The sequence below is a fragment of the Kribbella sp. NBC_01245 genome, from assembly GCF_036226525.1.
In the GTDB taxonomy this organism is placed as follows: Bacteria; Actinomycetota; Actinomycetes; order Propionibacteriales; family Kribbellaceae; genus Kribbella.
In genome coordinates, this window is record NZ_CP108487.1 from 6296719 (window position 1) to 6354389 (window position 57671).

Here is a 57671-nt window from a genome sequence, read left to right on the forward strand (position 1 = left end):
ATCAAGAACAATCACCGCAAGTTCATCTGCAAGGACCAGGTTCTGCGGATCGAGAACAACCAGACCGCCTGGACCACCGGCTACGACGCCGGCCAGGAGATCACCATCGTGCTGAAGAACCAGGACGGCGGTTTTGTCGCCGACGAGACCACCCTGGACCGGCTCGAGGGTGAAGGCCGGGTGCTCGCGCGCTACGTCGGTGACAACCCGAACGGGTCGTACCGCTCCATCGCCGGGATCACCAACGAGCGCGGCAACGTGGTCGGCCTGATGCCGCACCCGGAGCACGCGATCGAGCCGCTGACCGGTCCGGGCACGGATGGCCTGGCCTTCTTCACCTCGGTGCTGAAGGCCGTCGTCGCCTCCTGATGACCTTGTTCTCGCGTCCGAGTCACCGGCGCCCTTTGCTTTGGGCACTGGTGCTCGGCGCTTTGGCTCTCGCCATTCCCCAGACGGCCACAGCGGCCGACCCGGAGAAGCTGGTCGTCATCGGCGTCTCCGGGCTCCGGTGGTACGACGTCGAGGCCTCGCCGGAACTGACCGGCCTGATCGACGACGCGGACGTGGCGTCGATCTCTGTGAAGTCGTCCACCCAGCAGACCTGCCCCTTCGACGGCTGGCTGACCATCAGCGCCGGCACCCGCGCTTGGGGTACGTCGAAGGGCGAGAGCTGTCCCGCGTTGCCCGCGCCGGTCGACGGCAGACTTCCCGACTGGCAGAAGTACGTCGATACGCAGATCGAGCACAGCACCAGCGCGCAGCTCGGCAAACTCGGCACCTACTCCAGCATTTGCGGCTTCGGCCCCGGCGCTGCGCTGGCAGTTGCCGATAGCAAGGGCCTGGTCGACAACTGGCAGCCCACCTTCGTCCCGTCGGACTTGGCCAATTGCCAGTCGGCCATCATCGACGGCGGCATCATGCCGCTGCGCGAAGGCCGGGACGAGGCCCGCACCAAGCTCGCCGTACTGGTTGAGCAGATTCGGGCGACCGGCGCGCAGGTGCTGCTGATCGGTGTCTCCGAGGAGCAGGCCGGTGCGCATCGCGCCGTCCAGGTCGCGCTGCGGATCCCGGCCGCGGGCGACGACCCCCGCTGGCTGACGAGTGGTTCGACCCGTCGGCCCGGCCTGATCCAGCTCGCGGACATCACCGAGACCCTGTTGCGGACGTCGACGGCCACTATCAAGGAACCGCCGGACGGTGGCGTACTGACGGTCACCGGCTCGACGCACAACGACGCTGCCGCGGTGATCGAGGATCGCCTGGACACGAACCAGCGGTTCGACCAGCCGCGCAAGATCCTGACGCTGGTCGGCATTTCGCTCGTGCTGCTGCAACTGGCCGCGATCGCCTGGTTCAAGTTCCGCCCGTCGCGGACCTCCCGCGCGGTGCTGGTCGGTTCGTTGCTCACCCAGTGCGGGTTCTTCTCCGCCGTCTTCCTCGCCACCGTCACGAACTGGTGGCGTTTCCCCGAGGCCGGTCTCGCGTTGTACGTCGCCGTGATCGGGATAGCCGCCGGCCTCGTCGGTCTGAGTTTCGCGGCGCTACGGCGTAATCTCGCGCTCGGTCTCGCGCTCGCGGCGTACCTCACTCTGGTTGTCGATGGCGTGCTCGGTACGCCGATGCAGGTCGGCAGCATGTTCGCCGACGGCCCGGTCATCGGCGGCCGGTACTACGGTTTCGGCAACTCGACCTTCGCCGCCTTCGCGGTCGCCACCCTCGTACTCGCCTATGCGGCCGGCCGGCGTTTGCTGGCCAAGAGTCGCACGCAGGCTGCCGCGGCGGTGCTCGCGATCGGAGGCCTCGCGATCATCGTCGAGGGCGTGCCGGCCTGGGGTGCCGACTTCGGCGGGGTGATCGCGCTGACGCCCGCCGTACTGCTGCTGACCTGGATCACCTGGCGCGGCAGCATCTCGTGGCGTGCCCTGCTCGGTCTCGGTCTGACCGGGTTCGTCGCGGTGGCGGCCTTCGCGCTCGCCGACTACGCGCGTCCGGCCGATGAGCGCAGCCACTTCGGCTCGTTCGTGGCTCGCCTGCTCGACGGCGACGCCGGGGACGTATTCGTCCGGAAGATCCGGATGGCTCTCGGCCCGCTGCACACCGTCGGCGGCTGGATCATGCTGCTGGCGGTCGTACTCGCACTGATCGCCTGCCTCGCGCCACAGAAGGTGCCCTCGGCAACCTTCCGCGCGTACGTCGAGAACGATCAACTGGTCCGGCCCACCCTGCTCGCGCTCGCCGTCTGCGGTTTCGTCGGCATGGTGCTGAACGACGCGGGTGTCACCGTGCCGGCCATCATGATCGGTTTCGCCCTCCCTCTGGCCATAGCCCACCTAGTTGCCCAAGGCAATGGAATAGCGAAGGACACTGCCCCGTGAGTACCGACACCGTCAGCAATGCGACCAGTACGCCGGACGTCGAGCAGCCGTGGGCCGAGCTCGGGCTCAAGCCGGACGAGTACCAGCGCATCCGCGACATCCTGGACCGGCGGCCGACCAGCTGCGAACTGGCGATGTACTCGGTGATGTGGAGCGAGCACTGCTCCTACAAGTCGTCCAAGGTGCACCTGAAGAAGTTCGGCGACATCCCGCAGGAGACGCCGGCCGGCAAGATGCTCGCGGGGATCGGTGAGAACGCGGGCGTGATCGACATCGGCGAGGGCTACGCCGTCACGTTCAAGGTCGAGTCGCACAACCACCCGTCGTACGTCGAGCCCTACCAGGGTGCGGCGACCGGCGTCGGCGGCATCGTCCGCGACATCCTGGCGATGGGCGCGCGCCCGGTCGCGGTGATGGACCCGCTGCGCTTCGGCCCGCTGGACGCGCCGGACACCAAGCGCGTGCTGCCCGGCATCGTCTCGGGCGTCGGCGGTTACGGCAACAGCCTCGGCCTGCCGAACATCGGTGGCGAGGTCGTTTTCGACTCGACGTACCTCGGCAACCCGCTGGTCAACGCGCTCTGCGTCGGCGTCATGCGGCACGAGGACCTGCACCTCGCCAACGCGACGGGTATCGGCAACCAGATCATCCTGTACGGCGCCAAGACCGGTGGTGACGGTATCGGCGGTGTGTCCGTGCTGGCCAGCGAGACCTTCGCCGACGGCGGTCCGACCAAGCGCCCGGCGGTGCAGGTCGGCGACCCGTTCATGGAGAAGCTGCTGATCGAGTGCACGCTCGAGCTGTTCGCCGCGGGCGTCGTCGAGGGCATCCAGGACCTCGGCGGTGCGGGTCTGTCCTGCGCGACGTCCGAGCTGGCAAGCGCCGGTGACGGCGGCATGCACGTCAACCTCGACAAGGTGCCGCTGCGGGATGCCTCGCTCGCGCCCGAAGAGATCCTGATGAGCGAGTCGCAGGAACGCATGATGGCGGTCGTGACGCCGGCCAACGTCGAGCAATTCCTCAAGATCTGCGAGAAGTGGGATGTCCAGGCCGACGTCATCGGCGAGGTCACCGACACCGGTCTGCTGCAGATCGACTGGCACGGCGAGCGCGTGGTCGACGTACCGCCGCGCACCGTCGCGCACGAGGGCCCGGTCTACAACCGCCCGTTCGCCCGGCCGGTCTGGCAGGACGCGCTGCAGGCCGACGGCGCCGAGAAGTTGCCGCGAGCAACGACCTCGGACGAGCTGCGGGACACGCTGCTCCAGCTGATCGCCTCGCCGAACCTGTGCGACAAGTCCTGGGTCACCGACCAGTACGACCGGTACGTGCTCGGCAACTCGGTGCTCGCGCAGCCCGAGGACAGCGGCATGATCCGCGTCGACGAGACCACCGGCCTCGGTGTGGCCGTCTCGACCGACTGCAACGGCCGCTTCGCCAAGCTCGACCCGTACACAGGCGCCAAGCTCGCGCTCGCCGAGTCGTACCGGAACGTCGCCACCACGGGTGCGCGTCCGGCCGCGGTGACGGACTGCCTGAACTTCGGTTCGCCGGAGGACTCGGGCGTGATGTGGCAGTTCACCGAGGCCATCCGTGGTCTGGTCGACGGCTGCATCGAGCTCGGCATCCCCGTCACTGGTGGCAACGTGTCGTTCTACAACCAGACGGGTGAGACGCCGATCCTGCCGACGCCTGTCGTTGGCGTGCTCGGTGTGATCGACGACGTGACCCGGCGTACGCCGATCGGCTTCACGGCCGAGATGGAAGGCCACCAGATCTACCTGCTCGGCGAGACGCGCGAGGAGCTCTCGGGTTCGGAGTGGGCCAACGTCGTCCACGGGCACCTCGGTGGGCTGCCGCCTGTCGTTGATCTGAAGGTCGAGCAGCAGTTGGCCGACATCCTGATCAACGCCTCGCGCGACGGCCTGATCGACGCGGCGCACGACGTCAGCGATGGCGGTGTCGCGCAGGTGCTGGTCGAGTCCGCGCTGCGCGGTGGTGTCGGGGCTCGCGTTTGGGCGCCGGACGGGCTGGACACGTTCCTCTTCCTGTTCGCGGAATCGGCCGGCCGCGCGGTCGTCGCCGTGCCTCGGACCGAAGAGGTCCGGTTCACCGACATGTGCACGGCTCGTCGCTTCCCGCACGCGAAGATCGGCGTGGTCACGGGTGACTCGCTCGACCTGCAGGACCACTTCTCGCTCTCGCTAACGGAGCTGCGCTCGGTGTGGAGCGCGACGCTGCCGGCCGCTCTCGCCTGATCGTTCCCCGGGCTTTCTCCCCTGCGGCCTGGCAAACTGCAGGGGAGGCTTGGTGGACGTGAGGCGGAGGTGGCAATGGGGGACAAAAAGCCCGTACGACAAGTGGCGGACTTGGCCGGGAAGGCGGCGGCCACTGGGCGAGAGGCCCGGGTCATCGCGGAGCAACGGAAGAAGCGGGCGATGCGCCTGACCGACGCCGAACGCGAGCTCTGCGTCGAACAACTAGCCGAGCAGTATGCCCTTGGCCGCCTCCAACGCGACGAGTGGGAAGAACGGCACGACCAGCTCACCCGCGTCGTCGTACACGCCGATGTCCCAGCCGTCTTCCAGGGCCTGCCGATGCCCGCCCTCTACGAACGCGAACGGGACAAACCCGCCCGCTGGCCCTGGGCCGTCGGTGTCGCTGTCGGCAGCCTGTCCGGCCCGTTCATCCTGGTCGGCCTGGTCCTCCTCGTCCTCGGCCGCGAAATCGGCGCCGCCATCTTCATCCTCCCGGCCCTGATCTGGATCCTCCTCACCGCCCGCTGGGCCTCCCGCCGCAGCCGCCGCCACCTCCCACCCAAACGCAAACCCCGCTGACGTTGAAGCCGGCCATCATGGCTCGCGCTCTCTCTTTCCTTTGCCTTGCCTTCCTTTGCCGCGAGTGGTCGCGTCTGAACCCGTCGGGTCTGGCGTTCCGCTCCGTTCACCAGCGCAGCCACCCCATCCGGCCTCGTTGAAGCGCTTCACCCCGACGCCCAGGCGGTGGGCTAGCCACGCTGACCTCTAACGAGCCGACGACGCGATCAGATGGGACCACTCGCGGAGAGGAAGGGACGGGCCTCGTAATCTGGGCGGGTGGCGACCACAGCAGATCAACGATCAGTCCCGGTTCTGCGGCTCGCGACGGCGGCCGATGCGGACGCCGTCGCCGAGCTGATGCGGGTTTCTACGCTCGAGCTCTTCCCGGCGTACTACGACGAGCAGCAGACGGCCAGCGCCGCGGTGCACATCGCGGTACTCGATCTGGCGCTGATTGACGACGGCACGTACTACGTGCACGAGGTCGACGGCGAGATCGTGGCCTGTGGCGGCTGGAGCCGGCGCAACAAGTTGTTCAACGCCACCACGGCCGGCGACAACTCGCGGCTGCTCGACCCGGCGACCGAGCCGGCCCGGATCCGGGCGATGTTCGTGCGCGCGGACTGGACCCGGCGCGGGCTCGGCCGGGCGATCCTCATCGCGTGCGTGGACGCTGCCCGAGCCGAGGGCTTCACCCAGTTGGCGTTGATGGCGACGCTGCCTGGCGTACCGCTGTACAAGTCGTTCGGCTTCACCGAGGTCGAACCGGTCGAACCGGTCGACCTGCCGATGCCCGACGGCGTCGTGCTCGGCGGCGTCGCGATGGAACGGCCCATCTCCTTGCCGCAAGACCGATGACCGCCGCTGAACTGAAGAACGAGGAGAACCGATGACCGCTGGTACGACGGTGGAGGCACCCGACGGTACGAAGGTGGTGCTGGGCGAGATCGGCACCCGGGTGGTGTTCGAGAACAGCCGGGTACGCGTCTGGGAGGTCGCCCTCGATCCCGGCGATTCCCAGCCTTGGCACCTTCACCACAACCCGTACGTCGTGTTGTGCCTCAGCACCTCGCCCTGCCATATGGACTGGCTCGACGGCAGTCCCGCGCGACAGCTGAGCGAGACGGTCGGCGGCTCGGTCTATCGCCCGGTCTCCCCGGTTCACATGCTCACGAACGACGGCGACGCGCCTTACCGGAACCGGCTGATCGAGGTCCTCGACCTGGGCGAAGAAGCCAGCGGCGAACCCCACCTCCGGGCTGAGGGCGATGGGGCTTTTACGGAGTCGGTCGTTCCGGCGAAGGTGACGCTCGAGGAGGACGACGTCCGCGTGCGGCACGTCATCGCCGAGCCGGAAACGTCGTACACCTGGAACACCGGCGCGACGCCGTCGCTCGTCATCGACCTCGATCTCGCGACCGAAGCGACGGCTGGGGTGCGCTACGTCGAGCCGGGGGAGTCGTACGCCTTGCCGGCCAAGTCCACTCGCACGTCCGGCTACAACGTCGTCGAACTCCTCTACTACGGCCGCGCCTAGGTGTGGACTACCTGGGGACATCCTGTGGATAACTCCGAAAAGCCAGAAGTTATCCACAGGTCCTGAGTCTGGGAGTGTCCACACCTTGTCCACAGGCCGACTTGCGATCCCCTCGCCGGAGGCTGCAGGTTCCTGCGGATCGCTCGGATAGGCCCTCACCGTCGGTTACCCTTCGAACACATTCTGGGGCGAGGGGGATTCGATCGCCAGGAGAGTGCAGATCGCTGCTGCCGCGATGGCGGCTATCGGGCTGCTGTTCGTGGGCTGGATCTACGTGCCGCGGCACCACGGCGGCCCGTTAGGGGACGGGGCCGGCGATCGACTCTGCTTCCCTGCCAACCAAGAACCCGAGAGTGGGCTGGGCTGGTTGATCCTCAGGAACGCTGGTGGGGCGGATGTCAGGCGGTGCCGTGATACCACCGGACGAGGAGTCGCCGCAGACGACCTGGAACGTGCTGGTCCGGGCCCGCCGATCGGACCTGCGAGCGCCGGGACGTACCAACGGGTTTGAGATCGACTACGTGTCACGTGGCATCCGCTACCGGTCTGAGCTAGGCATCCACCACATTCTTTCACCGGCGACCGATTGCAAAGCCTACTGATCGGTCAGGCCCCCCTCAGCCAGGCGACCGAGGCGGCGCGGACGGCTCCGGCGCTCGGCAGGGCTAGCAGTGCCGAGGTGTTGATGGTGGTGAGATCGCTCTGGCGGAGGCCGGCCTTCACCGCCGGGATCTGAGGACCGATCGCGCTCAGCTCGCGCACCCCCAGGGCGGCCAGCAAGACCGCGGCGGCCGGATCGCTGGCCAGGTCGCCGCACACCGCCACCTCGACGCCGTTCGGGACGTTGCGGACGACTCGATCGATGAGTTGCAGTACGGCGGGGTCCAGGCCGTCGGCCAACTCCGCGACGGCACCGTTGCCGCGGTCGGCAGCCGTGGCGTACTGGGTGAGGTCGTTAGTCCCGATGCTGACGAAGTCCAGCCCCCCGACCAACGAGCTGATGCGCAACGCGGCGGCCGGCACCTCGACCATGATGCCCACGGTCAGCCCGTGCGGCCGTGGCCCGAGCGCGTCCAGCTCGGCAAGGGCCCAGCCGACCTCGTCGATCGTCGTCACCATCGGGAACATCACCCGGGTCTGAGTGTGCTCGGCCACCGCGCGGACGGCCCGCAGTTGGTCGCGGAACAGCTCGGGTCTGCGCCGGAAGACTCGCAGACCGCGTTCGCCCAGGAAGGGGTTGGCCTCGGTCGGCAGGGGCAGGAAGGGCAGCGGCTTGTCGCCGCCGACATCCCAGGTCCGGATCGTGATGGGCCGCCCGTCGAGCGCCCGCGCGATCTCGCCGTACACCGCGACCTGTTCGTCAACACTCGGCGCCTCACGGCGATCCCCGAAGAGCACCTCGGTCCGGATCAGACCCGAGCCGTCCGCACCGAATGCCGCCCGAGCATCCTCGATCGACCCGACATTGGCCATCACATGCACCGTCTGACCGTCGATCGTCACCGCAGGCAGGTCGGCCTCGGCGAGCGCGCTGTCCCGCTCGGCGATCCGCGCTTCGTAGGTCTTCGCGAACGAAGCTCGAGCCGCCTCATCCGGATCGACCAGGAACATGCGGGTGCGCGCATCGAACGCCACCACGGCCCCAGGCGACACGTCCACCGCGCCAATGCCCGCGATCAGCGGAATCCCCCGCGACCGCGCCACGATCACCCCGTGCCCGGTCATTCCGGCCGCGCGTACCGCAATACCCCCAACCCGCCCCGCATCCACCGATGCCGCCGTCGCAGCATCCAACTCCGCCACCACCAACACCTCCGCCGCCCCGACCGCATTCACCAGTTGGCTGTCAGAACGATCCGCCGATCGGCTCTCGTTCAACGGGTCGTCGGGGCGGTTCGCGAGGTTGGTGAGGATGCGGTCGCGGACGCTGCGGACGTCCTGGGCGCGCTCGCGTTGGTAGGCGTCGTCCAGCGCGGCGAAGGTCGCGGCCAGTTCGTCGTACGTCGCTCGCCAGGCCTCCGGCGCCGACGTCCCGGCCGCGATGGACTGGGCGACGGTCGCGAGCACGGCCGGGTCGTCCAGCAGTGCGAGGTGTGCGTCGAAGATCGAGGCCTCCGCTGCTCCGACCTGCTCGGCCGTACGTTTTCGCAGGTCACGAAGGTCCTCGGCCGCTTTCGCGCGGGTTTGTTCGGACCGCTCGCGCTCAGTCGCGGCATCACCTGGCTCGTACTCGGTGAGATCGACCTCGGCATCAACCAGCAACGCCGAGCCGATCGCCAGGTCCAGACCCGAACCGTTCGCCGCCAGTCCTGGCTCCCTCGGGGCGGTGCCCCCGGGAGTCTCGTCAAAGCCGCGGGCGGCCAGTTCGCGGACGGCGGCCAGTACGTCGGAGGCCTGCGGGCCGGAGGCGTCGAAGCGGAGGTGATGCCCTTGGCGGGCGTTGAGCGTCGCGACCAGGCTGAGGCTGCCGGCGTCGACCGGACCCTTGCCGGTCTCCACGTTCGTCACCACGACCTGGGCCTCGAACGACCGCACCAACCCGACGAGCTTGGCCGCCGGCCGCGCGTGCAAACCATGGGGAATATCCAGCAACACCTGAGCCGAAATTCCGCCCACCAGCCCCGAAGGACCCTCCTGACCTGCGGAAACATCACCAGAAACCCCGGCGGACGAGGTATCGCTCGGGCCGGTGTCGCCGAGGTGGTCTTGCTTGCCGGCCAGGCCGTTCGACGCTTCGGCGGCGACGTCTGCCAAGGAGGCGCCGGTTGAGGCCAGCACGATCGCGGCGACCAAACCCTCCACCAATGGCGCGCTCGAGATGACGACTCGCTCGGCCAGTTCGGGGTCGACGAATTCCAGCGCCATCTCGGCACTCAGCACCGCACTACCGAGATCCAGCAGCACCAGCACACCGTCCGGGCTGTCGGCCGCCTCCAACGCCGCCGCGACGGCCGTCGCATCCGTACCGAAGGTCGTCTCGTCGAGCCCGGCCGCCACCGCGATCACCGGCCGCTCGGCCGCGGGCACCATCTCCCCGGCCAACGCCACCGCCGCCTCAGCCAACCCGCGACTATGCGAAACCACCACCAACCCGATCACGCGCCCACCACCAGTCCGCTCACGCGACCCACTACCGACCGCGGGCCGACAGATACGCCGGTCGGAGTGGTCATGAGAGGGTTCGGGCGGCCGACTCCAGCAACATGGTCGAACTGGTCGCGCCCGGATCCTGATGGCCCGCGCTGCGTTCACCGAGATAGCTCGCGCGACCCTTACGCGCCACCAGCGGGATCGTCGCGTCGCGGCCCTGCGCGGCGGCATCGGCCGCGGCCTTGAGAGCCTCCGCTAAACCACCTCCACCCGCGACGGCCGCGTCGTACGCATCGAGCGCCGGCGCCAACGCGTCGTACATCGTCTTGTCGCCCAGCTCGGCCTTGCCCCGCGCGAGAACCCCACCGATTCCGGCCCGCAACGCCTCGCCGAGCGAAGCCGGCGTCACCTCACCGGTCAAGGCCGTCCCGAAGCGCAGCAGGAAGGTCCCATACAGCGGGCCGCTCGCGCCGCCGACCTTGCTGACCAGCGTCATCCCGGCCTTCTTGAGCAGCTCACCCGGCGTCTCGAACGTCTCGGCGTCAAGCTGGGCGACGACCGCCTGCATACCGCGATCGAGGTTGCTGCCGTGGTCGGCGTCACCGATGGCCGAGTCGAGCTCCGTCAGATAGGCCGCGTTCTCCCGGATGACGCCGGCGTAGTCGCGCATCCACGCCGTGAAGGCCTCGACCTTGGCCATCAGGCGCCCCACCGCAGGCCAGGCGTATTGACCGGGGCATCCCAGAGCCGGACCAGCTCGTCGTCGACCTTGAGCAGGGTGATCGAGCAGCCCGCCATCTCCAGCGAGGTGATGTAGTTGCCGACCAGCGACCGCGCGACGGAAATGCCGGCCCGGTCGAGCAGTTGGTGGATCTCGTTGTACATAACGTAGAGCTCGATCAGCGGCGTGCCACCCATCCCGTTCACGAAGGCGATCACCGAGTCGCCAACGCCGTACGGCAGGTCGCTGAGCACGGGATCGAGCAGCATCGCGGCGATTTCCTTGGCCGGAGCCAGCGGCAGCCGTTGCCGCCCTGGCTCGCCGTGAATACCGATGCCGAGCTCCATCTCGCTCTCCGCGAGCTCGAACGTCGGTTTCCCGGCGGCCGGCACCGTGCAAGAGGTCAGCGCCATGCCCATGCTGCGGCCCTGATCGTTCACCCGGCGAGCCAGATCGGCGACCTCGGTCAGCGAACGACCCTCCTCGGCGGCGGCGCCGACGATCTTTTCCAGCAGCACGGTCACGCCGACACCGCGGCGGCCCGCCGTATAGAGGCTGTCCTGGACCGCGACATCGTCGTTGGTCACGACCGAGACGACTTCAACACCATCGGCGGCGGCCAACTCGGCTGCCATCTCGAAGTTCATCACGTCGCCGGTGTAGTTCTTCACAATGTGCAGAACGCCGGCGCCGGCGTCCACCGCCTTGGTCGCGGCCATCATCTGGTCCGGCACGGGTGAGGTGAACACCTCCCCGGCGCAGGCGGCATCCAGCATGCCGAGCCCGACGAACCCGCCGTGCATCGGCTCGTGCCCGGACCCGCCGCCGGACACCAGCCCGACCTTGCCCGGTCTCGGTGGCTCCCTGCGCAGCACGATCCGATTCGGATGGTCGACGCGAACATGGTCCGGATGCGCGGCCTCGAGCCCGAGCAGCGCCTCGCTCACGACATCGGCCGGGTCGTTGATGAGCTTCTTCATCGGTAATCCGGCGTGGAAACCCCGTCCTTCAGGGCGGGGAGGAAACGCCGGTCCCTCCCTTCGGGGTTTGTCGGGGGAGTCGGGTACGTTGTGTGCTGCTGGTCTGCGAGAACCAAGCGACCAGCACCAGCATCACTGTAAGACTCAGCAGTGACCGCGGCCGGACGGGTCGTGGCAGCGCGGTAAGCCTTCTTGCGCAGTCGGGCACGGCGATGATCCGCGAACCTCATCTCGCTACCTCCGGGTAGTGGGATGGAATCCCCCGCCTTCAGGCGGAGGAGGACGTCAAGCAGCCCATCTGAGCACAAACCGGCCCTGTGCCGCGAGTGGTCACATCCGGTCTGCGCGGCGATCCGGCAGCCGCCTGCCGCGCAGACCAGGGGTGCCCAGTCGCGGTGGAAATCCGGGTCAGTCTTTGGGGCGGAGCATGGGGCGGACGACCTCGCGGGCGTCGTGGATGCGGGACTTGATCGTGCCCAGCGGTGCGCCGACCTCGGCCGCGATCTCCTCGTACGTCAGGCCGTACACATCGCGCAGTACCAGCGGCGTGACCATCTGCGGGCGGTCGCGCTCGAGCGCCTCCAGGGCCTCCAGCAGGTCCAGCCGGGTGCCGGCGATGACGCTGGTGGTCCGCGGGTCCGGCTTCTCCATCTGCTCTGGGCTGTGCGCCGCCTGGGCGCTGCGCTTGAGCTTGCGATAGGTCGAGCGGGCGGAGTTGGCCGCGACGGAGTGCATCCAGGTGCTGAAGCTGCTCCGGCCCGAGTAGGTGTGGATCTTGGTGGCGACGTTCAGCATCGCCTCCTGGGCCGCGTCCTCGGCGTCAGCGCTGTACGGCAGGACGCTCTTGCAGATCCGCAGCACCCGCGGCCGGATCGCCCGGAGTAGGTCGTCCATGGCCGCCGTGTCGCCCTTGGCGGCCCGTTCGGCCAGGGCGCCGAGGTCCTCAGGCGTGGTGCCGCTGTCGCTCATCTGATCCTTCGTAGTCGTCCCGCCCACAGGTTATGGGCCTCCAATACTCCATAATGCCCTGCATGGGGGTTCCGATCAGGCTTGGCCGGTACGCCGTGCGACGCCGCCTGGGCTCAGGCGGGTTCGCCACGGTGTGGCTGGCCTATGACGAACAGCTGGACGCCGAGGTCGCGGTCAAGGTCCTGGCGGACAACTGGGCCCACGATGAGACCGTCCGGCGGCGCTTCCTGGAGGAGGGCCGGTTCCTGCGCCGGGTCGAGTCCGAGCACGTCATGCAGGTCCACGACGTGGGTGAGCTGGAGGACGGCCGCCCCTTCCTGGTCCTCACGTACGCCGACCGCGGCACGCTGGCCGAGCGCCTCAAGCAGGCGCCGCTCGGCCCCGAGGCGGCCGTAGGCGTCATCGTCCAGGTCGGCCGGGGCCTGCAGGCGCTGCACCGACGAGGCCTACTGCACCGTGACGTGAAACCCGCGAACGTTTTGTTCCGCAGTACGGACGACGGCGAGCGAGCTGTGCTCTCCGACCTGGGCCTCGGCAAGGCACTCGACGAGGTCTCCCGAATCACCATGCCCGGCGGCACCCCGTCGTACGTCGCGCCCGAGCAGGCCATGGGCGAGCGCCTCGACGAGCGCGCCGACCAGTACTCCCTCGGCGCCGTCGCGTATGCCGCGCTGACCGGCCGCTCGCCGCACCAGGTCGACGGCCTCGGCGCCGCCGGCCGGGTCGACGCGCCCGAGCCGCCGAGCAGCCTCGGCATCGCCGTACCGGACCGGATCGACGACGCCATCGTGCGCGCCCTCGACCCGAACCGGGAGAAGCGCTGGCCCGATATCGAGACCTTCACCCGCGAACTCGTCGGCGGCCTCAACGAGACCACCCGCCACTTCGTGCCCGGCGCGGTGGCCGCCGCCCCGACCATCGGGGGCGACGACCCGCACACCCTCGCCTCGCCCACCGTGGCCGGCGGCTCGACCTCTGCCAAGAAGGCCGCCGAAGCCCCTCCGGTTGAAACCGCAGAGGCCGAGGTCGTCGAGGCTGTGGACAAACCGGCGGCTTTGGTGGACGCGAAAGCCGGTGAGGTCGAGAAGAAGGCCAGCTGGCCGGACGAACTGGTCGAGCGCCGGGATCGCCGCCGGCGCCGTCGTCGCTGGATCATCGCGGCCCTGCTGCTCTGGCTGGTCAGCGCCGCCGCCGGGTTCACCGCCCAGCGCCTCAGCAGCGCCGACGCCCCGCACGACGTACGTCAGCCCAGCTCCATCGCCCTCCACGCCTGACGCTCACCAGGGCGTTTAGCCGGCCAGCGCGACGGTCTTCGTGGCCTTGGTGACGAGTGCTTGCAGACCCGCCTTGTCCTTGGTACCACCAGCCGCGGTGATCTCGATGTACGCGTGGTTCGCCGCCCCCTGCTCGTACGGCGCGACGTACCGCGTGGTGACCAACCGCGTCCCGCGAGCGCCATCGGTATAGCTGTAGGTCAGCGTCGTGACCGCCATCACCGAGTGGTCCGGCAGATCCGAACGTACCTTGGCCGACACGCGCGAGATGACCTTCAGCCCAGGCGTTCCGCGCAGGGCCCGCTGCTTGGCGAGAGCGGCCGCGGAGGTGGACTTGGTACCGGGCAGGTTGCCGTCGATCCGCAACATCCACGTGCGCGAGCTGTCGTCGAAGCGCGCGTGATACGTCGACAGCTTGGTTAGCTTCCACGCCTTCGGCACCACGGCCGAGACCTCACAACCGTGCCCCGGACTCGGCTTCACACCCCAGCACTTGCGGTGATAGGCCAACTTGCCCGCGTCCAACGACCCCTTGCCAACAGCAACAACCTTGCTCGCGTCGTCGCTCGTGACGCCGGTCGGCGCGGCCGCCGCTGTAACCGCGAACCCTCCAGCGATCAGCAATGCCCCGGCAAGTGCAACCAAACTCGTCCTGCGGTTCATGATGGATCCTCCCCGATCGGTAAGCCCGGCCAAAACGACCGCGCACACCTTGGATGCCCCCACCCCACCAAAAGGTTGACTCCGAATTCAGTTGCTCCGCACAACAGTCTTCGTGGCCCGATCCAACACGCCCGTCAACGCCTTCTCATCCTTGGGCATCCCGGACACGGCCATCATCACCGCCACGTTCGGGTTGCCCTCGAACGCCACGTACCGGTAGATCACCAGCTTGAGGCCCTGGCTCTGCGAGATGAACGTGTAGCGGAAACTCTGGAACAGCCGCTTCTCTCCGTCCGTGCCGATAATTGCCCCAGCAACCACAGGGTCAACCTTCGGATCGTTCTCATACGTCAAGGTGTCGGCTACGTTCTTGCGCTCCCTGGCCGCCCTACTGAGTGGCGTCTCGACCATGGAAAAGCCGGCCACCACGCGGATAAAGCGAGGGTCAGGCCCCTGTTTGGTGAAACGCACCTCGTCCCCGCCGGGCTGCAGCGTGTCTCGCCAACCCCGGGGAACCTCCAGCTTGACGTCCGACTCGACCTCACCGGTCAGCTCGAGATTGCGCTCGACAAAGACGATGTCGTCCAGATCCAGTGCGGGCATCTTGCCGCCCACGACGGGGTAGCGAGTCCGCGGACTACTCGGCGTATGGCTGGGCGTGACCGATGGGGTCTGCTCAGGTTGGGCCCGGGAGTCATCGCGCTCCTGCCCGGCGATGTGCCCGGCCGCATACCCACTACCGCCGCCCAGCACCATGATGCCGAGCACGGCCGCGACCGTCCGCAGAACTCCCAACGCACACCTCCCATCCCCGTCCGTTCGCCACTTTTGACACCGTAACGCTCCGATAAGTTCGGAATTGGCTTTGATCAGTTGGGGAGGTTGGAGCGGACGACCGTGCGGGTGGCTTCTTCGAGGATGGCGGTGAGGGCTTTGGTGTCTTGGGGGAGGCCGTTGACGGTCATTTCGACGGCGGCCTTTTCGCCGTTGAGGGCGATCCAGCGGACGGTCACGTAGCGCAGGGTCTTGGAGGGGACGTACGTGTAGACCAGCGTCGAGACCTTGCGGGAGTTGCCGTTGACGTCCACGACCGTGTCGTTCTCTCGGGAGATGACGCGGAGGTCGTTTTCCGGCGGCTGGCTGCTGACCAGCTCCGCGATGTGGCTGTTCATCATCTCGATGGTGCCGCGCAGCGGGGCGAAGCCCGACTCGATCCGGAGTGCGCGCTCGCCGGTCGGGTCGATGTAGCGGACCTGCCACGGTTCCTTGGGGTACGAGCGGTAGGTCCAGCCGCGCGGCACGTGCAGGCCCACCGTGACCGCGGGGTTCGGCTTGGTGCGCAGGTCGAAGTCCACCGCGCGGTAGTCCAGCTCCCTCGCGACCAGCCCCGGCAGGTTGTTCGGGATCGGCTGCTTGCGGATCAGGTTGATATCCGGGCTAGGCGTGCCGGTGCCGTCCGGGTCCGGCGCCGCGCTCTCGCCGGGAAAGGCCGGCAACGCCTCGGACGCGACGTAGCCCGAATAGACGCCGAAGACGATCACGGCGATGGCCGCCACGGAGATCGGCAGCACCTTGGCCAGGAAGAACCTCATCCGTGTACCAGATCCCAGAAGGCCACTTCGAACCGTGCCACCCGCCCGAACGCCACATCCAGCTCACGGGTCAGCTCCAGCTGGTCGACCAGGCCCGCCAGGTCCTCGACGTACGCCGCGAAGTCGGGAGAGGACCAATTCGCGATAAACCTCGCGTACGGCGTACCGGCTGGCGTGGTGTCGCGGACCGAGGCCCACGCGTCGTAGTAGGCCTTCTCCACGCCGTACAGCACAGTGATGCCGACGGGCCAGCCGTCCCGAACGGAGGCCAGCAGGTACGACGAATAGCCGAGGTTGATCGGGGAGGGCTCGACGTCGAGGTCCAACCCACGAGCGGCGGCCTCGGTCTCGAACAGCGCCAGCTCGGGCTCGAGCGCGGCCAGGCCACCCGCGAGCACGGCACGGGCCTCGTCGGACGGCGCGACCGCAGTCAGCTCGGAGAGGAAGTCCCGGAAAGCCCGGACGAAGTAGTGGTCCTCGACCAGCCAGCGGTCGAAGGTGGCCGCGGGCAGCGTGCCGGCCGAGGTCTCGGTGACGAACGGGTGCACCAGGATCTGCCGCCACAGCGTGGACTGGGCGGTCAGGAGGGCACGGCTCGTGGTCTCGGGCACCCGGGCATTGTCCCAGGTGCTTCCGACAACGGGCAGTGCCCTCCTATTCCAGTTCAATCCCGAGTCAGGAACCAGCGCCCCAGACCTCGACCCGGTCCATGCTGATCACGGTGGCACTGGAGTTCGGATTGCGCTCGCCGGTGACGCGGATCCGGAGCGTGTGCGGCCCCGGCGGCAGTACCGGGCTGAGGTAGTTGAGCTCCTCGCCGACCCGGATGTCGCTGTGGAAGTCGACCCGCTGTTCGGGACCACCGTCGATCGAGATGGCGGCGATGCCGTTACCGCGATCGCGGACGCTGAGCAGGCCGACCTGGGTGCCGTCGAACCGGATCGTCGCGGTCGCGTTGGTCACGCCACTCCAGTGGTCGTTACCCCAGAAACACTGGACGCCACAGCCCGAACCGGACGACCACGCACCGGCGTACTCCACCTGCCACGGGCCCGTGCCGATATCGGTGTCGTTGATCCAGCGCGTCGCGGCGCCGGGATCACCCGCGGGCAGGTTCTGCGTGGCGCCCGCGGCGAGGGGACGGCCGAAGTTCGGCGTGCCGTCCGCGTTCCAGGTGAAGCGCTGGGCTCGGGTGGTGCGGAAGGCGTACGTGTAGGCGCTGGTGTTCTTGCCGTGGTACGCGATCCAGTCCTCGGTGCCGTCCGGCGACTTGAAGAACGAGTGGTGCCCGGGTCCCCACACGCCCGTCGCGTCGTTGCGGGAGAACACCGGTCCGGCGTGCTGCGTCCAGTTGGCCGCGACCATCGGGTCCGCGCCGTTCGCGATGCTCTTCATCCACAACTGGTAGTCGGGCTTGCCGGTGTCGCAAGTCGAGTACGTCAGGAACGTCCGGCCATTGCGGTACAGAGGCGTCGGGCCCTCGCGTACCTCGGTACAGCCGCCACTGGCCGGTATGGCCACTCGCGAGCCGGTAGTCGTCCAGGCGTTACTCATCCGGGCTATGTAGAGCTGTGCCGGTCCACCCTGGCCACGGCCGGGCCCTGTCCACACGAAGTACGTCTGGCCGTTGTGCGTGATGGGCTCGCCGTCGATCGCGTACTCCCCGAAGTCGGCGATCTTGGCCTTGAACGAGTACGGGCCCATCGGGTCGTCCCCGGCAGACTCCAGCACGTACATCCTGTGGTTCGCGTCGACGCCGTCTGAGGCGGTGTAGTAGATGTACCAACGTGAGCCGACGTGGCGGAACGCCGGCGCCCACATCTGCGTATTGCGGCTCGGGTCGCTGTCGCGCCACACAACCTCTTCTGGCGCGTTGAGCAGCGTTGCGAGGCTGGGCGAACGCCAGATGCCGATGCGGTCTCCCCGCGTCGTGGCGACGTAGTAGCTGCCCTGGTGGTACATGACCGACGGATCCGCGCTGGGGTTCAGCGGATTGCGGAAGTTGTGCACGACGGCCTCGGTCGAATCTGGCATGGGTACGGCGTTACTGGTGGCGGGCGTGGCCAGGAGCAGCACTGTCAGCGCTGCGGCCAGCCGACGGAATCGGGACATGGGGGCGGTCCTCTCACCGATACGGAGAAACTAGTTCTACAACGTTGCAATCCGACACGCCAGGCCCTACGACGCAGATCGAATGGCTGGAACCAGCGGCCGGAGCGTGGCGTCGTAGATCGCATGAAGCTCAAGGTGCGAGTGGTGCACTACCGCCGCCAGGGACTGGAACGCTGGTATGCGGACATCGACGACGCCGATGACCGTCAGCCCGACGACCCCACTGGTACGCCGACGGATACGCCAGCCAGTGCGACGCCCTCGCCGCCGCCTGTGCCCGGCTACTCGAACTAGACCAGGCCTTGGCGGCAGGAGTCTCCCCCCACCGCCTCAGCCAACTCAGTCACGCAGCTTAGTGTCCCGTGTCCGAGGTTCCTTGGCGCTTGCGGCGCCCAGGCACGCACCTCGCGGCACTGGAGAACCATCCACGATGCTCCGCATCGAGGACGCTCCTCCAGCACCGCGATGCACGCACCTGAACACCGCAATCACTCAAGCAACCTCGGACACGGGACACTAGGGATAGCTAGGCAGGTAGTTCACCTGGTTCGCGGTGTTCGAAGTGCCGCCGGTGTTGTTGATGATCCGGTTGATCGTGCCGACGCCGCCGAGTGAGACCGTGACCAGATTGGTGAAGCGCACGCCTGGCCGGTCGGGTACCTCGAAGGCCCGGCTGGCGACGATCGACGGATTCGTCTGGAAGAACGAGTAGACGCCAACGCCCCAGGCCTGATGCGTGGTCACGTTGTCCGCCACCTTGTACGCCGCCCAGCCGAGAGTGCCCGGGCCGCTACTCCACCCCGCCTGCTCCGGAACGTCGTACGGCATCTCGTTCTGGTAGAAGTACGTCCGGCCGCCATTGCCGTTCCAGAGCGTCTCGTACTGCTGGTAGTGCTCGACGAACAACCCGTACATGGTCACGTCGTTGCCGTTGACAACAAGTCCGTTGGCCGCGGTGTTCACGTCCCAGCCGACGGCGTTGCCGTGGTCGGCCCGCCACAGCCAGAGGTGGTCGCCGATGACGTTGTTGCTGTTCACCCGCAGGCTCACGCTCGCCTTGCCGACCTGCGGTCCACCGCCGATCCGGACGAAGACGTCATGCAGTGAAGTCGGGTTGGCCGCGTGGCTCGCGGTGGAACCGGCCGGCCCGACCTCGATCAGTACGGGCGAGTTGACCGGCCCGGCGTCGACCAGGAATCCGGCCAGCTTGACCCCGTCGACGTCTGCGACCGTCAGAGCCGCCTTGCCGGTGTCAGGCTGCAGTGTGGCCAGACCGAGGCCCAGTACGACAGTGTTGGCGCGAGTCACTCGAATCGTGTCGTCGAGGTGGTAGATGCCAGGAGTGAACAGAAGGTGTTTCCCCTGCTCTAGCGCGGCATTGATCGTCGTGACCGCGGCACCGGGCTTGACCACGTAGAAGTCGCTCAGCGAGATCGACGTACCTGCAGCGGGCCCGTTCGCCCAGCTCGTCCCTGAGGTGTTCTGCCGCAATGCGGGCACGAAAACGCTATAGCTGCCGGCGTTGTCGATGTAGAGGAACGGCTTCTCCCTGACGACAGGCGTCTGACCGACAACCGTGTGGGAGGGGTTCGGGAAGTGTGGCGGCGGTGCGCCGTTCACCCCGAGGAACACCATGTTCCAAACGGATCCGGCCCAGCTGCCGAACTCCGAGTTCCGCGAGAACCACTGCTGCTGCGAGCCGGAGACGACCCGGCCGTCGATCTTGGTGTCCGCGAAGAGACCGCCACTGGCCCAGCCGTCACCACCGTTCCAGAGCTGGATCTCCGGCGCGCCCTTCAGGTGCATGCGACGGTACGGCGCGGCCTGGGAGACGGCCCATCGCTCGATCTGTCCGGGTGGTGTGGTCACCGCCAGGTTCTCCGCCGAACGCCAGAAGTTCTGGGTGGCATTGCCGAGGTTGTTCGGGTCGTCGCCTTGCTGCAGCCAGTCGGCCTCTACCCGCACATGGCCGTTGAGGTTGACGTCGTCCGGGGAGAGACCGAGGCCGGCGACCTGGGTGAAGAAGCCGAGGTTCACGTCCGCGTTGTACGTGCCGGGCTTGAAGAGGGTGGCGTAGCGCTCGGGCCCGAACTGGTTGGTGTGCTGCTGGGCCGCGATGACGTTCAGCCGGTTCTGCAGCTCGGCCTGCGGCGTACTCGGGCCGAACACGAAGACGTTCGGCCCGAAGTCCGGGTTGCGCGGGTCTGTCGGCGGTACGACTGGCCCGGTCCCGCCGTCGGTCGTACGCACGGCGACCTCCCAGAGTGAGTAGCCCCAGCCGGTAGCACGTTGCGTGCCGTGGATCCGCAGGTAGCGGCCGCTGCCGGTGACGTCCAGCGCCTGTGTGCCGCCAGTGCCGGTTGTAGTCGAGTAGATCGGGCTCCAGCTTGTGCCGTTGTCCGAGACCTGTAGCTCAAACGCCCGGCCGTACGCCGTCTCCCAGGTGAGCGCTACCTGGCAGATGGACTGGGTAGAACCTAGATCGATCTGGAGCCACTGCGGGTCGGCGAAGGCGCTTGCCCATCTAGTGCCGGGATTACCGTCCACTGCGGCCGTGGCCGGCGTACCGCCGTTCTCGACGGATGAGGAGGTCGCTGGTTTGTTCTGCGCGATGTTCGTGGTTCCACAGGCCTGTGCGGCCGCTTGGGCGTTATCGCCGCCAGGAGCGACAACGAAGGCGGACGCGAGTAGCAGGGCCGTTGGTATCGGGAGCAAGCGTCTGAATCTAGACATGGCGGGGCCAATCAGGAGAGGACGGTGAGCCGGGTTGGGGCACCTTTTCCTGCAGGATCAGAGAGCGCTCTCTGAGAGATTCGCGGCTGGTTCACCCGCTGTCAAGGGAACGTTCCCCCAGCGTGGTTCCGGAACTTGGTCAGCGGTAAGCCCTTGCGGGAAAAGTGAGAAGCTGTCACTTTATTCGTGACCACTGTTCCACGGAGAGTGACGACGGAGGGTCCCGAGATGGTTGCCAGGGTTGTGGGTTGTCTGGTCTTGATCGCGGCTCTATTACTCGGATCGTCCGCACCTGCGGCGGCCGGCCCGCCACCGTTGTCGGCTGACTTCCTGTGGGGTGTGGCCAGTTCCGGGTTCCAGTCCGAGGGCGCCGGCCCGGACAGCAACTGGCGGCGGTATGCCGCGGGCAAGGAGCCGTACCGCAACGGCGTCGACTTCCGGCATCGCTACGGCGAGGACATCACCAGGGCCGCCGAGATGGGCCTGAAGGTCTTCCGGTTCAGCATCGAGTGGGCCCGAGTCCAGCCGACTCCCACCAGCTGGGACGCGACCGAGCTGGCCTACTACGACGACGTCGTACGGCGGATCCAGGCGGCCGGGATGCGCCCGATGATCACGTTGGACCACTGGGTCTATCCCGGCTGGATCGCCGACCGTGGCGGTTGGGCGAACGCGTCGATCGTCGACCAGTGGATGGCTTACGCGAGCGCGATGGTCGAGCGCTACCGCGGCCGGCAGGCGTACTGGATCACCTTCAACGAGCCCACGATTTACCTGCAGCAGGAAATCGGTAATGGCGGCATCAATCCGTTCCTCGCGCCGGTGATGCTCGACCGGCTGGTCCGGGCACATCGGCGAGCGTTCGACCTGATCCACCAGCGCGACCCGGGTGCGCCGGTATCGAGCAATGTCGCGTTCGTTCCGGCCGCGGAATTCCTGATGGGGCTCGCATTCTGGGATCGAGTGGCCGACAAACTCGACTTCATCGGGATCGACTATTACTACGGGCTCAGCCTCGACAATCTGACCGCGGTCAATGCCGTCAATGGTGAACTCTGGAAGATCGATCCGCAGCCGGACGGGATCTATCACGCGCTGCGGTATTACCACGCCAAGCGCCCCGGGCTGCCGCTCTACATCATCGAAAACGGCATGCCGACGGACAACGGAAAAGCCCGCGCCGATGGGTACACCCGGTCCGATCATCTGCGTGACCACATCTACTGGCTGCAACGCGCACGCGCCGACGGCATGAACGTGATCGGCTACAACTACTGGAGCATCACCGACAACTACGAGTGGGGCAGTTACCGGCCGCGGTTCGGCCTCTACACCGTGGACGCCGCGACCGATCCGACGCTGGCCAGGCGAGCGACCGACGCCGTCGCGACGTACCGGCAGATCGCCACGAGCGGCGGCGTGCCAAGTGGCTACGTCCCGGTCAAACGGCAGTCGATCTGCTCACTGGTCAACCTGCTCACCAGTTGCCTCTCCCCACCGCAAAGGCCCTAGCTGGCCAGTTGGGGGCTGAGGAAGCGAGTGTGGAGGTCGGTCAGGGCTTGGCTCAGGTCGGCTACGTGGATTGCGATTGCTGCCGGGTCGAGGCGTTTGCTTTCGCCCGCGAGTTCGAAGTCGGCCGCGGCTTGCGAGACGAGTGCGAGCAAGGCGGTGTTGCTTCGCATCGTCAAGCGTTGCAGGGCGATTCGTTGCGCCGCCGCACTCGCCACGCCGAGCAGGAGGCGGTCGGCGACGACGACTTCGGCCCAGGCGAGGGCGAGGCGTGCGGACAGGCCGTTCTCGCCGATCCACGGCGCGGCCGCGGCGTCCAGCTGCTGATGGAACGACGCGACCCAGGGCGAGCAGTTCCAGACCGGCCCGACCCGGAACAACGCGGGCGTCGTACCGTCCGCCGTGATCGTGCTGAGCACCGCGACGGCATCCCGTACCGAGGCGAATCGTGGCGCATGGCCGAACAGGTCGAGGTCGTACTCGATCAGCACATCGAGCCGGCGCAGCGTCTGTACGGCGACCAGCAGCTCGCGCGGATCGGCCCCGGTGAGGTGCAACCGGACCCGCAGCAAGCCGTCGTCGCGCAACCGCCGGAAGGTGAGCGCGTCGACGTCGGTGGGCAGGCACTCGGTGGTCCAGAGCACGTGCCCGAGCAGCCCGTCCAGCCGCAGGCGCTCGACGATGTCGACGCCGTACGGCAGCCCTGGCTCGGCCCGCGCCGGTGCCAGTCGCATGATCGTTGCCCCATACAAGGACTCGCCGGACTGCGTGGACACAGCCGTGCCCGCCCCGGCGTACTGCTCCGGATTCATGGTCCCCCCACGATGCCGATCGCCTGTTGCCAAGGTCTTCCCGCACGCCCCGGAAGTCAAGACATCAACGCCGTTCCAGACAACGTGTCCCGATCGTGACTAACGCAGAGTGACGTTTTGGAGATGTAGCCCCAAAGAGGGGGAACTCGCCACCCGGCTGGCCCGCACCACCCGCACCCGACTGGCGCCCAGCGCGCGGCTGGCGGCCCGATCCGGCCTGGCCGCCGGCGCCGTCGGGCTGGAAATTCTGGCTCAACGAAAGGGGTGCGCGCAGTCTCGGCCCAGCCGGCCTGTACGGATCGGTCAGTCGCGGGCGGCTCGCGGCCGGCCTCGGCGTGGCCGCCTTGGTGCTGATGGGCGGCTGTACGGCGGTCGTCGGTGGCGCGGGCGGTACGACGGGAGGCAAGGCCGCTCCTGCACCGACGGTGACAGTCGAACGGACCGTGCCGGCTCGAGTTGTCGAGGCGGTGCCGACGTCGACGGTGACCGTGACGGCGGAGCCTCAGCCTGCTCCCACCGTGACCGTCAGCCTGCCACGCGCGACGGTGACGGTGACCGCGCCATTGGTGCGCAAAACGACTACCCGGCCGGAGACGACCGAGCCGACTACTGAGCCTGAATCGGCTTATTACGCGAACTGTTCGGAGGCGCGAGCGGCTGGGGTGGCGCCGCTTTATACCGGAGAGCCGGGCTATAGCCGCAAGCTCGATCGGGATGGTGATGGCGTGGCCTGTGAGTAGTTGTGGGACGACTGGGTGTGGCGGGGTGTTTGCGTTTAAGGTTCCTGTGGCGGTCCGCCCCCCGGCCGCCTCAGTGAGGAGACAAAAGCACATATGCGTATTGCCCGGATCGCCCGGCTATTACTTGTCTCGGCGATCGGTTTCGCCGTTCTGCCCGCCAACGCCAATCCCATAAGAGAATCCGCGCCCGCCAACGCCGTACAGGCTGAGCAGGTTGAACCCTTCGAAGGTCCCGTAGCGACGTACGAGGTCCCGAGCAAACCGGCCGAGCCGGCGCCGGCCAGCGCAGAGCCGGAATTCGCTGCGCCCGGGTACGCCGTACCGCAGGCTGTGCCGGCCGCGACGGCGGTCGCGCGGCCGTTGAAGGTGATGCCGTTGGGGGACTCGATCACGTATGGGGTCGGGAGCAGCATCCACGTCGGTTATCGGCTCGACCTGTGGAAGCGCCTCTATACGGTCGGATTCGCGCCGAACTTCATCGGAAGTCTGCGGAGCGGGCATATGGGCGACAACAACCACGAGGGCCATATCGGCTGGCGGATCGACCAGGTGTCGGCCAACGTCACCCGCTTCATGGCGTTGTACCAACCGGATGTCGTGCTGCTGCACATCGGTACGAACGATCTCGCGCAGAACTACGACATGGCGCACGCGCCGCAGCGGTTGTCCCTGCTGATCGACAAGATCCGGCGGGCCCGGCCGACCGCGCGGATCTACGTGGCGAGTCTGATCGCGATGAAGTCGTCGCAGGCGGGTGTCTCGACGAAGCGGACGGCGTTCAACAACGCGATCCCGGGGATTGTGCAGAAGAAGGGGCCGATGGTCCGGTTCGTGCCGCAGCACCTGGTACCGGCGAAGGACCTCTCGGATCAGGCGCATCCGAACAACTGCGGCTACGCCAAGATGGCCTACATCTGGTACTACGCCCTCGGCCGTTCCTCACTGAACCAGTCGGGCAAAGCCTGGCCGACCGGCTACTACCCCTTCGGCAGCGCGAAGGGCCCCTGCAACCCCTGAGCCTCGGGCCGCCAAGTGCTACGGCGAACCGGCGAGGTTTCACCGAGGCAAGCCGTGACCAGCCCGTCCCCTTCTGCCGCGAGTGGTCGCGTCGGACCACTCGCGGAGGTTCAGATGTGACCACTCGCGGCAGAAGGGGAGTCGGGGCTGGGCGTCCGCTGGTGCGGCCGAGTCGCGTCTTTCGCGTCTGGCCGTGGGGGACCGCATCGGCAAACCAGGAGACAAGGAAGTCGAAGGAAAACTCATCGGTTGACCGATGAGTTTTCGGCGTTGCCGTCGTTTCACGGGTCAAGAGTGTCGGTCAGACTGAGACCGACCCGACTGCGGAGGCCACTCATGGACTGGAAGCTCGAACTCGTCATCATCCCGGTAACGGATGTGGACCGGGCGAAGAAGTTCTACACCGAACAACTCGGCTTCCACGTGGATGTCGATCATCGGGCGGGTGACGCCTTCCGGGTGGTGCAGTTGACGCCGCCGGGGTCGGAGTGCTCGATCACGATCGGCGTCGGCGTGACCAAGGCGATGCCCGGGTCGTACCAGGGCACGCATCTGGTGGTGAACGACATCGAGGCCGCGCGGGCTGAGCTGGTCGAGCGGGGTGTCGCCGTCAGCGAGCCGTTCCACTTCACCGCCGAGGGGCAGCAGCCGGGGCTGGAACCGAACCGGGTCAAGTACGGAACGTTCTTGTCGTTCGAGGACCCGGACGGCAACGGGTGGACGGTTCAGGAGGTCCCGGACGCCAACCCCGACCGGCCGTGAACACGTCGGTCGAAGGCGCGATCGAGGCGGCGGCGTTCGCGGGCGATGAGGCCGCGTTCGCCGACCTCGCCGGCCGGTATCGGCGCGAACTGCACGTGCACTGTTACCGGATGCTGGCGTCCTTCGACGATGCCGAGGACGCCGTGCAGGAGACGCTGCTGCGGGCCTGGCGCGGCCGCGAGGGGTACGACGGACGGACGTTCTTCCGCGCCTGGCTCTATCGCATCGCGACCAACGTGTGCCTGGACGTGTCCCGGCGGCACGCCAGGCGGCAGGCCGCCTCGGCCGTGGAGGCGATCTGGCTGCAGCCGTACCCGGACCGGCTGCTGGACGAGATCGCGCCACCCGCCGATCAGCCGGACGCGGTGGTGGTTGATCGGGAGACGATCGAGCTGGCCTTTCTGGTCGCGCTGCAGTCGTTGCCGCCCCGGCAGCGGGCCGCGTTGATCGCCCGGGACGTGCTCGGCTGGCCGGCCGGGGAGACCGCGGCGCTGCTCGAGACCAGTGTCGCGGCGGCGAACAGCGCGTTGCAGCGAGCCCGTACGACGATGCAGCAGCGCCTGCCGGCCCGTCGTACGGACTGGAATGCGCCGCGGCCGACCGCCGAGGAGCGAGAGCTGCTGGATCGATTCATCGACGCGCATGAGCGGTGCGATGCGGCGGCAGCGATCGCGATCGCAGCCGAGGACATCCGGATCTCCATGCCGCCGAATCAGCAGATCTTCGAGGGGCTCGAGGCGATGCGCCCACTGCTGGAGCGGGGTTTCGGGCCGGACCGGGACGGCGACTGGCGACTGGTGCCGACGTCGGCCAACCGGCTGCCGGCCGCGGCGAGCTATTTGTGCCGACCGGGAGACACGGTGTTCCGGGCGTTCAAGCTCGACGTCCTGCGGATCAGCAACGGCGCCATCAGCGAGATCACCACCTTCGGCTACTCGCGCTTCCCAGCATTCGGACTGCCGCCGACGCTTTGACCTGCAAGATCGTGATTTCTGCTGTCTCAGTAATCGAAACCTCTTGTGCACGCTCGAGATCTGATCGAGATTTGACCGTGACCTTACATAGGGCTGGTCGTTGATCAGTCAGTCGGAACAGATCACTGGATCTCGGGGGAGATCTCGAAAGGCGCCCGCCCGTGCATAAATTCAACTCACCGCCCAGCTGGCCGGTGCCGTCCACCGAGCGCTGGCGACCGCCGGTCGGCTGGTCGCCGGATCCGGCGTGGCCGCCCGCTCCGGACGGCTGGGAGTTCTGGATCAACAACCGGGGCCTGCCTGCCAGTGGCCCGATCGGCGCCTTCGGTGCGGTCGAGGGCGGCCGGCTCGAAGTGGTCACGGCCGACGCCTCCCAACTCCTGATGACCGTCTAGTTCTGATGTTGAGATTTGTGCTTACTTGCTCGGGAAATGTGTGATTGCATTTCGGGCATGAGTCTCAGCATCGGTCTGGTCGGCGCCGGCCAATTCGCCCCTTCGTTCCTGCGCCTGTGGCAGGCACATCCCGACGTGACCGATGTCCGGCTCACCGACGTACTGCCCGATCGGCTCGCCGCGATGGCCGAGCAGCAGGGCATCTCCACGACGTACCAGTCGTTCGAGGAGATGCTCGCCTCGGATGTCGACGCGATCGCGATCTTCACCCAGCGCTGGTTGCACGGCGAGATGGCGATCCAGGCTCTCGAAGCCGGCAAGCACGTGTATTCGACCGTGCCGATGGCGATCGAGGCCGACCAGATCGCGCGCATCATCGAGCTGGTTCGCGAGACCGGGCTGACGTACATGATGGGCGAGACGAGCTTCTACTACCCCTCCTCGGTGTACTGCCGGGAGAAGCTGGCCAAGGGCGAGTTCGGCCGGGTCTTCTACTCCGAGGGCGATTACGTGCACGACATGGACCTCGGCTTCTACTCCGCCTACCAGTACAGCGGTGGCGAGAAGTGGAAGGAGGTCGCGAGCTTCCCGCCGATGCTCTACCCGACCCACGCCGTCGGCAACGTGCTTTCGGTGACCGGGCAGCACGCCACGCACGTCTCGTGCATTGGCGTGAAGGATGACCGTGGCGATGGCGTGTTCGACAAAGAGGTCAGCCAGTTCGACAACGACTTCTCCAACGCGACGGCCTTGTTCAAGCTGGCGGATGGCGGCGTGATGCGGACGAACGAGATGCGCCGGGTCGGTTATCCCTCGCACATCCGGGAGTCGCGCCTGCGTGTCTTCGGTACGGAGGGCAGCTTCGAGCAGCTCGCCGAGACCAGCGTTTGGCAGACCAAGGAAGGCGTCGAGGACGTCACCGATCTGCTGAAGTCGGCGCCCAGCGGCAGCCTCGACGACGAGGACATCCTGCACGTCGACCCGGCCCTGCGTGATGCGTTCCTGTCCGGGCTGGCGCCGGTGCATGATCAGAGTCGACTGCCGGCCGAGTTCACCGGCCTGCACAACGGGCACGACGGCTCGCACCACTTCCTGGCCGACGACTTCGTCCGTGCGGTCGCCGACAAGACCGTGCCCCCGGTCAACGCGTGGGTAGCCGCCCGCTACACCCTGCCCGGCATCATCGCCCACCAGTCCGCCCTGCAAGGCGGCGTCCAGCTCGAGATCCCCGACCACGGCGACGCGCCCGCCTGACCAGCTGGGGACAACTCTTCCGCGAAGCGCCTCGTTGTGCGCTCTACCGAAACCACCAACCCGGCGCGCCACTAGCCGGTGCAGTCCGCTCCCTATTCCGGGTGTCGGCACGCGGAATGGGGGGTCGGCCTACCTAATTTCGCGAGTCCGCCCCCCATTCCGAGGGTCGACACTCGGAATAGGGGCGGCCGGTGGCGCTAGGCGTTGTAGACCTTGCGGAGGCGTTGGGCCATTGAGGTGTCGAGGTGGCGTTGCATGGCTTGTTCGGCCGCATCCGGGTCGCCGGAGGTGATGGCTTCGACGATTTGGCGGTGTTCGACGAGGACTTCGGGGCCGGTGGCGCGGTCGTAGTGCAGGCGGAAGATGTGCAGGTGGCAGTGGGTGCGCTGGAAGGCGAGGCGCACTTGGTCGCTACCGGACAGGCCGGCCACCAGCGAGTGGAACCGGCTGTCGTGCGCGGTCAACGACTTGTAGCCCGCGTAGTCCGCTGATGTGGGCTCGACCGCCGTGGCCAGCTCGGCCCGCAGTTGCGAGGCGCCCGAGGCGTCAATCAGTTCGGCCGCGCGACGGGCTGCCCACGGCTCGATCAACCGGCGGAACGCGTACAGGTCGTCGAACTCCTCGAGCGTCAGCAGCGGGGTCGCGCGATAGCCCTTGAGTGGTTCCTTGTCGGCTAGGCCCTCGGACTCGAGTCGGGCCAGCGCCTCGCGCACCGGCGTGGACGAGACCTGGAAGTCGCGCGCGAGACCGTCGATGGAGATCCGCGCGCCCGGCTTGATCGTGTGGTCCATCAACATCGCCTTGATCGCCTCATAGACGTCATCGGCGAGCATCTGGCGTCGCGACAACCGCCGATCCACCGAAACCTCGGCAGTCGCCGATGCGGGTAATGGGCTGATATCGGTCATCTCGTCCTCGCACCTTGACCCGTCGGGCCACATCAGGAAGGGTAAATCATGCATGATGCATGATTCCAGCGGAAGCACCATGAGGAGACGAATGCGATTCGACGAGGTCGGCGTGCTGCCCGAGCCGGGCGACAACGTGGCGATCGCCTCCCGCCGCCTGGACCCCGGCACCGTGATCGACTTCGGCGACTCCGAGGTGACCCTGAAGCACACCGTGCTCGAAGGCCACCGCTTCGTCGCGAGCCCCGTCACCAAGGGCGAGCCGCTGCTGTCCTGGTCGACCCCTTTCGCCAAGGCGACCCGGGATCTCGCCAGAGGTGACTACGTCTGTACGCCGACCAGCCTGGCGAGCGTCGCGAACAGAGGCGTGGCGGGCCTCCCCAAAGAGGCCTCCGCGGATAACGTCCCGCTCGACCCGTACCGCCTGGACGAGACGGCCCTCCGCCTCGGCGACCAGGTCTCGCCAGTCGAGCGGCCCGCCACCTTCCTCGGCTATCCGCGCGCCAACGGCCCGGCCGGCACCAGGAACCACGTCGTACTCGTGGCCGCCAGCTCCCGCAGCAGCGCCTTCGTCACCGAACTCGCGATCCGCCTCAAAAATGAGCTCGTCGTACCGGTCGCGCACACCGAAGGCGGCGAGTCGAACCGGCCGAACAACCTGCATTTCTTGCTCGCCACGTTGAGCGGGTTCCTGCTGAATCCGAACGTCGGCGCCGTGCTCGTGGTCGATACCGAGGACGACGTGGTCAACGGCCAGGCCATTCGCGATTTCATGACCGAGCACGCCTATCCCGCGCTGACCGTGCCGCATGCCTTCTTCACCAGGACCAGTGGGTTCGAGAAGGACCTGGCCAAGGCGGCGAAGACGGTCGAGCCGTGGATCGACGTTGTCGCGTCCCAGCAGCGGGTCGAGGTGCCGCTAAAAGACCTGAAGATCGGCCTGCAGTGCGGCGGGTCGGACGCGTTCTCGGGGATCAGCGCGAACCCGTTGTCCGGGGCCGTCGCGCGCGAGGTGATCCGCCACGGCGGCACCGCCGTACTGGCTGAAACGGATGAGCTGATCGGCGCCGAGGGTTACGTGCTGAAGAACGTGCGGGATTTGCCGACGGCCCGGCGCTTTCTGAAAACCGTGCAGTCGTTCAAGGAACGCGTCGGCTGGCACGGTCACACCGCCGAGGGAAACCCGAGCGGCGGCAACGTTTACCGAGGGCTTTACAACATCGTGCTGAAGTCGGTCGGCGCCGCGCGCAAGCTCGACCGGGACGTTCGGCTCGACCACGTCATCGACTACGCCGAGCCGTTGCCGGGGCCGGGTTTCGTCTTCATGGACAGCCCGGGCAACGACCTCGAATCCGTCGCGGGCCAGGTCGGCAGCGGCTGCAACCTGATCTTCTTCACCACTGGGAACGGGTCGATCACCAACTTCCCGTTCGTACCGACGATCAAGTTCGTCACCACCACCGCGCGGTACGAGCGGCTGCACCACGAGATGGACGTCGACGCCGGCCGCTACCTCACCGGTACGTCGATGGACGCGTTGACCGCGGAGACGTTCGACCTCACCGTCCGGGTGGCATCCGGCGAGCCGAGCGCGGGCGAACGGGCCGGCCACAGCCAGGTCTCGATCTGGCGCGACTGGAAGCAGACCGGCCCTCGCGAAGGCATCTCGGTCGGCCCGCTGCAACGCCGCTTGACCGACCTGCCGGCCGAGGATCGCGACGCGCCGCTCGACGGCATGCCGTTGCAGACCACGCCGACGACTTCGCTGCAGGCCGTGCTCCGGCAGGACTTCACCCAGCTGTGGACCGTCAGCGGGATGGAGCCGCCGGTGGTCGACCTACTGGCCGCCGACGGCCGCCGGGTACCGGAACAGGTCGGGCTGATCCTGCCGACGAGCCTTTGCTCCGGGCAGATCGCCGTACGACTTGCCACCCGGGCCGAGGAGGAGCGCTGGGCCGGGGATGCGGTCACGCGGATGGTGGCGCTGCCGCATACCGAGGGCTGTGGTTCGAGTGGTGGGTCGTCGGAGGAGACGTTCGCCCGGACGCTGGTCGGATACCTGTTGCATCCGAACGTACGAATGGCCCTGCTGCTGGAGCATGGCTGCGAGAAGACCCATAACGACTACTTCCGGTCGCGTTTGGTCGAGGCCGGCGTTGATCCGTCGCGGTTCGGGTTCGCGAGCATCCAGGGTGATGGCGGGCTGGACGCCGTCGCGGATCGCGTCCGCTCGTGGTTCGGCGAGCTCGAGCTGTCCGCGCCGACTCCGTCAGCCGGCGGGATCGGCGATCTGACCGTCGCGTTGGAGGCCCGCGGCGAGCTGACTCGCGAGACGGCGGAGGCGTTCGCCCTGGCGGGATCGGCCATCGTCAGCGCGGGCGGCACGGTCTTCCTCTCCTCCCGGGGACAGCTCCTCGCGGATCTGGCTTTCCGCCGCCTGGCCTTCGGGAGCGAGAGCCCGGTTGAGCCGACGATCGCCCACGGCCAGCGGAACGTCGAACCCGGCTGGCACGTGATGCGGATGCCGGGCACGGACTGGATGGAGACGGCCACCGGGTTCGGCGCGGGTGGTGCGCAACAGGTGCTGGCGCATGTCGCGGGCGGCACGTTGTCGGGCCAGCGGTTCGTGCCGGTGGTGCAGCTCAGCTCGGACCCGTCGACCGTGCACCGGCATGGGGATGACCTCGACGCCGTCGTCTCGGGAGATCGCCGGGACCAGGCGCAGATCGTCCTGGACACGTTGGCCGCGGTCGCGAGTCGCCGGCTGGTTCCGAAGGCCGTTGCCTCGGGCAACATCGGCTTCCAGATCACGCGGGGTCTGCTCGGTACTTCGATGTGATTTCCCTTGAAAAGAAAGGCAATCCATGCATCTGGTCCGCTATCAACTCGCAGGCTCTGACCCCCAGGTCGGCGTACTGAGTGGCGGCAAAGTGGCCGCGATCGAAGGCAATACGACGATGGCCGAGCTACTGCGCCTCTCGCTGGACGATCTGCGGGCGGCCGTTGGCAAGGTCGCGGACGAGGTCGACGTACAGACCGTGCGGCTACTGCCGCCGTTGGACGGGCGGTCCGAGGTGTGGTGCGCCGGCGTGACGTACGAGAGGTCGCGCGGCGCCCGGATGGAGGAGAGCACCGAGCAATCCGTCTACGACCGGGTCTATTCGGCCGAGCGGCCCGAGCTGTTCCCGAAGTCCGTCGCGTGGCGCCTGGTCACGGATGGCGAGCCGATCGGTATCCGGGTCGACTCCGGCCACGACGTACCGGAACCTGAACTCGCCATCGTCGCCAACAGCACCGGCGAGATCGTCGGCTTCACCGTCTGCAATGACGTCAGCTCCCGGTCGATCGAAGGCGTCAACCCGCTCTACATTCCGCAGGCCAAGGTCTTCGCCGGCGGCTGCGCGCTGGCCGTCGGCATCCGGCCCGTCTGGGAGATCGAGGACCCGGCCGACCTCACCATCGACCTGAGCATCACCCGGAACGGCGCCGAGGTCTTCGCCGGTACGACGTCCACCGCCAAGCTGGTCCGCCCGTTGACCGAGCTCATCGACGTCCTCTTCGTACCGAACGAATTCCCCGACGGCGTCGTGCTCGCCACGGGCACCGGGATCGTGCCCGAGCTGGACTTCGCGCTCCAGGCCGGGGACGTAGTGGCCATTTCGATCGAAGACGTCGGAACCCTGACGAATACGGTGGCCATTGGCAAGGAGGCGTTCGCCGTACTCGCCACTGGAACCGCTCGCCCCGAACTGAAGGACGCAGAATGACCGACACGACCGCTGCCGAACTCGACCAGATCCTCGCTGCCGCCTCGGCCGCCGCGCCGTTCCTCGCCGGATCTGAGCCGGCCGAGCGCGCGGGCTGGATCCGCGCCGCGGCGGACGCCCTCGACGCGGCCGCCGACGAGCTGGTACCGATCGCGATGCGCGAGTCGTCCCTGCCCGAGGCCCGGCTGCGTGGCGAGGTGGCGCGGAGCAGCGGCCAGCTGCGGATGTTCGCGGACGCGCTGCAGGAAGGCTCGCTGCTGGACGTCGTGATCGACACGGCCGATCCGGCGGCCAAGCCCGTGCCCCGGCCGGACCTGCGCCGGGTGCTGGTGCCGCTCGGCCCGGTGCTGGTGTTCGCCGCGAGTAACTTCCCGTTCGCGTTCAGTGTGCCCGGTGGCGACACCGCTTCGGCGCTGGCCGCGGGATGCCCGGTCGTGGTCAAGGCGCATCCCGGTCACCCCGAGCTCTCCCGTCGTACCGCGGCTGTGCTGGCCGAGGCGCTGCACAAGGCCGGTGCGCCTGAGGGCACGCTCGCCGTGATCGAGGGGTACGACGTCGGCGTGACCGCGTTGAAGGACCCGCGCATCACCGCCGCCGGGTTCACCGGCTCGGTTCCGGCCGGCCTGGCGCTGCACGAGATCGCGGCGACCCGGCCGACGCCGATCCCGTTCTACGGCGAGCTCGGCAGCCTCAACCCGGTCGTCGTCACGCAGGCCGCGATCGAGGCACGCGGTGCCGAGATCGCCAAGGGGTACGTCGGTTCGTTCACGCTGGGCGTTGGGCAGTTCTGCACCAAGCCGGGCATTCTGCTGCTGCCGAGCGGTCACGGGCTCGAGGATCAGTTGATCGAGGCGACGGGTGGCGTGGCCGAGGCGCCGATGCTGAACGACCGGATCGCGACGGGGTTCGCGAGTGGGCTCGACCGGCTCCGCAAGGTCGTGCGGGTGGTGAGCGACGGCCCGGGCGCGACGCTGCTGCAGACCACGGTGCCGGAGCTGCTGGCTCGGCGGGACGAGATCCTCGAGGAGTGCTTCGGGCCGGTTTCGGTCATCATCGAGTACGCGTCGGCTGATGAGCTGAAGGCCGCTATCGAAGCGTTCGAGGGCAACCTGACGGCGACTCTCCACGCCGAGACGTCGGACGCCGACCTGGCTGCGGATCTCGTGCCCCTCTTGACCGCAAGGGCCGGGCGGGTGCTTTGGAACGGCTGGCCGACTGGGGTCGCGGTTTCCTGGGCGCAGCACCACGGCGGCCCGTTCCCGTCGAGCGTCGGTTCGATCCACACCAGTGTCGGGGTCACGGCAGCCCGGCGATTCCAGCGGCCGCTCGCGTTCCAGGATGCGCCGGACGCGCTGCTGCCCGCCGTACTGCAGGACGCCAATCCGCTTGGGGTGACCCGTCGGATCAACGGAGTTGTCGGGATCGCGGAGGTACATCGATGAGTGACTCGGGTTCGGGAGAGCCCACGCCGGAGAAGACCGGACGGCCGGTAGGGGAGGAGCCGGGGCGGCCGGAGGGGCACATCGGGCGCCGGAGCTTCGACCACTGGTTCGGGGAGAAGGACCGGAACGGGTTCATCCACCGGTCGTGGATGCGCGCGCAGGGGTTCTCGGACGAGGTGTTCGACGGCCGTCCGGTGATCGGGATCTGCAACACCTGGTCCGAGTTGACGCCTTGTAACGCACACCTGCGCCGGCTGGCCGAGTCGGTCAAACGTGGGGTGTGGCAGGCCGGCGGCTTCCCGTTGGAGTTCCCGGTGATGTCGCTCGGCGAGACGATGCTCCGGCCGACGGCGATGCTCTTCCGCAACCTGCTCAGTATGGACGTCGAGGAGTCGTTGCGCGGTAACCCGATCGACGGCACGGTCCTGCTGACGGGCTGCGACAAGACCACGCCGGGCTCGATCATGGGCGCCGCGAGTGTCGACCTGCCGACGCTGGTGGTTACCGGCGGGCCGATGCTGAACGGCAAGTTCCGGGGCTGCGACATCGGCTCGGGTACGGCGGTCTGGCGGTTCACCCAGGACGTGAACGCGGGCCGGATGACGCAAGAGGACTACGCGGCCGCCGAGTCGGGCATGTCCCGCAGCAACGGCCACTGCATGACCATGGGCACGGCCTCGACCATGGCGTGTATGGCCGAAGCCCTCGGTCTGCAGCTGCCTGGGTCCGCCGCGATCCCGGCCGTCGACTCCCGGCGCTACGCGATCGCCCAGCAGGCCGGTCAGCGGATCGTCCAGATGGTCGAGGAAGACCTCAAGCCGAGCGACATCCTGACCCGGGAGGCCTTCGCGAACGCCGTACGCGCCAACGCGGCGATCGGCGGTTCGACCAACGCGGTGATCCACCTGCTCGCGATCGCGGGGCGCGTCGGGGTCAACCTGACGCTCGACGACATGGACGAATGGGCCCGCGGCGTGCCGTGGCTCGTGGACCTCCAGCCGTCCGGGCGCTACCTGATGGAGGACTTCTACTACGCGGGCGGCCTCCCCGCCGTACTGCGGGAGATCCTGCCGTTGCTGAAGGCCGAAGCGATCACCGTGACCGGCAAGACCATCGGCGAGAACGTCGCGAACGCCGAACGCACCGTCGACACCGACGTCATCCGCGCGGTCGGCGATCCGCTCGGCAGCGGTGCCGGAACCGCCGTACTGAAGGGCAATCTCGCGCCGGATGGTGCCGTGGTGAAGCAGTCGGCCGCGTCCGAGCGATTGCTGCAGCATCGCGGTCGGGCGTTGGTGTTCAGCAGCATCGAGGAGTACGACCTGGCCGTTGACGACCCGGACCTCGACGTCGACGCGGACACCGTGCTCGTCCTGCAGAACGCTGGGCCGCGCGGCTATCCGGGTATGCCCGAGGTCGGCAATATGACGATTCCGCGGAAGCTGGCCGAGCAGGGCATCGACGATATGGTCCGGATTTCCGACGCCCGGATGAGCGGTACGGCGTACGGCACGGTGGTGCTGCACGTCGCGCCCGAGGCGGCCGTCGGTGGGCCGCTGGCCTTGGTGCGGACGGGCGACTGGATCGAGCTGGACGTGCCTGGGCGGACGTTGCACCTTGACGTGTCCGAGGAGGAGTTGGAGAAGCGGCGGGCCGATTGGCAGGCGCCTATCCCCGTTGGCGATCGTGGTTGGGCGCGGCTCTACACCGATCACGTGATGCAGGCGAATGAAGGGTGTGATCTGGACTTCCTGGTTGGCCGGAGTGGTTCGGCTGTTGGCCGGCAGAGTCACTGATGTCCGACTTCTTCGAGGCTGTGCGTGGCCTGCGGCCGGAAGGCCCGGTGCCGTTGGTGACGCCGGTTCGCGTGCCGCTCGGGGAGTTGCCGGTTGAGCGGGACCCGTACGGCGCTGCGCGGGCGGCCCTTGGTCCGTTGTCATCGGCCGTTGCGCCAGGCGCGAGGATTGCCGTGACGGCTGGGAGTCGGGGGATTCGCGATCTGACGCTCGTATTGCGGGCGGCCGTTGACTGGTTGCGGGAGGCCGGGGCGTCGCCGTTCATCGTGCCTGCGATGGGATCACATGGTGGCGCGACGGCCGAGGGGCAGCGGGAGATGCTCGCGGGGTTGGGCGTGACTCCCGAGTCGATGGGGTGCCCGATCGAGGCGACCATGGAGACGGTGGTGCTCGGCACGCTGTCGGACGGTACGCCGGTGCATCACGACGCGATCGCGGCGAAGGCGGATGGCGTGCTGCTGGTCAATCGGATCAAGCCGCATACGGATTTCCATGGGCCGGTCGAGAGTGGTCTGGCCAAGATCGCGGCGATCGGTCTCGGCAATCATCGTGGTGCGGCGACCTTGCATGCGGGCGGAATTCCCTTGCTGGGTTCGGCAATCGGCGAGGCGGCCCGGATGGTCGTTGCTCATGGCAAGGTCATTGGCGGGCTGGCGATTTTGGAGAACGCCCGGGATCAGACGGCCTTCGTCTCATTGGTGATGCCTTCGGGTATCGCCGCTGAAGCAGAGACCGCCTTGCTTGGTGAGGCGTCTGGCCTGTTGGGGCGGTTGCCGTTCGACGCGTTGGACGTGCTCGTCGTTGATGAGATGGGGAAGGACAAGTCGGGCACCGGGATGGACACCAACGTCATCGGTCGTTGCTGGGTGCACGGAATTCCCGAGTTCGAGAGCCCGTCGATCGCGGCGATCACGGTGCACCGGTTGAGCGAGGCCTCGCACGGTAACGCGTCCGGCCTCGGCTTGGCGGATGTCATCCCGTTGCGACTACTCGCTTCGGTTGACCTGCATGCGTCGTACGTGAACGCGTTGACGTCCGGTGCGGGTGGCGCACGGCGTTCGCGATTGCCGATGGTGCTGGCGGATGACGCGGCGGCGATCGTGGCCGCGGCGGCGATGAGCGGGCGGCGGGATCTCGCGGACCTGCGGCTGGCGCGGATCCGCGACACGCTGAACCCGCACGAGCTGATGGTCACGCGGCCACTGCTTAGCCTGGACTTCGAGGTGCTCGGACCCGAGCGCCCGATCACGAACGACGTGGGCGATCTGGAGGATTGGTGAACCTTCGCGAAGCGCGCGAACTCCTTGCCGAGCAGGGATATCCGGTCCTGTTCGCCTTGCCGTCGGCGCCCGGGCGATTCGAGGGTGGTGCGTCGTACCGGATCGAGATTCCGTCCTGCGAAGGCCCGGAGGTGTTCAAGGCCGTGCTCGACGAGGCGGTCGAGCGTGACGTGCCGGTTCACCGGGTCTCGCAGGGCAGTGGCGTGATGATGCTGACCGACGCGGAGATCTCCGAGATGGTTGAACTCGGCACCGATTATGGCGTCGAGGTCTGCCTGTTCTTGGGACCGCGCGCGGCTTGGGATATCGGCGCGCAGGCCAAGGTTTCGGCGGCTGTCGCATCGGTTGCGCGGGGCAACGAGATGGTTGCCGCGTCGCTCTGTGATGCGTTTCGCGCGGTGGAGTTGGGGATTCGCAGTCTGCTCGTGGGTGATCTGGGCGTCCTGCAACTGCTTGGTGACTTGAAGAAGTCCGGCTACTTGCCCGACGACCTGGTGCTGAAGACGTCCGTGTTGATGCCGTTGACGAATGGGCCGACGGCCGCGCTCTACCAGGCCGCGGGCGCGACGAGTCTGAACGTCTCGACCGACCTGCCGTTGTCAGCGCTGGCGGAGATCCGGGCGTCCGTGAGCGTGCCGATCGACCTGTACGTCGAGGCGCCGGATGACCAAGGTGGCGCGGTCCGGTTCTACGACGTGCCCCAGGTGATCCGGGTCGCCGCGCCGGTCTATCTCAAGATGGGCCTGCGCAACTCCCCGAACATCTACCCCGTCGGGGCACACCTCGCCGCGACCGCCCAGGCCCTCGGCCGGGAACGCGTGCGCCGGGCCGAGTTGGTGCTCCGCCTGCTCGCGGAACAAGATGAAGTATGACCGCCGACCAGCTCGTCGACCGCCTCCGCAGTTCGCTGGGGGAGAAGGCCGTCGTCACCGATCCCGACATCCTGAATAGTCATCGCAACGACCACGCCGCGTTCTGCACAGCCGGTACGCCGCTGCTGCTAGCCCGTCCGGCCTCGACCGCCGAGGTGTCCGAGGTGCTGCGCGCTGCCGGCGATGCGGGTGTCCCGGTGGTGACGCAAGGCGCTCGCACGGGGTTGTCCGGAGCGGCGAACGCCATTGACGGATGCGTGCTGCTGTCGACGTCCCGGTTGAACCAGATCCTCGAGATCGACGTCGAGGACCAGGTTGCCGTCGTACAGCCCGGTGTGATCAACGCGGAGTTGTCCCGGGCGGTGCTGGCGAAGGGCCTGTTCTATCCGCCGGACCCGTCGTCGTGGGAGATGTCGACCATCGGCGGGAACATCGCGACCAACGCGGGCGGTTTGTGCTGCGTGAAGTACGGCGTGACGGGCGATTTCGTCCGCGGGCTTGAGGTTGTGCTGGCGTCGGGCGAGGTGGTCCGCACGGGTCGCCGTACGGCCAAGGGTGTTGCGGGGTACGACCTGACCCGGTTGATCGTCGGCTCCGAAGGAACGCTCGGCGTGGTCACCGAGGCAACCCTCACGCTTCGTCCCGAGCCCGAGGCGGCGCTTACTGCCGCAGCCACGTTCACGTCTGCCGAACAGGGCCTCGCCGCGGCCGCCGCGATCATGGCCTCGGGGCTTAGGCCTTCGCTGCTGGAGTTCCTCGACGGACCAACGGCGCGCGCCATCCAGAACTACCGCGACATGGGCCTGCCGTCCAACGTGGGCAGCCTCCTGATCGCCCAGTCGGACCGAGGGCCTCGCGCGGCGGACGACGTCGCCGAAATGGCCCGCATCTGCACCGAGGCCGGCGCGATCGAGGTGGCCGAGGCCTCCGACGCCGAGGAATCCCGCATGCTGCTGGAAGCCCGCCGCCTGGTCAATCCAGCCCTCGAACCACTCGGCGCCACCCTGGTCGACGACGTCGCCGTACCCCGCAAGCGCCTAGTCGACCTACTCGACGGCATCACCGCCATCGCCACCAAGTACGACGTACAGATCTTCTGCCCGGGCCACGTCGGCGACGGCAACATGCACCCCACGGTCATCTTCGACCGCGACAACCCGGCCGCCGAAGAACGCGCCCTCCAAGCCTTCGGCGCGGTGATGGAGCTCGGCCTCTCCCTCGGCGGAACCATCACCGGCGAACACGGCATCGGCAAACTCAAACGCCAATGGCTCGAGCAGGAGCTGGGCCCGGTCAGCCTCACCCTCCACCGCCGCCTCAAAGCCGCCTTCGACCCCACCAACCTCCTAAACCCCGACAAACTCCTCCTCCCGCACTAACGCCACACGCCAACACGCCGGGTGCCCGCGCCCTCCTACGCGCGGCCACCCGGCGTGTCGGTATTCCGTTCATCGGGCCCTTGTGACGCGGCGTGTCGGCGTTCATCGGTCCCTTGTAACCAACTGATTTGCACTCGTTCGTCGGAATACGGCCGGTATCTAAGCCGTATCCCGACGAATGAACGAGAAGGAGTGGTGGGGTCACTCCTCGACGGTGATGACGCGGACCCAGTCGGAGCAGTCGCTCTCGCACCAGACGTGGTCGCCGCGGTGGGCGATCCGGTCGCGCTGGACGTGCCCGCAGGCAAGGCGGACCCGGCGCATCGCGTGTCCTTGCCGCACGGGTGCGCCCGTCCTCCCGGCGGGGGTCTTCCTGTTAGTCCTGAGATCGGCCATGGCCGGTCCTCCTTTCGTTGGTTGTTAGGTTTGCAACGCAAACTAGTTGACGAGATCCAGGGTTTGGAGCTGCGGTTTGCAGCACCAACTAGTTTGAGGAGCTGTCATGGATAGGAAGCAGCTGGAAGGCGCGGGGGCGGCGTACACCTATCTGCGCGGCCTAATCGGCATCCCGGCGGGCCTGATGATGGTGCTCGCTGCGTTAGGCAACTGGCGGATTCCGCCGCTGGACATCGATGCGGTCTTCCTGGCCGTGTTGCTGGCCATCGCACTGACGACCCTGCCGATCCTGCGGTACTACAACGAGCACTACGGCCGGGTCCGCCCGACCGCCAAACAAGACCGGTTGACGGTGCTGCTCACCGTGCTCGCGGTGCCCGTGGTCCTCGGCGGATCGCTGCTGCTGAGAAGCCGCGCGTCCTGGTCACTCGATCTACCGGTCAATCCCGTGGCCATCGGGATCGCGTTGATGGGCCTGATCTCGTACGCGATCGGACTTGGTTTGAAGGGGCATCACGTGATCATCTGGGGCGGACTGCTCGTCATCGGTGCACTCCCGGTGTGGAAGGGTGCCGATCCGAGCAACATCGGCCTTTTGCTGGCAGGCTTGGTCGTCATCCTGAACGGCGCTTTGGACCACCGGCTGTTCGTTCGTATCTTCGGCCCGGCCGGAGCCCTGGAATCCGAGGACAGCGATGCCGGAGCGTAATGCGGATCTCAACCTCGACCGGTTGATCCACGAACCAGGCCGGCTGGCCATCCTGACCGTGCTCTCGTCGGTCACGGACGCCGACTTCCTCTTCTTGCAACGGACGACCGGCCTGACCAAGGGCAATCTGTCCAGCCACCTGACGAAGTTGGAAGACGCCGGGCTGGTCCAGATCGTCAAGAGTTTCGTCCGCAAGAAGCCGAACACCAACGTCGCGTTGACCGCTCTCGGGAAAGAACGCATCGCGCACCACTGGGCACAACTCGAGCGGCTGAAGAACCTCTCGGACCCGGGCGAAGAGTCCTGATGCGCGGACCGGCCGTCGTACCCCCTGTGTACGACGGACGGTTCGCCCGCGTCATCCCTTCACACAGATCACCTGCTTGAGGTGAGCGACCACCTCGACCAGGTCGGACTGAGCCGCGATGACCGACTCAATGTCCTTGTAGGCGGCCGGCAATTCGTCCAGCACGCCCGCGTCCTTCCGCGACTCGACCCCGGCGGTCTGTGCGACGAGGTCGTCGACGGTGAACCGGCGCTTGGCCTCGTTCCGGCTCATCCGCCGCCCGGCGCCATGCGACGCCGAGTAGAACGACTGCGCCGACCCCAGCCCGCGTACGACGTACGAGCCCGTGCCCATCGAACCCGGGATCAGCCCGAGGTCGCCGAGGCCGGCCCGGATCGCGCCCTTGCGGGTGACGAGCAGGTCGAGACCGTCGATCGTCTCCTCGGCCACGTAGTTGTGGTGGCACGAGATCGGCTGCTCGAACGTGACACCCGCGGTCGGGAACGACTCGCGGATGACCTGGCAGAGCAGGCCGAGCATGATGGCCCGGTTGCGGGCGGCGTACTCCTGGGCCCAGGTCAGGTCGCGGCGGTAGGCGTCCATCTCCACGGTGCCACTCAGGAATACGGCGAGATCGCGATCCGGCAGATCGGCGTTGTGCGGCATCGCCTTGGCGATTCGCATGTGCCGCTCGGCCAGTTCCTTGCCGATGTTCCGGCTGCCCGAGTGCAACATCAGCCAGACGCGGCCCACTTCATCGAGGCAGACCTCGATGAAGTGGTTACCGCCTCCGAGTGTGCCCATCTGCAACATGGCCTTACGTTCCCGGTCCTGCACACCCTCGTGCAGGCTGGTGAACTTGGCCCAGAAGTTCTTCCAGCTCCAGTCGTCACCACCACCTGGGAGCTTGCGCGGCGTGACGGCCGACTCGTGTGCCTTGAAGCCGACCGGTACGGCGTCCTCGATCCGGCCGCGGATCGCCGACAGGTCGTCGGGCAGATCCGCCGCCGTGAGCGACGTGAGTACGCCTTCCATGCCACAGCCGATGTCCACCCCGACCGCCGCGGGCGAGACCGCCTGCCGCATCGCGATGACCGAGCCGACCGTGGCGCCCTTGCCGAGATGCACATCCGGCATCACCCGGACGCCATGCACCCACGGCAGGGCCGCGATGTTACGCAACTGCGTCAGCGCCGCGGCGCCGACCTCGTGTTCGTGTGCCCACATCAGAGTGGAGCTCTTCGCACCGCTCAGTGGGACCGGGAAGTTCATCTCCACTCCTTCTTTCGCTGGGTTGTCTTGGTTTTACACATAGCGCTGTCAGGGCAGGGCTCGAACCTGCGGGACCTCGGGTCAGAACCGAGGGTGGGACACCGTCGCCCACCTGGCACTGCTGGGTTGGTCAGATGGAGAGCTCGGCCCGGGAGGGGATCCAGGGCTGCCAGAGCAAGGGCATACCGGCCTCGTCGGGCGTACGGTTGCCCTTCTTCTCGTTGCAGGTCGCGTGCGCGGCGACAGCGTTCAGCCACTCACCGCGTCCACCACGGGAGCGCGGTACGACGTGGTCCATCGTGGTCGCGCCAGGGCGGCCGCAATACGCGCAGTGGAACTTGTCGCGCCGGAGCACGCCGGCGCGGGTGTACTGCAGGCGGCCGGTGGCGTAGCGCCACTTGGTCACGACGTACCGGACGAGGCGCAGCACGCGCGGTAGAGGGAATGGCCCGATGCGGGCGTCGTCGTGCGCTTCCTCGACCACCGCGACCTCCCGGACGAGCATCCGGATGGCATGCGGGATGGAGACGACGTGCAGTTGCTCATACGAAGCGTTGAGCACGATCACACCGCTCATGGCCTTTCCTCCTCTCTCCAGTGTGCCAAACGACCCCATCCCGGGGCCGATCCGTCGGTGCGGCTCCAGGGATTCGAACCCCGAACCTTCCGGTCCTGAACCGGACGCCTCTACCAGTTGGGCCAGAGCCGCAAATCGTTCCGGCCGGGGGCTTTCCCAGCTCGGCTTGTTGTCCCGCCGGGGCTCTCCCGGCTGGGCGTGATGTCCCGCCGGGCTCTCCGGCTGGGCTTGTCCGGCCGGGTATCCGGCTGGTCAGGGTGTCCGGCGGGGCTCGAACCCGCTTCCTCCGGGGCCACATCCCGGCGCATCGCCCACTTCTGCCTCGGACACAGCACGCCCGGCAGGACTCGAACCTGCAATCTGCTGCTTCGTAGGCAGCTGCCCTCTCCGATTGGGCCACGGGCGTTCGGCGGGCCCCCGGCCGGCGCCTCCGCCTGGCCGGGGACCACGGCCTTTTCGTTTGGCGCCCCTGCGGCCGGTAGCTGAACCTGAGGGCGCCCGGTCGAGCTGGAGAGATTCGAACTCCCGATCCCCTCATCCCAAATGAGGTGGCCTACCACTGGCCCACAGCTCGTCCATTCATTGCGTATTCGTTTGTCATTCTTCAATTCGCCGCCCGTGGGCACCGAAAAGCACCGATGGAAGGAATCGAACCCTCAGGAAACAGGTTTGGAATCTGTTCCGCTGCCACAGCTCATCGGTAAAGTCTCGAGTATTCGACATGATCCGGACGTGATTCGGACATGAAAAAAGGGCCGCCCCGGTCGGTCGAACCCGACGGGCGGCCCCTGGCCTGATCATCAACGATCAAGCAGGTGGACCACCCACGCTCGGGTTGAACCCTTTGCCACTAAGCAGTTCTCGCAGATCATGCCGGCACGCCGAGGGCCAGGATCGCAGGCAGGCCAAGCCGGCAACGCGCACAATGCGCCCGCCCCGCTCCACCATCTCCCGCTGTCCAGTCACGATCGTCCCTCTCTCAATCCCACGGCCATCTGCCGAGCAATAGTTTGACCTCTCCCACACTGCAACGTCAACCCATTTCCCCCAATTCCCCAAAACCCACATTCCCCCACGCCATTTCCCGCCCGCCTTCTCCCATCCGCCCCGTCCCCACATTGCGCCGTACGACACCCGCGCCATTCCCCACAACACGTCGTACGCCGCCCCGCGACCGTCGTACGACGCGGCGGAGTCTTCCCGCGAGTGGTCGCGTCCGGACCCATCGCCAAGTTCGCCCAGCCGTGGTCCACTGGTCACGCCGACCGTCCTGGGGGTATCCGATTCGGAATCAGCCGGGCCTGCCGCTACACTCTTGCATCGGCCCTAGGGTCACGCCGCCTTAGCTCAGTCGGCAGAGCGTCTCACTCGTAATGAGAAGGTCATCGGTTCGATTCCGATAGGCGGCTCCATCAAGGCCCCTCTGACCAGGCAAAACGCCTGAATCGGAGGGGCCTTCCCCATGTCCTGGGCGCGGCAGGTACGCACAAAAGTACGCACAGTCTCCGAAACGGGTACGTGTGGCCTGGTGGAACGCGGAGCTGAGGGCGTCCTGGCGTCGGTCCAGGGCCGGGTCCGGCGAGGAGCGACCGGTGCCGGACAGCTTCGGGAACGGCGCATCTCGGGCTTCCCTGGAGGCCTCGCTGAGAGGGGATGGAAAGCGACTCGACGCGGTTCGGCCTGGTAGCAACTCCGCTGGTCAGGCAAGGGTCATGCGGTGGGCAGTTGCGGTAGCAGGTCCCCTCAGTTGGTGAGTCTCGCACGCGCGTGCCGCCTGCGGATCTGCCGCCGGGCCCGGCACGGCAGTTGCTGCTCCTCGTAGCTGCTGGGCGTGTCTGGACCCGGATGGCGCGGTACGGCGTGAGCAGGTGGTCGGCCTGGTGGATGTCTCTTGTTTCGGAGTTGACGAGCGGCCGTGGCTCGTTCCGGCAAGTCGGGCAGGGACCGGATTTGGCGGCCCGGCAGCTGTGAACCGATCGATAGCGCCGGCTGTCGACGGCGACGAGACAGGCGAGGTGAAGCCGTCGGTGGGACCGGACAGGGACCCGTGTCAGTCCTGGTCCTGGGGTGGTCTCGTGGTAGACGCTGGACGGACCCCGCACTGACCATTCGAAGCCGCCGCGGAACAGCGTACGAGCATCAGAATCGTCGGTGGTCCCGGAATGACCCGCCAGCGGCCATTTGGAGAGCCGAGGGAAGCCGTCAGCAAGACCGCGCAGAGCCCAGGACCAGTCCTGCTCCTCACGTGGTCTCGCGGGAGACCTTGAGGAGACCCGGCAAGCTACACCTCGAGCCGCAGCGGTACCGCTTACCCGGCCCAGATCCCCCGATGCGTCAGTCAGGTCGACCTGCCAGCAAAGACGGCCGCGCTTGTGCCATACCCAGCGTCGCAGGTCATGAGATCGACTGCTGTACGGCCTGATGGCTGTTGCAGGTTCGGCCGCAGCTTGGATCGGCTGCGCTCGGCAATCGATGCTGCGACTTACAGGGCCGAGCAGGGTACTACGCGATGCAGAGCGTCCTGCGCGGACGTGGCCAGGGATGGGCGCCGTCTTTCCGGCCCGCCATGACGCGTGACTTGCTCAGCTCGACCCTCAGCTACTCGGACTGGCCACGCGACCGGTAGACGACTCCGCCAGATCTCGGCGAGCGGCAGTCCGCGAGGACGCCGCTCTCCGAGCCTAGGACCTCTATGGATGCGCAGCTTTACAATCGTGCATCCCGGAGTAGCCACGCAGTACTACGCCGATCGAGCTATCGTTTGTGCGTGGTCATGTGGGAGCAGGCGCTGACGGCCGCGACCAAACTGCAGGAGCGGTGGATGGGTCCGCTGCGGGCCCCGGGGCGCTTGAGTCCGTCGAGCGTGTCATTGGCGCTGCTGCTGTACGCGCTCGCGGGGGAACGGTCGTGTGAACCAGCGGCTGTGTCGGCGGGCTGGCTTCGGTATCGGTGTAGCGATCCCCGTGCCTGCCTGACTTGGCTGCGTGCTCAGCTGCAGCGGATGGGTCATCAAGTGGGCCCGCCTGTGAGCGTCAAGGAGGAACGTTTCCGCTCGCAAAACCAGGCGTCCCGGCGCGGCCTGGCCCCCGACCGCGGCGGACCTCGGCTCGATGACGCCCCAAGCCAGCCCGCCACAGATGGGCGACTTCGCAACGACCCGGTGGCCTTCGCCTGGTGGCGTAGCTCGATGTTCACGCCGTCGTCGGACTGGCTCGACGAACCATCTCAGTCCGACACCGAGACCTGCCAGCTGGTGTCTGCGCTGCCCCGGTTCGTCGACCATCTCGACCTTGAACTGCTGGCCGACCACGGTGGCCGGCTTGCGGGAGAGCGGGTGTCGTTGCTGACGATCGCGCCGTTCACGCTTCCACGGGACACAGACCGCAACGTGCACGGTGTGCATCCGCACCGGGCGGTCGTTCAGGGACCGTGGTGGGAGATGGACCATGTCGGGCACACCGTGGCGCCGGGCCCGCCGGCCGGCTATCACGTGACCTACCGCAGCCTGGCCACCGGTGACCCCGTGACCAGCGCCAAGGACCTTGTTGTGGCCGGCGATCTGGACACTGACACCGCCGCATGGGAAACCGTCGCCGACGAAGTCGTCGCCGTACCGGACGCCCTCATCGCCATCCCGGCGAGCCAGAACGGGGATCCAGAGTCACACGCTAAAGACTCGCTCGAGGCCGAGCTGCAGAACCTGGCTCATGAACAGGCGATGCTCATCGATCTACCGGATCCGCCTGCTGGCCTGACGAACCCGGCTGCCAAGTACCGGGCCGCCGCACTAGACACCCTCTGGGTGCTGCGCGACCGTGAACTGCGACTCGTCGGCGATTCCACACCGCTGCGGGTCGCTGAGCGCATCGTCAACGACCCGACCTACCCGCGCCCGAACCATCCGCCGTTGCTTGCCGACCTGATCACCGAAGAGCTTGTTGCCAAGACGAACCGGGCACACGGTCTCGGGTCTCGCCCCCTTGCACCGAGTGCGCCTCGCGACCGGCACCTTGTGACCGGCCGCCGCCGCGAATTCCTGCAGCAGTGGCTGCGAGAGGTGTCCGGATCGCTGATTACCGAGCGCAGCAGCCAGGCGCTGGATGGATTCAACGAGTCCACCACAATCACCTACGCCCGGGCCCTGCTCGTCGCCGAAGGCTTCGTCCAGATCGCCGACTTGCACGGCAATGCCGATCCAGCGGTCACCGTTGCCGGCCTCGCCGCTGGCCGCTATGGCGAAATGGCGGCGCTGGCCGCCAGCAGTACAGACCCCGAGTATGTCGGGCCAGGCACGGTTGACCTGGTCTACGCCCACCCTGTCGACGGATACATTGCGACAGTTCACGCCTTTGCCTTCGGCAACGACCAGCCCCGCCTGGTCGAGGTCCGGCTGTGGTTCACGGTCTTGCCATTGGACTACGCCCTGTTCAACGCCCTGACGCCCGACGGCGCCTACGCCATCGGGACTAATCGGCGTCGGACCGGCCTGTTCCATGGCGACGTTTCAGTCGCTCCCCGCCACCGCCGGCGTCGTGGGAGTCTGCGGGTTGTCCTGGCCGGACTCCGGGCCTTCACTGTTCCGGCCTGGACCCTGGACCGGCTCTGGCTGGGCTCCGACGGCTCCGACCAGGTCGCGCTACACCACGAGCTGTGCGAACAGGCTCCGGCGTGGGCACTGCGTCTTATCCCCGCTCGGAGCTGAGTGTCGGCGCCGGGCATCCCGAAGTCCGGCCGGACTCGCAGGGGGCAAGCGTCCGAGCTGGGCGAGCACTAGGTATCAGTTTCGGTTCAGGCCGTGGCTGCGGGTGTCGAGGGCGAACTTGAAGTGGCTCTCGGCGGCGTCGATCTGACGGGTGGGTGTTGCCGGATCGAACACTCGCAAGAGCGAGAACCGGAAGCTCGTCGGGTCGAGGTTGCGCAGTTCGGTGTTACCGCCATGACCGTTGGTTGCATAGGCACTCCAGCGCTGGCGAATGCTCTCCGCGCCGTCGGCCTTGCCAACGTACTGACGCCCGTCGCGGGTGTCGGTGATCAGGTAGACGCCTATCACTGACGCCAGGGCAGTGCGCCACGAGGCGTAGCGGTGCTCGCGCATTACGGCCTGGAGCTTGACGTGGTCCAGCACGAGGCGGTCAAAGCCGGGGAATGGCACGGGCTCGGCGTCGGCGATCTCCATCACCGGGTAGCCGGCCGCGGTCGCGGCGTTGATCCTCCAGGTGCGCGGCGATCTCCAGCCGATCACCAGCCGGTTTCTGAGGTCCGCCATCTGCTCGGATGTGACGACATCGAACGTGCGCAGCGTGCCATCGTTCGAAGTCTCGCCGCGGTTCTCCAGCACCGACCACAGGCGCGCCCGGTCGCCACCTTCGCGAATGAATACGATCCAGATGCGGGGCGGAGCAGTCGGGAAGATGCGTGGTCTCGTGGAGTGCTTGCTCGTGTACTGAAGGATCTCTGCGTCGGTGGAGTCAGCGTGGAGGCCCGGCAGACCGCTGTCTTCATGTTCGCGCACGTAGGCGTGGCGGATCACAAGAGCCTCGTCGGGGTCGATGCCGGCGCTGTGCAGGATCGAAGCGAACGTAAGCGTCACCGTTATGTTGCCTCTCCGTGGTTCTCCCTCGCGGCAGTGGACTTTCGAGAGGCCGGGAGATCCGCGGACCACGCCCCGGCTGGTGAGGGCGCCGAGCGCGGATCGAAGAGGAGGGACTCCAGCTGCTTTGTTGTTGTCGTCGGATCGGTGGTGTGAAGTACCGTGCGGATCCCCAGCAGCTCAGCAGGCGGCAAGTTCGTATGCATGTCGTCGACGTAGACGCACTGTGGACCTGGCAGGTCCAGAGCGGTCAGGGCACGCTGGTAGATGAGCGGGGACGGCTTCCGCACGCCTTCCAGTTCGGACACTACTACCGCATCGAAGAAGTCGGTCCACAGTCCCTTGTCCTCGTACGGGTTGTACGGGTCAAGGCCAAAACTGTTGCTCAGTAAAGCGATCTTGATGCCGGCTGCACGGGCGCGCTTCGCCAGCGCAACGATCAGCGGCTCCGGCTGCAGATTGGCAAGGGCCCGCCGCATCAGGTCGGTCGGGTCGATCCTGAGAATGCCGCCGATCACCCGGTTCCAGTCCGACTGCGTAGCCTCACCGACCTCAAGCGCCGCATAGATCGCGACACCGTCCGGATGCTTCTCGAGTGCTGCAACGTACGCGCCCGGCTCGAGTCCCTCCGACCGTTCGAATGCTTGACTGTTCAGCCGCATCTGAGTTGTTAGTACACCGCCAAAGTCGAGAATCAGGCCGCGATACCGATCTGCCACACATACCCTCCCTTGCCACTCAAGCTGATCTGCTCACCTGCGAGCCGATATCCTTCCCAGCCGATCGGCGACCCCAACACGGCTTGGCGAGGATCCCACGAAACACCGACGGCGGGGCCCTACCCGGCGCGTTGCGGCATCGCGTCGATGGCGCCAGCTGGTCAACCGCGACTTCGAATTCAGGCCGCCTCCGGCCGCGCGTCGACATCGCACAGCCATGATCACCAGGCCCACCAGTCATCGGGCAAGCGGCCATCGTCGATCTTGTTCGCTGGCGGCAGACCGGTGTATGTGCGAAGGGCGTGGCCCATCTCCGGAAGCCGTGCCGCCGGCAGTAGGTGCTCCAGCGACAACCCCGGGAACTGGTGGTAGTTCAGCGCGCCTGGGTGGTCGGCCAGGGCGCGCAGAAAGGTCCGGCGGCCGGGCGACAAATCGCCGAAGGCCGGTGCCGGACTGGTGCCCTGCACGTCGAAGACCTTCTCCACGGTGGCCCCGGCGACCGTGTCGCACTGCCGGATGGTGACGTGCTGTAGGCACCCCGCCACGGCCACCAGCACCTCGTCGATCGATATCGCGTGATCGGGTGCATCGTCGATGAACAGCAGTAGCGAGCGCCCCGTGTAGGCGTACAGGTTCCCGTCGTTGTGGTCCGTGTGCTGTTTCAGGCGCGGGCCATTTGCTACGTCGGCCAGCGTGCTGAACGCCCGCGCGGCCAAGGCCCGGTCCATGCCGTGAACGACGCGGAGCCTGGCTAGCGCCGTCGCCGCGGCCCAGCGCAACAACGGTTCTGGCGAGTCCAGCAGCACGCTGACCGGTTCGATCTGCTCGATCGATCCGAGTAGCCCGATCCCCACCACGACCGTTGCCAGGATCTCTGGGACGAACTCGCGGTCCAGCCGGGCGACCAGAGCCGGCACGATCGAGGCGGCATCTTCGGGAAACCACGACACCAAGTAGGCGGCCTGCTGCCGCACCGGAAAATCGGGATCGTCCAGCAGATCCAGCACGAGCGGAAGCTCTCGGCGCACGGCATCGTAGGCGCGCAAGCTCTCCGACCCGCCGTCGATGGAACGCCCAGCCGCAACGAGCTCTCGAACACTCAGCAGCCAATCCCGCTTGCTCTGGCTCGTCTCGGCGGCGATCTCTTCGTCGAGCTCCCGCAGTTCGACCTCGGGCGGGGCGACGGAGGCGCGCCAGTCCGCCGCGTTGATTCCCATCGGCAGTTCGTTCTCGTCGTCCCAGGCCACCGCTAAGAACGTCAGCAGCGGCAGCGCATGCACCCGAGCCCACGGTGTGCCGGCCACAGCGATGCGCGCCAAGAACGGGACCACGAACGGAGTCGCCGGGTATCGACTGCCCTGATGCCCGATGTTGTTCGCCAATCGTCCGAAGGCCTCGGACATGGCCGCGAGGTCATCGCCACAGATCGCGCGCAGATCAGCTGGGACATCCGTGGCCGGGCCGTAGGCATGATCGAGCTCGGCCCAGCCGACGTCGTCAAGCCCGGAGAGAACACCGATCGAGTCCGTCATGTGCTGACCCTTCCATTTCGTAACGACAGAACCAGAGTCGTGGCTGCTGCGACGACGTCCGAGTGGCCGGTGGCTATCCGACAGGCGGACGCAGCACATGTCAGGCGGGCGAGGTTGACCACCGGTTCGAGGCATGCCTTATAGCTTCGGCGTCGAGGGCTGGGCCTGCTGGTCTTAGTTGCTGCAGGCACAGGTTTGGGCGAGTTCGGGCAGGCCGCTGTCGCTGGCGATGAGGGCGGACTTGTTGAACGCATCGGTCGCGAGCGTCAGTGCTTGTGCGCCGCTTCGGGTTTTGCAGGCTTTCCGGATGGGGGCGGCGACGTCGTCGATGCGGGTATTGCAGGCTGGTCGCGGGCGGGCGACCAGCGCGAACCACCGCAGGGTGTCGGGGTGGTCCGTCCTGGAGGTCTATTGCCAGGTGATGGCGAGCTGGTTGTTGGGTTCGTCGAAGACGAACTGTCCGGTGAGTGCGGTGCCGTGTGGTGCGATGGCGAACTCGACGTCGTGGCCGCGGTAGTCCTGGCTCCAGGTCTTGATCTGTGCCGCGACCTGATCGGCTTGCTGGGCGCCTCCGGGGCCGTGGCCGATCACGCCGATCTCGTGCACTCGTTGGCCGTCGATCTCGGTGGGGCGCAGGGTGAGGTAAGCGAGGTTGCCTTCGCTGGCGGTGGCCCAGGAGCCCCAGCCGAACTGGGGACGGACGATCCCGGCTCGGGCGGCCTCAGGGTGGACTGGCATGCGGCTGAAGGCGCCCGGCAGGGTGCAGGTGAGCCAGAGGTCGAGATATTCAAAGGATTCTTGGCCGGCCATGGTCACGCCGGTCCACACTTCGCGGGCCGGGGTGTCGAGGACGCCGGCGAGGCGGTCGGTGTCGGTGGTTTGTTCCTGATTGAGCTGGAGCTGGACGGAGCCGTCGCTGGTGAGGTGGACGACGCGTCGGGGGTCGTCGGCGATGCCGCCGCGTAACGGCATGAAGGTCGACATCTGGCTGTTGGTGCTGCGCAGGATGTCGCCGTCGCGGCGGAACACGATGGAGCGGGAGACGCTGCCTCGGAGCCGCAGCGGTACGACGAGGCGTCCGTCGGGCGCGAGCTGCTGGACCCAGGCGGCGGGCAGGTCCCAGGCGCCGACGGTGGCGATGATCTGGTCGTAGGGCGCGTTGTCGGGGTAGCCGACGGCTCCGTCGCCGAGGATAACGTCGACGTTGGCGTGGCCGGTGGCGAGCAGGCGGCTGCGTGCGCCGTCGACGATGTCTTGGTCGACGTCGATGGTGGTGATGCGTCCGAACGGTCCGACGAGGGTGGCCAAGAGGGCTGCGTTGTAGCCGGTGCCGGCGCCGAGTTCGAGAATCGATTGGCCGGACTGGGCCTGGAGTTGCTCGAGCATCATCGCGACGATGGTGGGCTGCGATGCGGCACTGATTGAGACGCCGTTGGCGTCTTGCTTCGTGTAGACGGCGTCGTCTTTGTAGGCCTCGGCCAGGTCGAAGTCGGGGACGAACAGGTGCCGCGGTGTGGCGCGCAGGGCGGCTTCGATGGCCGGGGTGCGGACGGTGCCGTTGGCGACGAGCTGGTCGACGAGGGCCTCGCGCAGCTGCTTGGCGGTGTCGTTGGTCTTGGTGGGGGTCATGGGGTGGTTCACCTCGGTGACAGTAGTGGTGGCGACCGACAGAACCGGGGACGGTTCGTCGTCTTCGGGGTCGTGCATGACTGCGGCGGTGGCGAGCCGCGACAGGGCATTTTGGTCGGTGGCGGTGAGGCCGAGCCGGTTCCAGGCGAACAGGATGTGATGGGTGAGAACGGCGCGCAGGCCGCGCTGCAGCTGGCCAGCGGTGTTGAGGCCGGCGAGTGCTTGCCCGGCCGCGTGGAACGCGGTCAGCCAGTCGTCGGCCGGCGAAAGGACCTGACCGGCTGCAGTGAGCCGGGTGATGTCGGCGCCGAGCAGCATCCTGGTCTTCTCGCGCTGTTCGGGCCCGACACTGGGCGGGCTCTTGAGCGGTCGCAACTGGGCGACTTTGGCCCAGACGTCGCCTCGTTCGAACCACTCGAGGTGTGCGCCGCGCAGGAGCGCCGCGGCGAGCAGCAGGGCGATCTCACGCCGTCCCACATTGGCGTGCACGTCGGCTAGTGCGCTGCCGACGCCGAGGTAGTCGAGGGCGTGGACGCTGTCGGCGTGGGCGAGGCGGTGGGCGATCGCGATTCCTCCGGGGCCGCCGAAGGCGAGGGTTTCGGGTTCGTAGATCCCGCGCTTCCAGCCGACGGCATGGCCGGCGGCGGTGGCATCGGCGAGCAGGCGCTCCACAGCTTTGGTGGCCGAACCAGGCGTGTGTGGCGGGAGGCGGATCCGCCAGGCAGGGTGCTTGCGCAGGAACCACCACTGGTCGACGGCTGCTTCACGCAGTCCGGGTGCGAGCACGGTGGTGCCTGCGTGCTCGGCGCCGGTGCGGTCGGCGAAAGTGATCAGGTACTGCGGCCATTCGTCGGTATCCACAGAGGTCGTCTTTCGTCGTCAGATTGATGCGTTGATCAGGAGGCTGCTGTCCCAGCTGGTTCTTGGCGCTGCCTGGAGCAGGTGGGCGCGGAGTGCGAGCGCGGTCCCGGCGGTGCCTTCGAGGAACCCTTGAGGTGTGTCGAGTGGTGCTGTGGTGTCCGGGCGTGGTGTTCTTCGCCGGTCGGCCGCGGCCGCGAGCTGGTCGGCGACACGTGCGAGCTGGGGTGAGGTGCTGTCGGCGGCGGCGAGGCGGGCAATGTAGGCGGCGCCTGCCAGGCCGTGGCACAGCGAGTTGTCGGTGAGCAGCGCGACTTGGTGGGAGTCGGTGAGTGCGTCGACGAGTGCAGTTTCGGCGGCGTGCTTCCAGGCGGCGTCCCTGGTCGCGATGGCAGCAAGTTGCTGAGCGCGGCCCAAACCAGGAGTGCCGTAGCACCAGGACGGCCGCTGCGGGCCGCGTTGCTGGAGGCGGCCGGTGCGCAATTCGGTGCGGGTGATCCAGTAGGGCCACCAGGTGCTGGTGGTCTCTGTGCGGTTCCAGCAGGGGCCCGTGTCGGTGGTCTGCTGCCAGCGGTCGAGCCAGTCCCGGATGCGGGCGATGGCTTCGTGGTGGCCGGGAACGGTGAAGCCGCGGTTGGCGGCGAGTGCGAGCAGGGCGAGGGGCCCGCCGATGCCGTGCGCCATGCCGGTGTTGGCGTGGCCGCCGGGGTAGTCCGGGGACGGGTTGCCGCCGGGGTCGAGGTGGGTCCACCAGCCGGGGAGTTCGTCGCCGTCATCGTGGATGGGCTGGGTGAGCCGGACCAGGTAGGCGAGGACATCGCGCAGCAGCGGCTGTCGGTGGTCGCGGCGCAGGAGGTGAGCGCCGAGGCCGGCGAGACCGCGGATGGTGTCGAACTCGCTGAGAGCCGGCAGCTGGCGGGCGTCGATGCGGGCGTGTGCGGCCGCCAGCCGGGCTTGGACGATGGTGGAGACCATCTCGTCGAGCATCGCGAGGGCGTCGCGGTAGCTGCCGGGATGGTGCTGATGTGCTCCGGTGATGGCGAAAGCGAACGCGGGAGCACCGTAATACAGGTGGGTTTGCTGGGTCGAGGTGATCCCTCCGGAGCTGGCCACCGCGAGCGCCTGGTGAGCGGTTTGCCAGGTGCCGTGGCCGGTTGCTGCGCGCTCGATGTCGAGTAGCGCGGCACCGACGGCGCCGCCGGCCAGTGACTGCCGTGTCTGGCCAGTCGAGGTGGGACGGGGCGTGAGTTGTCGCAGCTGGCCGGTCATGGCTGGGTCTTCCGCCGTGCTGTCCAGGCGAGGGCAGCGGCACGGGCGAGGCGCAGGCAGTGGGATTCGTCGGTGCGGTCGATCCCGATCGCGCGGATGTGATGGACGTGCAGCAGCGACATCAGCACCTCGTCGAGATTGAGCTCGGTGTGCTCGAGTGCGGTCCGGTAGCTACGTACGGCGTGATCCCGGCTGGTCCAGCTGTCGACGATCGCGAGCCCGGGGCCGGTGGCGCTCAGGCCTGCCCAGTCGTTGGTGGGGTCGGCGATCCGGACGGCGGTGGTGAGGACGTCGCGCGGCGGTGCCTGGTCGAGTTCGGCGTTGGCGTGGTCGGTGAGCCATTGCATGGCGGCCTCTGTGCTGCCGGTGAACGCGGCGGCGATTGCAACGAAGTTCGCGGCCGTGACCGCCTGTCGCGCAGGGGCAGTCGGCTGACTGAGCTGGGTCAGGAGTGCTTGGGAGTCAGCCGCGAAGATTCGCTCGGCACCGGCCAGCGCGGCTTCACCGCCCCAGCGACCGGGCTCGGCGTAGTAGGGCGCGATCAGCAGATCGCGGAGCAGGCGCTGCTGCCGCAGCGAGTCGGCCCAGCGGCTGACTGCGGCCGTTGCAGGCCCGAACTCGTCCGGGCTGTTCAGCTGGAGTCTGAGGCGCAGGTGCGGCTGGGGATCCTGGTAGCGGATGAACCACCACCCGGTCCCGGCTGGGAGCTCGCCGAGCAGCCGGGGGAGGTGGGCTGTGAGGATTTCGTCTTGGCGGGCCGGGTGACCGTAAAGCTTGATCGTCATCCAGCACGACACGGCCGGCAGATGCCCGTGGCCCGGCGCTACTACGTGTTGAGGGCCGGGTCTGGGGAGCGTGGTCCGGCGCGGGGGTGTGGTGGCGATCAGGGGTGCGACGATCTCGTGGGTGTGGCCGTCGAGCCACCCGAACGCCTCGGCCGAGGCCTGCTCGGTCAGAGTGATCGTGCGGCCGCGCGCGAGATCGGCCCGAAGCACGGCAGCATGACTGATCTGGTCGAGGTCGAGCGGAAGCCGCTGGTCCCCACGGATGGCAAGGACCCTGACCGGGATACGCCGCTGCGCACGATGCTCGGTGAGCCGCTGAGCCCAGGCCTGCAGGCCGGTCTCGGCGGGCAGGTCGGTAGCGGTGATTCGCCAGGTCGCTGGAGAGATGATGAGGCGGCCTCGGCGAAGTCTCGGCAGGTAGGGGAGCTGGGTTGCGGCGCCCCAATCGAACTGGGTGACTACTGCGGTGTGGGCGCGGGGGAGCTCGTTGAGGAATCGGGCGAGCGCGGGTGTGTGGGAGCGCAGCTCGATCGCGTTGAACAGGACCGGTTCGATCCAGCGGCCGCGGGAGATTGAGGAGAGTCTCAGCTGGTAGCCGTCGGTGGCGACCGCGAGGTCGCTGACCGGGATCGTTCCGGCTGCAGCCGGCCGGTGTTCGGCGACGCCGATCACGTCGGGCAGGACTTTCGGTGAGCGGGTGACGTGGGCGTCGGCGGCAGCTAGCGGCGGCGCCGACAGCTGCACCCGCAGTACGTCGCCTACGTCGGCACGAATGAGCTCGTCAGCGAGCTGGTTTCGGTAGGTGGCGCCGAGCAGGGGAAGAAATCGTCCAGTGACGGTGCCAATGCCGCGCGAGACGCTCGTCACGGCGAGCTCGAAGGCACCCTGGTCCAGTGCCGCGGTCGATGCTGCGTGAAGCTGGAACGTGAGCTCGAGGTGTCGCGCCGCCGCGATCCGTTCGGCGCCGCCTGGAGAGAGCTGATCGACGAGTTGTGGTGTCAGTTCGATCTCCGTGAGCTGGTCGACCGCGGCGGTCTGGGCCAGGGTCAGGAGCTGCAGGTCCCGGTCGGTGATGGCGCGGGCTGGTTCTGGTGTGGCGGTGAGGTAGCCGTCAGGGAAGCCGAGCCCAGAATCGGGGTCGACCAGGTCGAGCACGGGTACCAGGGTGCCGATTCCGTAGCGCTCGAAGAAGGCTTGCGCGTAGCGGGTCCAGGCGGGCGGGCCGAAAGGTGAGGTGCTCAGTTGGGTGAGCAGCCCGGCGGCAGCCGAGACCTCTCGCAGTACCGCCGCGGGTTGTGCGACGTCGATGTCGGCCCGGGTGTCCACGGCGAGTGGCCGCGGTGCTGAGGACAGGGCTGTCATGCGGCCGCCGAGCTCTGGGCGGATTGCGCTGGATGCCGACAGGTCGAGTTGGTTGTGGGCGATGAGATCACGCTGAATACCCTGCAACTGCCGGAAGACCGGTGAGACGGCGTTGATGCCGGATGCCCCGGCCGACGCGAGTACGTCGACCAGGTGCTGGAGGGCGTCGACGGTGGTCGCCGGGGCGTGCAGGTTGGTCAGCAGCGCCTTGGTCTGCAGGAGCTGGGTCAACAGCTGGTCGATCTGTTCGCCGGTGGCAGCGTCGAACTCGGCGCCGAGTTTGGCGGCCAGATCGTCCCATCGGATGGGCTCGGTGGCCAGCTCGAGGGCTAGCTGTACGGCGGTGGTGTGACGCAGTGACATCTCGACGGTATGGCTGGGATTACCGGTCGGCTGCAGCGGTTGGAAGGGCACCACGAGCCGGTCGCCTCGAACAGTGACGGTGTTGTTGACGACCACGTAGAGGTGTGGCCGAAGCTCGGGTGTCCGTTCGAGATTCTCGACGACGGCGCTGAGCCAACTGGCGCCCGCGCGAGCGGTGGCGCGGTGGTCACGGCCGAGGCGTACCGCGGCGGCAGCTCCGACGACGGCGGTGGAAACGCCCGCGGCTAGGCCGAAGGGTGTTGCCCGGCCGTGGAACCGGGAGACGTATTGGACCAAGGACAGCCCGGCCGAGGCGACCTTGCGGTGTTCAGTCACGTGTCCGTCGATGACGGCGCGGATGCGCGCGGTGAGGTCGGGGCTGGCGTGGTCGAGAGCGCCGCTGATGGAGGGCTGCTGTAGGACGGTTGCCATCCAGGTACGCCAGATCTCAACATCGCTGGCGTCTGCTCCGGTGAGCTGTGGCCAGGCGGGGATCGTAGAGGTGGTTAGCAGGCAGGACCGGAGCATGAGCGCGTTCACCGGCCGGTAGGT

The 57671-nt window shown here is 67.5% G+C and carries 46 protein-coding genes, 6 tRNA genes and 1 pseudogene (2 of these 53 only partly in view); 26 read left to right on the forward strand and 27 right to left on the reverse strand.

Features of this window, described 5'->3' with window-relative positions:
• From purQ to OG394_RS28820, 6 genes are all read left to right on the forward strand, one after another.
• Nucleotides 1–369: the 3' portion of a phosphoribosylformylglycinamidine synthase subunit PurQ gene (gene purQ / locus OG394_RS28795; protein WP_328990245.1), read on the forward strand. It extends 303 nt beyond the left edge of the window; the window shows 369 of its 672 coding nt (coding positions 304–672); the start codon falls outside the window, past its left edge; it ends in the stop codon at nucleotides 367–369.
• Nucleotides 369–2375, forward strand: a complete 2007-nt coding sequence (locus OG394_RS28800; protein WP_328990246.1) for a hypothetical protein — start codon at nucleotides 369–371, stop codon at nucleotides 2373–2375. The genes purQ and OG394_RS28800 overlap by 1 nt, the downstream gene beginning before the upstream one ends.
• Entirely contained in the window at nucleotides 2372–4633 is a 2262-nt protein-coding gene (purL, locus tag OG394_RS28805; protein ID WP_328990247.1) for a phosphoribosylformylglycinamidine synthase subunit PurL, read from the forward strand. Before OG394_RS28800 ends, purL begins: the two co-directional genes overlap by 4 nt.
• Nucleotides 4634–4708: 75 nt before the next feature.
• Nucleotides 4709–5212, forward strand: a complete 504-nt coding sequence (locus tag OG394_RS28810) for a DUF1707 SHOCT-like domain-containing protein (protein ID WP_328990248.1) — start codon at nucleotides 4709–4711, stop codon at nucleotides 5210–5212.
• Between the two features lie 258 nt (nucleotides 5213–5470).
• Nucleotides 5471–6052: a GNAT family N-acetyltransferase gene (locus OG394_RS28815; protein ID WP_328990249.1), complete on the forward strand. Its 582-nt coding sequence runs from the start codon at nucleotides 5471–5473 to the stop codon at nucleotides 6050–6052.
• Between the two features lie 31 nt (nucleotides 6053–6083).
• Nucleotides 6084–6731 carry a hypothetical protein gene (locus tag OG394_RS28820; protein ID WP_328990250.1) on the forward strand — a complete coding sequence of 216 codons (648 nt, stop codon included), beginning with the start codon at nucleotides 6084–6086 and terminating at the stop codon, nucleotides 6729–6731.
• A gap of 606 nt (nucleotides 6732–7337) precedes the next feature.
• On the opposite strand, the gene ptsP is transcribed toward OG394_RS28820, so the two are convergent.
• The 5 genes and pseudogenes from ptsP to OG394_RS28845 form a co-directional block, all read right to left on the reverse strand.
• The gene (gene ptsP / locus OG394_RS28825; RefSeq protein ID WP_328996880.1) at nucleotides 7338–9347 is read right to left on the reverse strand and encodes a phosphoenolpyruvate--protein phosphotransferase; all 2010 of its coding nucleotides are present in this window, start codon (nucleotides 9345–9347) and stop codon (nucleotides 7338–7340) included.
• 75 nt (nucleotides 9348–9422) lie between these two features.
• Nucleotides 9423–9830: pseudogene (gene dhaM / locus OG394_RS28830) on the reverse strand (dihydroxyacetone kinase phosphoryl donor subunit DhaM); the annotation flags it as partial.
• A gap of 70 nt (nucleotides 9831–9900) precedes the next feature.
• Nucleotides 9901–10533, reverse strand: a complete 633-nt coding sequence (gene dhaL / locus OG394_RS28835) for a dihydroxyacetone kinase subunit DhaL (protein WP_328990251.1) — start codon at nucleotides 10531–10533, stop codon at nucleotides 9901–9903.
• Nucleotides 10521–11522, reverse strand: a complete 1002-nt coding sequence (gene dhaK, locus OG394_RS28840) for a dihydroxyacetone kinase subunit DhaK (RefSeq protein ID WP_328990252.1) — start codon at nucleotides 11520–11522, stop codon at nucleotides 10521–10523. Before dhaK ends, dhaL begins: the two co-directional genes overlap by 13 nt.
• A gap of 408 nt (nucleotides 11523–11930) precedes the next feature.
• Nucleotides 11931–12491: an RNA polymerase sigma factor gene (locus OG394_RS28845; protein ID WP_328990253.1), complete on the reverse strand. Its 561-nt coding sequence runs from the start codon at nucleotides 12489–12491 to the stop codon at nucleotides 11931–11933.
• A 62-nt stretch (nucleotides 12492–12553) separates the two neighbouring features.
• On the opposite strand from OG394_RS28845, the gene OG394_RS28850 reads away from it, so the two are divergent.
• A complete protein-coding gene (locus OG394_RS28850; RefSeq protein ID WP_328990254.1) occupies nucleotides 12554–13765 on the forward strand; it encodes a serine/threonine-protein kinase in 1212 nt (403 codons plus the stop codon).
• A gap of 15 nt (nucleotides 13766–13780) precedes the next feature.
• Here the strand turns inward: OG394_RS28850 and OG394_RS28855 are convergent, their stop codons facing one another.
• The 5 genes from OG394_RS28855 to OG394_RS28875 all read right to left on the reverse strand — a co-directional run bounded on the left by OG394_RS28855 (nucleotide 13781) and on the right by OG394_RS28875 (nucleotide 18132).
• Entirely contained in the window at nucleotides 13781–14428 is a 648-nt protein-coding gene (locus OG394_RS28855) for a hypothetical protein (RefSeq protein WP_328990255.1), read from the reverse strand.
• Between the two features lie 87 nt (nucleotides 14429–14515).
• Nucleotides 14516–15223, reverse strand: coding sequence for a hypothetical protein (locus OG394_RS28860; protein WP_328990256.1), 708 nt, complete (start codon nucleotides 15221–15223; stop codon nucleotides 14516–14518).
• Between the two features lie 74 nt (nucleotides 15224–15297).
• Nucleotides 15298–16020 (reverse strand): hypothetical protein, encoded by a 723-nt coding sequence (locus OG394_RS28865; RefSeq protein ID WP_328990257.1) that lies wholly within the window; start codon nucleotides 16018–16020, stop codon nucleotides 15298–15300.
• Complete coding sequence (locus tag OG394_RS28870; protein ID WP_328990258.1) at nucleotides 16017–16631, reverse strand: transcriptional regulator; 615 nt, start codon at nucleotides 16629–16631, stop codon at nucleotides 16017–16019. Before OG394_RS28870 ends, OG394_RS28865 begins: the two co-directional genes overlap by 4 nt.
• 64 nt (nucleotides 16632–16695) lie before the next feature.
• Nucleotides 16696–18132, reverse strand: coding sequence for a family 43 glycosylhydrolase (locus OG394_RS28875; RefSeq protein ID WP_328990259.1), 1437 nt, complete (start codon nucleotides 18130–18132; stop codon nucleotides 16696–16698).
• A gap of 123 nt (nucleotides 18133–18255) precedes the next feature.
• On the opposite strand from OG394_RS28875, the gene OG394_RS28880 reads away from it, so the two are divergent.
• A complete protein-coding gene (locus OG394_RS28880; protein ID WP_328990260.1) occupies nucleotides 18256–18426 on the forward strand; it encodes a hypothetical protein in 171 nt (56 codons plus the stop codon).
• 222 nt (nucleotides 18427–18648) lie between these two features.
• On the opposite strand, the gene OG394_RS28885 is transcribed toward OG394_RS28880, so the two are convergent.
• Nucleotides 18649–20847, reverse strand: a complete 2199-nt coding sequence (locus tag OG394_RS28885; protein ID WP_328990261.1) for a discoidin domain-containing protein — start codon at nucleotides 20845–20847, stop codon at nucleotides 18649–18651.
• Between the two features lie 246 nt (nucleotides 20848–21093).
• Here OG394_RS28885 and OG394_RS28890 point away from each other — a divergent pair, with 246 nt between their 5' ends.
• Nucleotides 21094–22377: a glycoside hydrolase family 1 protein gene (locus tag OG394_RS28890; protein ID WP_328990262.1), complete on the forward strand. Its 1284-nt coding sequence runs from the start codon at nucleotides 21094–21096 to the stop codon at nucleotides 22375–22377.
• On the opposite strand, the gene OG394_RS28895 is transcribed toward OG394_RS28890, so the two are convergent.
• Nucleotides 22374–23186: a hypothetical protein gene (locus OG394_RS28895; RefSeq protein ID WP_328990263.1), complete on the reverse strand. Its 813-nt coding sequence runs from the start codon at nucleotides 23184–23186 to the stop codon at nucleotides 22374–22376. The genes OG394_RS28890 and OG394_RS28895 overlap by 4 nt on opposite strands.
• A 335-nt stretch (nucleotides 23187–23521) precedes the next feature.
• Between OG394_RS28895 and OG394_RS28900 the strand changes: the two genes are divergently transcribed.
• The 6 genes from OG394_RS28900 to OG394_RS28925 all read left to right on the forward strand — a co-directional run bounded on the left by OG394_RS28900 (nucleotide 23522) and on the right by OG394_RS28925 (nucleotide 28328).
• Complete coding sequence (locus OG394_RS28900) at nucleotides 23522–23926, forward strand: excalibur calcium-binding domain-containing protein (RefSeq protein ID WP_328990264.1); 405 nt, start codon at nucleotides 23522–23524, stop codon at nucleotides 23924–23926.
• Nucleotides 23927–24019: 93 nt separating this feature from the next.
• A complete protein-coding gene (locus OG394_RS28905) occupies nucleotides 24020–24943 on the forward strand; it encodes an SGNH/GDSL hydrolase family protein (RefSeq protein ID WP_328990265.1) in 924 nt (307 codons plus the stop codon).
• Between the two features lie 336 nt (nucleotides 24944–25279).
• On the forward strand, nucleotides 25280–25705 hold the full coding sequence (locus OG394_RS28910) for a glyoxalase superfamily protein (RefSeq protein ID WP_328990266.1): 426 nt from the start codon (nucleotides 25280–25282) through the stop codon (nucleotides 25703–25705).
• Entirely contained in the window at nucleotides 25702–26679 is a 978-nt protein-coding gene (locus OG394_RS28915) for an RNA polymerase subunit sigma-70 (protein WP_328990267.1), read from the forward strand. The genes OG394_RS28910 and OG394_RS28915 overlap by 4 nt, the downstream gene beginning before the upstream one ends.
• A 161-nt stretch (nucleotides 26680–26840) precedes the next feature.
• The gene (locus OG394_RS28920) at nucleotides 26841–27074 is read left to right on the forward strand and encodes a hypothetical protein (RefSeq protein ID WP_328990268.1); all 234 of its coding nucleotides are present in this window, start codon (nucleotides 26841–26843) and stop codon (nucleotides 27072–27074) included.
• 57 nt (nucleotides 27075–27131) lie between these two features.
• Nucleotides 27132–28328 (forward strand): Gfo/Idh/MocA family protein, encoded by a 1197-nt coding sequence (locus OG394_RS28925; protein WP_328990269.1) that lies wholly within the window; start codon nucleotides 27132–27134, stop codon nucleotides 28326–28328.
• A 197-nt stretch (nucleotides 28329–28525) separates the two neighbouring features.
• Here OG394_RS28925 and OG394_RS28930 read toward each other — a convergent pair whose 3' ends face one another.
• Nucleotides 28526–29236, reverse strand: a complete 711-nt coding sequence (locus OG394_RS28930; RefSeq protein WP_328990270.1) for a GntR family transcriptional regulator — start codon at nucleotides 29234–29236, stop codon at nucleotides 28526–28528.
• Between the two features lie 91 nt (nucleotides 29237–29327).
• Here OG394_RS28930 and OG394_RS28935 point away from each other — a divergent pair, with 91 nt between their 5' ends.
• From OG394_RS28935 to OG394_RS28965, 7 genes are read left to right on the forward strand one after another with little or no spacing between them, the layout of a single operon-like run.
• The gene (locus OG394_RS28935; RefSeq protein ID WP_328990271.1) at nucleotides 29328–32075 is read left to right on the forward strand and encodes a UxaA family hydrolase; all 2748 of its coding nucleotides are present in this window, start codon (nucleotides 29328–29330) and stop codon (nucleotides 32073–32075) included.
• Nucleotides 32076–32100: 25 nt separating this feature from the next.
• Nucleotides 32101–33003 carry a fumarylacetoacetate hydrolase family protein gene (locus OG394_RS28940; protein WP_328990272.1) on the forward strand — a complete coding sequence of 301 codons (903 nt, stop codon included), beginning with the start codon at nucleotides 32101–32103 and terminating at the stop codon, nucleotides 33001–33003.
• Entirely contained in the window at nucleotides 33000–34445 is a 1446-nt protein-coding gene (locus tag OG394_RS28945) for an aldehyde dehydrogenase (NADP(+)) (RefSeq protein WP_328990273.1), read from the forward strand. The genes OG394_RS28940 and OG394_RS28945 overlap by 4 nt, the downstream gene beginning before the upstream one ends.
• Nucleotides 34442–36241 (forward strand): IlvD/Edd family dehydratase, encoded by a 1800-nt coding sequence (locus OG394_RS28950; RefSeq protein WP_328990274.1) that lies wholly within the window; start codon nucleotides 34442–34444, stop codon nucleotides 36239–36241. Before OG394_RS28945 ends, OG394_RS28950 begins: the two co-directional genes overlap by 4 nt.
• A complete protein-coding gene (locus OG394_RS28955; RefSeq protein WP_328990275.1) occupies nucleotides 36241–37521 on the forward strand; it encodes a lactate racemase domain-containing protein in 1281 nt (426 codons plus the stop codon). Before OG394_RS28950 ends, OG394_RS28955 begins: the two co-directional genes overlap by 1 nt.
• Complete coding sequence (locus tag OG394_RS28960; RefSeq protein ID WP_328990276.1) at nucleotides 37518–38393, forward strand: U32 family peptidase; 876 nt, start codon at nucleotides 37518–37520, stop codon at nucleotides 38391–38393. The genes OG394_RS28955 and OG394_RS28960 overlap by 4 nt, the downstream gene beginning before the upstream one ends.
• Entirely contained in the window at nucleotides 38390–39772 is a 1383-nt protein-coding gene (locus tag OG394_RS28965; RefSeq protein ID WP_328990277.1) for an FAD-binding oxidoreductase, read from the forward strand. Before OG394_RS28960 ends, OG394_RS28965 begins: the two co-directional genes overlap by 4 nt.
• Nucleotides 39773–39973: 201 nt before the next feature.
• Here the strand turns inward: OG394_RS28965 and OG394_RS28970 are convergent, their stop codons facing one another.
• Nucleotides 39974–40096, reverse strand: coding sequence for a hypothetical protein (locus OG394_RS28970; protein ID WP_328990278.1), 123 nt, complete (start codon nucleotides 40094–40096; stop codon nucleotides 39974–39976).
• 178 nt (nucleotides 40097–40274) lie between these two features.
• On the opposite strand from OG394_RS28970, the gene OG394_RS28975 reads away from it, so the two are divergent.
• A complete protein-coding gene (locus tag OG394_RS28975; protein ID WP_328990279.1) occupies nucleotides 40275–40877 on the forward strand; it encodes a hypothetical protein in 603 nt (200 codons plus the stop codon).
• The gene (locus tag OG394_RS28980) at nucleotides 40864–41184 is read left to right on the forward strand and encodes a transcriptional regulator (RefSeq protein ID WP_328990280.1); all 321 of its coding nucleotides are present in this window, start codon (nucleotides 40864–40866) and stop codon (nucleotides 41182–41184) included. The genes OG394_RS28975 and OG394_RS28980 overlap by 14 nt, the downstream gene beginning before the upstream one ends.
• A gap of 51 nt (nucleotides 41185–41235) precedes the next feature.
• On the opposite strand, the gene OG394_RS28985 is transcribed toward OG394_RS28980, so the two are convergent.
• The 7 genes from OG394_RS28985 to OG394_RS29015 all read right to left on the reverse strand — a co-directional run bounded on the left by OG394_RS28985 (nucleotide 41236) and on the right by OG394_RS29015 (nucleotide 43714).
• On the reverse strand, nucleotides 41236–42435 hold the full coding sequence (locus OG394_RS28985; protein ID WP_442914237.1) for an RtcB family protein: 1200 nt from the start codon (nucleotides 42433–42435) through the stop codon (nucleotides 41236–41238).
• A gap of 130 nt (nucleotides 42436–42565) precedes the next feature.
• The gene (locus tag OG394_RS28990; protein ID WP_328990281.1) at nucleotides 42566–43012 is read right to left on the reverse strand and encodes an HNH endonuclease; all 447 of its coding nucleotides are present in this window, start codon (nucleotides 43010–43012) and stop codon (nucleotides 42566–42568) included.
• 58 nt (nucleotides 43013–43070) lie between these two features.
• Nucleotides 43071–43144: transfer RNA gene (locus OG394_RS28995), tRNA-Leu, on the reverse strand.
• A 124-nt stretch (nucleotides 43145–43268) separates the two neighbouring features.
• Nucleotides 43269–43342: transfer RNA gene (locus tag OG394_RS29000), tRNA-His, on the reverse strand.
• 2 nt (nucleotides 43343–43344) lie between these two features.
• Nucleotides 43345–43418, reverse strand: a tRNA-Arg gene (locus OG394_RS29005).
• Nucleotides 43419–43514: 96 nt separating this feature from the next.
• Nucleotides 43515–43586, reverse strand: a tRNA-Pro gene (locus tag OG394_RS29010).
• Between the two features lie 59 nt (nucleotides 43587–43645).
• Nucleotides 43646–43714, reverse strand: a tRNA-Trp gene (locus tag OG394_RS29015).
• A 634-nt stretch (nucleotides 43715–44348) separates the two neighbouring features.
• Here OG394_RS29015 and OG394_RS29020 point away from each other — a divergent pair.
• Together OG394_RS29020 and OG394_RS29025 are read left to right on the forward strand one after the other, a co-directional pair.
• A tRNA-Thr gene (locus OG394_RS29020) sits at nucleotides 44349–44424 on the forward strand.
• 1613 nt (nucleotides 44425–46037) lie between these two features.
• Nucleotides 46038–47714: a hypothetical protein gene (locus OG394_RS29025; protein WP_328990282.1), complete on the forward strand. Its 1677-nt coding sequence runs from the start codon at nucleotides 46038–46040 to the stop codon at nucleotides 47712–47714.
• Nucleotides 47715–47789: 75 nt separating this feature from the next.
• On the opposite strand, the gene OG394_RS29030 is transcribed toward OG394_RS29025, so the two are convergent.
• The 6 genes from OG394_RS29030 to OG394_RS29055 all read right to left on the reverse strand — a co-directional run.
• Nucleotides 47790–48602, reverse strand: coding sequence for a GIY-YIG nuclease family protein (locus tag OG394_RS29030; RefSeq protein WP_328990283.1), 813 nt, complete (start codon nucleotides 48600–48602; stop codon nucleotides 47790–47792).
• Between the two features lie 2 nt (nucleotides 48603–48604).
• On the reverse strand, nucleotides 48605–49321 hold the full coding sequence (locus OG394_RS29035) for an HAD-IA family hydrolase (protein WP_328990284.1): 717 nt from the start codon (nucleotides 49319–49321) through the stop codon (nucleotides 48605–48607).
• Between the two features lie 221 nt (nucleotides 49322–49542).
• The gene (locus OG394_RS29040; protein ID WP_328990285.1) at nucleotides 49543–50853 is read right to left on the reverse strand and encodes a hypothetical protein; all 1311 of its coding nucleotides are present in this window, start codon (nucleotides 50851–50853) and stop codon (nucleotides 49543–49545) included.
• Nucleotides 50854–51261: 408 nt separating this feature from the next.
• Nucleotides 51262–53343, reverse strand: coding sequence for a methyltransferase, FxLD system (gene fxlM, locus OG394_RS29045; RefSeq protein ID WP_328990286.1), 2082 nt, complete (start codon nucleotides 53341–53343; stop codon nucleotides 51262–51264).
• A gap of 18 nt (nucleotides 53344–53361) precedes the next feature.
• Nucleotides 53362–54609: a lanthionine synthetase C family protein gene (locus tag OG394_RS29050; protein ID WP_328990287.1), complete on the reverse strand. Its 1248-nt coding sequence runs from the start codon at nucleotides 54607–54609 to the stop codon at nucleotides 53362–53364.
• Nucleotides 54606–57671 carry the 3' portion of a lantibiotic dehydratase gene (locus tag OG394_RS29055; protein WP_328990288.1) on the reverse strand. Its footprint extends 27 nt past the window's final position, so only the last 3066 of its 3093 coding nucleotides appear in the window; its start codon lies beyond the right edge, outside the window — the gene reads right to left on this strand; its stop codon occupies nucleotides 54606–54608. Before OG394_RS29055 ends, OG394_RS29050 begins: the two co-directional genes overlap by 4 nt.

What these genes read in the sequence shown, in the direction of transcription:
- OG394_RS28880 (WP_328990260.1), top strand. Translation starts at nt 18,256, where the DNA reads ATGAAGCTCAAGGTGCGAGTGGTGCACTACCGCCGCCAGGGACTGGAA.
- OG394_RS29040 (WP_328990285.1), bottom strand. Translation starts at nt 50,853, where the DNA reads ATGACGGACTCGATCGGTGTTCTCTCCGGGCTTGACGACGTCGGCTGG.
- OG394_RS28985 (WP_442914237.1), bottom strand. Translation starts at nt 42,435, where the DNA reads ATGAACTTCCCGGTCCCACTGAGCGGTGCGAAGAGCTCCACTCTGATG.
- OG394_RS29050 (WP_328990287.1), bottom strand. Translation starts at nt 54,609, where the DNA reads ATGACCGGCCAGCTGCGACAACTCACGCCCCGTCCCACCTCGACTGGC.
- OG394_RS28980 (WP_328990280.1), top strand. Translation starts at nt 40,864, where the DNA reads ATGCCGGAGCGTAATGCGGATCTCAACCTCGACCGGTTGATCCACGAA.
- OG394_RS28990 (WP_328990281.1), bottom strand. Translation starts at nt 43,012, where the DNA reads ATGAGCGGTGTGATCGTGCTCAACGCTTCGTATGAGCAACTGCACGTC.
- OG394_RS28975 (WP_328990279.1), top strand. Translation starts at nt 40,275, where the DNA reads ATGGATAGGAAGCAGCTGGAAGGCGCGGGGGCGGCGTACACCTATCTG.
- OG394_RS28800 (WP_328990246.1), top strand. Translation starts at nt 369, where the DNA reads ATGACCTTGTTCTCGCGTCCGAGTCACCGGCGCCCTTTGCTTTGGGCA.
- OG394_RS28910 (WP_328990266.1), top strand. Translation starts at nt 25,280, where the DNA reads ATGGACTGGAAGCTCGAACTCGTCATCATCCCGGTAACGGATGTGGAC.
- OG394_RS28810 (WP_328990248.1), top strand. Translation starts at nt 4,709, where the DNA reads ATGGGGGACAAAAAGCCCGTACGACAAGTGGCGGACTTGGCCGGGAAG.
- OG394_RS28820 (WP_328990250.1), top strand. Translation starts at nt 6,084, where the DNA reads ATGACCGCTGGTACGACGGTGGAGGCACCCGACGGTACGAAGGTGGTG.
- OG394_RS28875 (WP_328990259.1), bottom strand. Translation starts at nt 18,132, where the DNA reads ATGTCCCGATTCCGTCGGCTGGCCGCAGCGCTGACAGTGCTGCTCCTG.
- OG394_RS28935 (WP_328990271.1), top strand. Translation starts at nt 29,328, where the DNA reads ATGCGATTCGACGAGGTCGGCGTGCTGCCCGAGCCGGGCGACAACGTG.
- OG394_RS28940 (WP_328990272.1), top strand. Translation starts at nt 32,101, where the DNA reads ATGCATCTGGTCCGCTATCAACTCGCAGGCTCTGACCCCCAGGTCGGC.
- OG394_RS28855 (WP_328990255.1), bottom strand. Translation starts at nt 14,428, where the DNA reads ATGAACCGCAGGACGAGTTTGGTTGCACTTGCCGGGGCATTGCTGATC.
- OG394_RS28925 (WP_328990269.1), top strand. Translation starts at nt 27,132, where the DNA reads ATGAGTCTCAGCATCGGTCTGGTCGGCGCCGGCCAATTCGCCCCTTCG.
- OG394_RS28845 (WP_328990253.1), bottom strand. Translation starts at nt 12,491, where the DNA reads ATGAGCGACAGCGGCACCACGCCTGAGGACCTCGGCGCCCTGGCCGAA.
- OG394_RS28950 (WP_328990274.1), top strand. Translation starts at nt 34,442, where the DNA reads ATGAGTGACTCGGGTTCGGGAGAGCCCACGCCGGAGAAGACCGGACGG.
- OG394_RS28970 (WP_328990278.1), bottom strand. Translation starts at nt 40,096, where the DNA reads ATGCGCCGGGTCCGCCTTGCCTGCGGGCACGTCCAGCGCGACCGGATC.
- OG394_RS28945 (WP_328990273.1), top strand. Translation starts at nt 33,000, where the DNA reads ATGACCGACACGACCGCTGCCGAACTCGACCAGATCCTCGCTGCCGCC.
- OG394_RS28850 (WP_328990254.1), top strand. Translation starts at nt 12,554, where the DNA reads ATGGGGGTTCCGATCAGGCTTGGCCGGTACGCCGTGCGACGCCGCCTG.
- OG394_RS28955 (WP_328990275.1), top strand. Translation starts at nt 36,241, where the DNA reads ATGTCCGACTTCTTCGAGGCTGTGCGTGGCCTGCGGCCGGAAGGCCCG.
- OG394_RS28890 (WP_328990262.1), top strand. Translation starts at nt 21,094, where the DNA reads ATGGTTGCCAGGGTTGTGGGTTGTCTGGTCTTGATCGCGGCTCTATTA.
- OG394_RS28865 (WP_328990257.1), bottom strand. Translation starts at nt 16,020, where the DNA reads ATGAGGTTCTTCCTGGCCAAGGTGCTGCCGATCTCCGTGGCGGCCATC.
- OG394_RS28895 (WP_328990263.1), bottom strand. Translation starts at nt 23,186, where the DNA reads ATGAATCCGGAGCAGTACGCCGGGGCGGGCACGGCTGTGTCCACGCAG.
- OG394_RS28930 (WP_328990270.1), bottom strand. Translation starts at nt 29,236, where the DNA reads ATGACCGATATCAGCCCATTACCCGCATCGGCGACTGCCGAGGTTTCG.
- OG394_RS28965 (WP_328990277.1), top strand. Translation starts at nt 38,390, where the DNA reads ATGACCGCCGACCAGCTCGTCGACCGCCTCCGCAGTTCGCTGGGGGAG.
- dhaK (WP_328990252.1), bottom strand. Translation starts at nt 11,522, where the DNA reads ATGAAGAAGCTCATCAACGACCCGGCCGATGTCGTGAGCGAGGCGCTG.
- OG394_RS28905 (WP_328990265.1), top strand. Translation starts at nt 24,020, where the DNA reads ATGCGTATTGCCCGGATCGCCCGGCTATTACTTGTCTCGGCGATCGGT.